Source organism: Rhodococcus marinonascens NBRC 14363 (genome assembly GCF_001894885.1).
Taxonomy (GTDB): Bacteria; Actinomycetota; Actinomycetes; order Mycobacteriales; family Mycobacteriaceae; genus Rhodococcus_F; species Rhodococcus_F marinonascens.
Window position 1 is genome coordinate 344,874 of the sequence record NZ_BCXB01000001.1, and the last position, 57,509, is coordinate 402,382.

Annotated in this window: 48 protein-coding genes, 5 tRNA genes, 7 pseudogenes and 1 riboswitch (2 of these 61 cut by a window edge); of the genes and pseudogenes, 30 read left to right on the top strand and 30 right to left on the bottom strand. The window is 63.3% G+C overall.

All coding sequences use genetic code 11. The features are described from left to right. The 3 genes in view from cydB to cydC are tightly spaced (each overlapping or abutting the next) and all read left to right on the top strand, a layout consistent with a single transcriptional unit that may run on beyond the window. On the top strand, positions 1–436 hold the 3' portion of the coding sequence (cydB, locus tag RM2_RS01625; protein ID WP_072687084.1) for a cytochrome d ubiquinol oxidase subunit II. It extends 602 nt beyond the left edge of the window; 436 of the gene's 1,038 nt are visible here — the last part of the coding sequence; its start codon lies beyond the left edge, outside the window; it ends in the stop codon at positions 434–436. Next, the gene (gene cydD, locus RM2_RS01630) at positions 433–2,136 is read left to right on the top strand and encodes a thiol reductant ABC exporter subunit CydD (RefSeq protein WP_072687085.1); all 1,704 of its coding nucleotides are present in this window, start codon (positions 433–435) and stop codon (positions 2,134–2,136) included. The genes cydB and cydD overlap by 4 nt, the downstream gene beginning before the upstream one ends. After that, on the top strand, positions 2,126–3,805 hold the full coding sequence (cydC, locus tag RM2_RS01635; RefSeq protein WP_072687086.1) for a thiol reductant ABC exporter subunit CydC: 1,680 nt from the start codon (positions 2,126–2,128) through the stop codon (positions 3,803–3,805). The genes cydD and cydC overlap by 11 nt, the downstream gene beginning before the upstream one ends. Before the next feature lie 271 nt (positions 3,806–4,076). Here the strand turns inward: cydC and RM2_RS01640 are convergent, their stop codons facing one another. From RM2_RS01640 to RM2_RS01655, 4 genes are all read right to left on the bottom strand, one after another. Then, a complete protein-coding gene (locus RM2_RS01640; RefSeq protein WP_072687087.1) occupies positions 4,077–4,799 on the bottom strand; it encodes a heme-binding beta-barrel domain-containing protein in 723 nt (240 codons plus the stop codon). A gap of 277 nt (positions 4,800–5,076) precedes the next feature. Next, positions 5,077–5,382, bottom strand: a complete 306-nt coding sequence (locus RM2_RS01645) for a DUF1416 domain-containing protein (protein ID WP_072687088.1) — start codon at positions 5,380–5,382, stop codon at positions 5,077–5,079. Positions 5,383–5,385: 3 nt separating this feature from the next. Next, positions 5,386–6,222 carry a sulfurtransferase gene (locus RM2_RS01650; RefSeq protein ID WP_072687207.1) on the bottom strand — a complete coding sequence of 279 codons (837 nt, stop codon included), beginning with the start codon at positions 6,220–6,222 and terminating at the stop codon, positions 5,386–5,388. A 588-nt stretch (positions 6,223–6,810) separates the two neighbouring features. Further along, positions 6,811–7,590 (bottom strand): LmeA family phospholipid-binding protein, encoded by a 780-nt coding sequence (locus RM2_RS01655; RefSeq protein ID WP_072687089.1) that lies wholly within the window; start codon positions 7,588–7,590, stop codon positions 6,811–6,813. Positions 7,591–7,727: 137 nt separating this feature from the next. Between RM2_RS01655 and RM2_RS01660 the strand changes: the two genes are divergently transcribed. From RM2_RS01660 to pstB, 6 genes and pseudogenes are all read left to right on the top strand, one after another. Then, a complete protein-coding gene (locus tag RM2_RS01660; RefSeq protein ID WP_072687208.1) occupies positions 7,728–8,501 on the top strand; it encodes a winged helix-turn-helix transcriptional regulator in 774 nt (257 codons plus the stop codon). Further along, positions 8,498–9,418, top strand: coding sequence for a mycothiol synthase (gene mshD / locus RM2_RS01665; protein WP_072687090.1), 921 nt, complete (start codon positions 8,498–8,500; stop codon positions 9,416–9,418). The genes RM2_RS01660 and mshD overlap by 4 nt, the downstream gene beginning before the upstream one ends. A gap of 236 nt (positions 9,419–9,654) precedes the next feature. Then, on the top strand, positions 9,655–10,773 hold the full coding sequence (gene pstS, locus RM2_RS01670) for a phosphate ABC transporter substrate-binding protein PstS (protein ID WP_072687091.1): 1,119 nt from the start codon (positions 9,655–9,657) through the stop codon (positions 10,771–10,773). 65 nt (positions 10,774–10,838) lie between these two features. Continuing rightward, a pseudogene (gene pstC / locus RM2_RS01675) lies at positions 10,839–11,917 on the top strand (phosphate ABC transporter permease subunit PstC). Between the two features lie 3 nt (positions 11,918–11,920). Further along, the gene (gene pstA, locus RM2_RS01680; protein ID WP_072687093.1) at positions 11,921–12,829 is read left to right on the top strand and encodes a phosphate ABC transporter permease PstA; all 909 of its coding nucleotides are present in this window, start codon (positions 11,921–11,923) and stop codon (positions 12,827–12,829) included. Between the two features lie 43 nt (positions 12,830–12,872). Beyond that, positions 12,873–13,649, top strand: a complete 777-nt coding sequence (pstB, locus tag RM2_RS01685) for a phosphate ABC transporter ATP-binding protein PstB (RefSeq protein ID WP_072687094.1) — start codon at positions 12,873–12,875, stop codon at positions 13,647–13,649. Positions 13,650–13,719: 70 nt separating this feature from the next. On the opposite strand, the gene phoU is transcribed toward pstB, so the two are convergent. The 4 genes from phoU to RM2_RS01705 all read right to left on the bottom strand — a co-directional run bounded on the left by phoU (position 13,720) and on the right by RM2_RS01705 (position 18,721). Next, a complete protein-coding gene (gene phoU, locus RM2_RS01690; protein WP_072687095.1) occupies positions 13,720–14,418 on the bottom strand; it encodes a phosphate signaling complex protein PhoU in 699 nt (232 codons plus the stop codon). 94 nt (positions 14,419–14,512) lie between these two features. Next, the gene (locus RM2_RS01695) at positions 14,513–16,423 is read right to left on the bottom strand and encodes an LCP family protein (protein ID WP_072687209.1); all 1,911 of its coding nucleotides are present in this window, start codon (positions 16,421–16,423) and stop codon (positions 14,513–14,515) included. A gap of 120 nt (positions 16,424–16,543) precedes the next feature. Continuing rightward, on the bottom strand, positions 16,544–17,686 hold the full coding sequence (dusB, locus tag RM2_RS01700) for a tRNA dihydrouridine synthase DusB (RefSeq protein WP_072687096.1): 1,143 nt from the start codon (positions 17,684–17,686) through the stop codon (positions 16,544–16,546). Positions 17,687–17,764: 78 nt separating this feature from the next. After that, entirely contained in the window at positions 17,765–18,721 is a 957-nt protein-coding gene (locus RM2_RS01705) for an acyl-ACP desaturase (RefSeq protein ID WP_072687097.1), read from the bottom strand. A gap of 907 nt (positions 18,722–19,628) precedes the next feature. Between RM2_RS01705 and RM2_RS01715 the strand changes: the two genes are divergently transcribed. Together RM2_RS01715 and RM2_RS01720 are read left to right on the top strand one after the other, a co-directional pair. Beyond that, complete coding sequence (locus tag RM2_RS01715; protein ID WP_072687099.1) at positions 19,629–20,180, top strand: hypothetical protein; 552 nt, start codon at positions 19,629–19,631, stop codon at positions 20,178–20,180. Positions 20,181–20,505: 325 nt separating this feature from the next. Further along, the gene (locus RM2_RS01720; RefSeq protein WP_245813690.1) at positions 20,506–21,756 is read left to right on the top strand and encodes an MFS transporter; all 1,251 of its coding nucleotides are present in this window, start codon (positions 20,506–20,508) and stop codon (positions 21,754–21,756) included. A gap of 24 nt (positions 21,757–21,780) precedes the next feature. On the opposite strand, the gene RM2_RS01725 is transcribed toward RM2_RS01720, so the two are convergent. Then, a tRNA-Lys gene (locus RM2_RS01725) sits at positions 21,781–21,853 on the bottom strand. A 326-nt stretch (positions 21,854–22,179) separates the two neighbouring features. On the opposite strand from RM2_RS01725, the gene RM2_RS01730 reads away from it, so the two are divergent. The 4 genes from RM2_RS01730 to RM2_RS01745 all read left to right on the top strand — a co-directional run bounded on the left by RM2_RS01730 (position 22,180) and on the right by RM2_RS01745 (position 23,328). Then, complete coding sequence (locus RM2_RS01730; protein WP_072687101.1) at positions 22,180–22,836, top strand: TetR family transcriptional regulator; 657 nt, start codon at positions 22,180–22,182, stop codon at positions 22,834–22,836. A gap of 98 nt (positions 22,837–22,934) precedes the next feature. Further along, positions 22,935–23,007 (top strand) — tRNA-Glu (locus RM2_RS01735). A gap of 104 nt (positions 23,008–23,111) precedes the next feature. Beyond that, positions 23,112–23,185: transfer RNA gene (locus tag RM2_RS01740), tRNA-Asp, on the top strand. A 66-nt stretch (positions 23,186–23,251) separates the two neighbouring features. After that, a tRNA-Phe gene (locus tag RM2_RS01745) sits at positions 23,252–23,328 on the top strand. A 32-nt stretch (positions 23,329–23,360) separates the two neighbouring features. On the opposite strand, the pseudogene RM2_RS01750 reads toward RM2_RS01745, so the two are convergent. Beyond that, positions 23,361–24,456: pseudogene (locus RM2_RS01750) on the bottom strand (site-specific integrase). Between the two features lie 244 nt (positions 24,457–24,700). Next, positions 24,701–25,363, bottom strand: a pseudogene (locus tag RM2_RS01755) (cell division protein FtsK); the annotation flags it as partial. A 93-nt stretch (positions 25,364–25,456) separates the two neighbouring features. Between RM2_RS01755 and RM2_RS24365 the strand changes: the two are divergent. Further along, complete coding sequence (locus RM2_RS24365; protein WP_169846664.1) at positions 25,457–25,618, top strand: hypothetical protein; 162 nt, start codon at positions 25,457–25,459, stop codon at positions 25,616–25,618. A gap of 3 nt (positions 25,619–25,621) precedes the next feature. On the opposite strand, the gene RM2_RS01760 is transcribed toward RM2_RS24365, so the two are convergent. Next, positions 25,622–26,275, bottom strand: a complete 654-nt coding sequence (locus RM2_RS01760) for a winged helix-turn-helix transcriptional regulator (protein WP_072687102.1) — start codon at positions 26,273–26,275, stop codon at positions 25,622–25,624. A 97-nt stretch (positions 26,276–26,372) separates the two neighbouring features. On the opposite strand from RM2_RS01760, the gene RM2_RS01765 reads away from it, so the two are divergent. Both RM2_RS01765 and RM2_RS01770 read left to right on the top strand, forming a co-directional pair. Further along, positions 26,373–27,455, top strand: coding sequence for an NmrA family NAD(P)-binding protein (locus tag RM2_RS01765; protein WP_072687103.1), 1,083 nt, complete (start codon positions 26,373–26,375; stop codon positions 27,453–27,455). A gap of 166 nt (positions 27,456–27,621) precedes the next feature. After that, entirely contained in the window at positions 27,622–28,095 is a 474-nt protein-coding gene (locus tag RM2_RS01770; protein WP_072687210.1) for an SRPBCC family protein, read from the top strand. A gap of 247 nt (positions 28,096–28,342) precedes the next feature. Here RM2_RS01770 and RM2_RS25820 read toward each other — a convergent pair. Continuing rightward, a pseudogene (locus tag RM2_RS25820) lies at positions 28,343–29,725 on the bottom strand (rolling circle replication-associated protein); the annotation flags it as partial. Positions 29,726–29,896: 171 nt separating this feature from the next. On the opposite strand from RM2_RS25820, the gene RM2_RS24370 reads away from it, so the two are divergent. Then, positions 29,897–29,964 (top strand) — tRNA-Phe (locus RM2_RS24370). A gap of 119 nt (positions 29,965–30,083) precedes the next feature. Continuing rightward, positions 30,084–30,737 (top strand): TetR family transcriptional regulator, encoded by a 654-nt coding sequence (locus RM2_RS01780; RefSeq protein ID WP_084721587.1) that lies wholly within the window; start codon positions 30,084–30,086, stop codon positions 30,735–30,737. Positions 30,738–30,755: 18 nt separating this feature from the next. Here the strand turns inward: RM2_RS01780 and RM2_RS01785 are convergent, their stop codons facing one another. After that, positions 30,756–31,814, bottom strand: coding sequence for a lysylphosphatidylglycerol synthase transmembrane domain-containing protein (locus RM2_RS01785; RefSeq protein WP_072687104.1), 1,059 nt, complete (start codon positions 31,812–31,814; stop codon positions 30,756–30,758). Positions 31,815–31,984: 170 nt separating this feature from the next. On the opposite strand from RM2_RS01785, the gene RM2_RS01790 reads away from it, so the two are divergent. Continuing rightward, positions 31,985–32,728, top strand: coding sequence for a VIT1/CCC1 transporter family protein (locus RM2_RS01790; RefSeq protein ID WP_072687105.1), 744 nt, complete (start codon positions 31,985–31,987; stop codon positions 32,726–32,728). Positions 32,729–33,044: 316 nt separating this feature from the next. On the opposite strand, the pseudogene RM2_RS26050 reads toward RM2_RS01790, so the two are convergent. The 7 genes and pseudogenes from RM2_RS26050 to RM2_RS01825 all read right to left on the bottom strand — a co-directional run. Continuing rightward, positions 33,045–33,209 (bottom strand): annotated as a pseudogene (locus tag RM2_RS26050) (IS256 family transposase); the annotation flags it as partial. Positions 33,210–33,218: 9 nt separating this feature from the next. Then, positions 33,219–33,327, bottom strand: a pseudogene (locus tag RM2_RS25825) (esterase family protein); the annotation flags it as partial. 122 nt (positions 33,328–33,449) lie between these two features. Beyond that, entirely contained in the window at positions 33,450–33,674 is a 225-nt protein-coding gene (locus RM2_RS25015; RefSeq protein WP_072687106.1) for a YncE family protein, read from the bottom strand. Continuing rightward, on the bottom strand, positions 33,665–33,859 hold the full coding sequence (locus tag RM2_RS25020) for a hypothetical protein (RefSeq protein ID WP_072687107.1): 195 nt from the start codon (positions 33,857–33,859) through the stop codon (positions 33,665–33,667). The genes RM2_RS25015 and RM2_RS25020 overlap by 10 nt, the downstream gene beginning before the upstream one ends. A 500-nt stretch (positions 33,860–34,359) precedes the next feature. Next, positions 34,360–35,244, bottom strand: coding sequence for a universal stress protein (locus tag RM2_RS01815; protein WP_072687108.1), 885 nt, complete (start codon positions 35,242–35,244; stop codon positions 34,360–34,362). A gap of 71 nt (positions 35,245–35,315) precedes the next feature. After that, entirely contained in the window at positions 35,316–36,854 is a 1,539-nt protein-coding gene (locus RM2_RS01820; protein ID WP_072687212.1) for a CYTH and CHAD domain-containing protein, read from the bottom strand. 41 nt (positions 36,855–36,895) lie between these two features. Beyond that, positions 36,896–37,795 (bottom strand): pseudouridine synthase, encoded by a 900-nt coding sequence (locus RM2_RS01825; RefSeq protein WP_072687109.1) that lies wholly within the window; start codon positions 37,793–37,795, stop codon positions 36,896–36,898. A gap of 217 nt (positions 37,796–38,012) precedes the next feature. Here RM2_RS01825 and RM2_RS01830 point away from each other — a divergent pair, with 217 nt between their 5' ends. Next, entirely contained in the window at positions 38,013–40,001 is a 1,989-nt protein-coding gene (locus tag RM2_RS01830) for a CocE/NonD family hydrolase (protein ID WP_245813702.1), read from the top strand. Positions 40,002–40,040: 39 nt separating this feature from the next. Further along, the gene (locus RM2_RS01835) at positions 40,041–40,919 is read left to right on the top strand and encodes an oxidoreductase (protein ID WP_072687111.1); all 879 of its coding nucleotides are present in this window, start codon (positions 40,041–40,043) and stop codon (positions 40,917–40,919) included. Between the two features lie 24 nt (positions 40,920–40,943). On the opposite strand, the gene RM2_RS01840 is transcribed toward RM2_RS01835, so the two are convergent. Then, positions 40,944–41,366, bottom strand: coding sequence for an organic hydroperoxide resistance protein (locus RM2_RS01840; protein WP_072687112.1), 423 nt, complete (start codon positions 41,364–41,366; stop codon positions 40,944–40,946). A gap of 3 nt (positions 41,367–41,369) precedes the next feature. Then, complete coding sequence (locus RM2_RS01845) at positions 41,370–41,828, bottom strand: MarR family winged helix-turn-helix transcriptional regulator (RefSeq protein ID WP_072687113.1); 459 nt, start codon at positions 41,826–41,828, stop codon at positions 41,370–41,372. Positions 41,829–41,899: 71 nt separating this feature from the next. Then, positions 41,900–42,005, top strand: a riboswitch (TPP riboswitch). A 48-nt stretch (positions 42,006–42,053) separates the two neighbouring features. Between RM2_RS01845 and RM2_RS01850 the strand changes: the two genes are divergently transcribed. Next, the gene (locus RM2_RS01850; RefSeq protein WP_072687213.1) at positions 42,054–42,818 is read left to right on the top strand and encodes a 3-oxoacyl-ACP reductase; all 765 of its coding nucleotides are present in this window, start codon (positions 42,054–42,056) and stop codon (positions 42,816–42,818) included. A 26-nt stretch (positions 42,819–42,844) separates the two neighbouring features. After that, a complete protein-coding gene (locus tag RM2_RS01855) occupies positions 42,845–44,155 on the top strand; it encodes an LLM class flavin-dependent oxidoreductase (RefSeq protein ID WP_072687114.1) in 1,311 nt (436 codons plus the stop codon). A 99-nt stretch (positions 44,156–44,254) separates the two neighbouring features. Here the strand turns inward: RM2_RS01855 and RM2_RS01860 are convergent, their stop codons facing one another. Then, positions 44,255–44,890 carry a class I SAM-dependent DNA methyltransferase gene (locus RM2_RS01860; RefSeq protein ID WP_072687214.1) on the bottom strand — a complete coding sequence of 212 codons (636 nt, stop codon included), beginning with the start codon at positions 44,888–44,890 and terminating at the stop codon, positions 44,255–44,257. 260 nt (positions 44,891–45,150) lie between these two features. On the opposite strand from RM2_RS01860, the gene RM2_RS01865 reads away from it, so the two are divergent. Continuing rightward, positions 45,151–47,571, top strand: coding sequence for an ATP-dependent Clp protease ATP-binding subunit (locus RM2_RS01865; RefSeq protein ID WP_072687115.1), 2,421 nt, complete (start codon positions 45,151–45,153; stop codon positions 47,569–47,571). 155 nt (positions 47,572–47,726) lie between these two features. On the opposite strand, the gene RM2_RS01870 is transcribed toward RM2_RS01865, so the two are convergent. Together RM2_RS01870 and RM2_RS01875 are read right to left on the bottom strand one after the other, a co-directional pair. Continuing rightward, positions 47,727–49,223 carry an MFS transporter gene (locus RM2_RS01870; protein WP_084721588.1) on the bottom strand — a complete coding sequence of 499 codons (1,497 nt, stop codon included), beginning with the start codon at positions 49,221–49,223 and terminating at the stop codon, positions 47,727–47,729. Positions 49,224–49,527: 304 nt separating this feature from the next. Continuing rightward, positions 49,528–50,559 carry an MDR family NADP-dependent oxidoreductase gene (locus tag RM2_RS01875; RefSeq protein ID WP_072687116.1) on the bottom strand — a complete coding sequence of 344 codons (1,032 nt, stop codon included), beginning with the start codon at positions 50,557–50,559 and terminating at the stop codon, positions 49,528–49,530. A 405-nt stretch (positions 50,560–50,964) separates the two neighbouring features. Here RM2_RS01875 and RM2_RS25830 point away from each other — a divergent pair, with 405 nt between their 5' ends. After that, positions 50,965–51,207, top strand: coding sequence for an acyl carrier protein (locus tag RM2_RS25830; protein WP_169846665.1), 243 nt, complete (start codon positions 50,965–50,967; stop codon positions 51,205–51,207). 17 nt (positions 51,208–51,224) lie between these two features. Further along, positions 51,225–52,187, top strand: coding sequence for a helix-turn-helix transcriptional regulator (locus tag RM2_RS01890; RefSeq protein WP_072687119.1), 963 nt, complete (start codon positions 51,225–51,227; stop codon positions 52,185–52,187). 82 nt (positions 52,188–52,269) lie between these two features. On the opposite strand, the pseudogene RM2_RS25025 reads toward RM2_RS01890, so the two are convergent. Continuing rightward, a pseudogene (locus tag RM2_RS25025) lies at positions 52,270–52,413 on the bottom strand (IS3 family transposase); the annotation flags it as partial. Between the two features lie 194 nt (positions 52,414–52,607). On the opposite strand from RM2_RS25025, the gene RM2_RS23725 reads away from it, so the two are divergent. Together RM2_RS23725 and RM2_RS01900 are read left to right on the top strand one after the other, a co-directional pair. Continuing rightward, entirely contained in the window at positions 52,608–53,378 is a 771-nt protein-coding gene (locus tag RM2_RS23725; RefSeq protein ID WP_139277642.1) for a hypothetical protein, read from the top strand. Positions 53,379–53,562: 184 nt separating this feature from the next. Beyond that, positions 53,563–54,030 (top strand): hypothetical protein, encoded by a 468-nt coding sequence (locus tag RM2_RS01900; protein ID WP_072687121.1) that lies wholly within the window; start codon positions 53,563–53,565, stop codon positions 54,028–54,030. Positions 54,031–54,056: 26 nt separating this feature from the next. Here RM2_RS01900 and RM2_RS01905 read toward each other — a convergent pair whose 3' ends face one another. The 3 genes from RM2_RS01905 to metE all read right to left on the bottom strand — a co-directional run. Then, the gene (locus RM2_RS01905) at positions 54,057–54,995 is read right to left on the bottom strand and encodes a hydroxymethylglutaryl-CoA lyase-like TIM-barrel protein (RefSeq protein ID WP_072687122.1); all 939 of its coding nucleotides are present in this window, start codon (positions 54,993–54,995) and stop codon (positions 54,057–54,059) included. Continuing rightward, positions 54,992–56,245 carry a CaiB/BaiF CoA transferase family protein gene (locus RM2_RS01910; protein ID WP_084721607.1) on the bottom strand — a complete coding sequence of 418 codons (1,254 nt, stop codon included), beginning with the start codon at positions 56,243–56,245 and terminating at the stop codon, positions 54,992–54,994. The genes RM2_RS01905 and RM2_RS01910 overlap by 4 nt, the downstream gene beginning before the upstream one ends. 213 nt (positions 56,246–56,458) lie before the next feature. Further along, positions 56,459–57,509 carry the end of a 5-methyltetrahydropteroyltriglutamate--homocysteine S-methyltransferase gene (gene metE / locus RM2_RS01915; RefSeq protein ID WP_072687124.1) on the bottom strand. 1,217 nt of this gene lie beyond the right edge of the window, so the window shows 1,051 of its 2,268 coding nt (coding positions 1,218–2,268); its start codon lies beyond the right edge, outside the window; its stop codon occupies positions 56,459–56,461.

Below are 57,509 nucleotides of genomic sequence, written 5' to 3' on the forward strand. Positions count from 1 at the left end.
GTCCCGGTTGGCCGTTCCAGCCATTCCTGTCGCTGGAGGCTTCGTGTTGTGGACGCAGTTGGCGTACGGCAAGGGTTGGACATGGATTCTCGTCGTGGCGGCCGCCGCTGCGCTCCTCGGGGTCGTCGCGCTCACCCGCGCCGAGCGTGAGGGATGGGCCTTCCTGTTCACGTCAGTCGCTGTCGTCGGTACGGTCGCCCTGCTGTTCGGTTCACTGTTCCCCAACGTTATGCCGTCTACGCTGGATGCTGCCTACAGCCTGACCATCGAGAACGCGTCGTCGAGTCACTACACATTGACGGTGATGACGTGGGCCGCGGCCTTCCTCACCCCGGTGGTGCTGATCTACCAGGGCTGGACGTATTGGGTGTTCCGTCAACGGATTTCGACCAAGCACATCCCGCCGTCGATCGGGCTCCCGTCGAAGCGCACATGACGATAGAGGTGGGCGACGCTCCCGTACCGGCGCAGGTAAGTCCAGGCGGGGAGCGCGCCTCCCGGCGGCCCGTCGATCCACGTCTGTGGCGCTATTCGGCCGCAGCCCGCGGGTATCTCGTTCTCACGGTCGGATTGTCGCTCGTCAACGTCGCGATGGTCATCGTGTCGGCGCTTATGATCGGGCGGGTGCTCGGTGGCGTGATCGTCAATGGCGCCACCGATCTCGGCCAGTGGTCCACCGAACTGGTTGTGCTCGCGATCGCCGTGGGCGTACGGGCGGTCGGTACCTGGCTACAGTCCCGGTTCGCGCACCGGGCCGCCACGCGCGTCGTAGCAGAACTGCGGGGCGAGGTTCTGGGTGTCGCCACCCGGATGCAACCGCGCGAGCTCGATCCGCGGCGAGACGAGATCGCGACCGTCCTCACCCGTGGAATCGATGGCCTGCTGCCGTACCTCATCGGCTATCTGCCCGCGCTGGTCCTCGCGGCGACGCTTACCCCGGCAACGTTGGTGGTCATCGCCTTTCAGGATCTGACGTCGGCAGCGATCATCTTTGTCACGTTGCCGCTGATCCCGATCTTCATGATCCTCATCGGCTTGCTCACCAAGGGCAAGGCCGCGAAGACCCTGACTGCAATGACCACGCTGTCCTCGCAACTGCTCGACCTCCTGGCTGGGTTGCCAACACTGCGCGCACTCGGACGTGAGCAGGGCCCGGCGATGCGGATACGGGAACTCGGCGATGCCCACCGCCGCACTACGATGTCGGCGCTGCGGGTGGCGTTCCTGTCCTCGATGGTGCTCGAATTGTTGGCAACCCTGTGCGTGGCACTCGTCGCTGTCAGCATCGGACTGCGGTTGGTGTACGGAGACATGGGACTGGAAGCGGGGATCGTGGCACTGATCCTGGCGCCCGAGGTGTATCTCCCGCTGCGGATGGTGGGTACCCAGTTCCATGCCGCCGAAGACGGAATGGCTGCGGCGAGCAGGGCCTTCGCGGTCATCGATGCCGACCGGGACGATTCTGGCCACGGCACCGAGATCGTCGAGTTTGCCGGTGCGCGTATTGAATTCGAGGATGTGGACGTTCGGTCCCGCTACGGTAGCGCGCCTCACGGGTTGACCGGTGCCCTCGAACCCGGTGCGGTGTCCGTGTTGACCGGACCGAACGGATCCGGGAAATCGACCGCGGTGCAAGCTCTTCTCGGCCTCATCGACGTGGACCACGGTGAAGTGCGGGTCGCAGGCAAGGCTGTCGGGGCACTCGACCGGTCTTCGTGGTGGGCGCAGGTGGCGTGGCTCCCGCAGCATCCCGTTCTGGTTCCCGGAACCCTGGACGAGAACCTTCGGCTGATCGGCGAGGTACTCGATCTCGAGGAGGCCTGCGCAGCAACTGGTTTCGATGTGGTGCTCGCCGAACTGCCCGACGGATGGGGCACTCGGGTAGGAGCAGGGGGAGTGGGGCTGTCGCTTGGCCAGCGGCAGCGACTCGCTCTGACCAGGGTTCTGTCGACCCGCAGGCCGGTTCTGGTGCTGGACGAACCCACCGCGCACCTCGACGACAATTCCGAGCGGACCGTACTCGACTCGCTACGACGTTTGGCCGCCGCGGGGCGGACCGTTGTGGTCGTCGGGCACCGTCCGACCCTTTTGGCGGCCGCCGATCGGGTGATCGAGGTGAGCGCCGATGTCGCGTGATCCGTTGATGCGGGCGCTGCCGCTCCTCGCTCTGCAACCAGGGCGTGTAATGCGCGCAATCGGCGCCGGAGTCGCCACGTTGGGCAGTGCGCTCGCGTTGGCGGCGCTGTCGGCGTGGTTGATCACGCGGGCGTGGCAGATGCCGCCGGTTCTGGACCTCAGCGTGGCCGTCGTGGCGGTGCGGGCGCTCGGTATCTCTCGCGGAGTATTCCGCTATCTCGAACGGTTGGCCACTCACGACACCGCGTTGCGCGGGACCACCTCCGCCCGCACCCAGTTGTACCAGCGACTGGCCGATGGAGAACCCGCGGCAGCGGCGGGCCTGCGTCGCGGCGAACTCCTCGCCCGCACCGGCTCGGACGTCGACACCCTCGGCGATGTCGTGGTGCGCGCACTCGTCCCCATCGCCGTCGCCGTCATCTTGGCCGTGGCGGCCGTCGGCACACTCGCGTTCATTTCCCCTGCCGCAGCCTTGGTGCTTGCTGTCGCGCTCGCGGTGTCGGGGGTGGCGGCGCCCTGGTTGTCTGCGCGGGCCGCTAGCACAGCCGAGACGTCCAGCGCGCAGGCGCGGGCCCGATTCAGCGAGAACGCCGTCACTGCGCTCGATCACGCCGCGGAGCTCCGGGTAGCCGGTCGGATCGACAGGACAGTGTCGCGGGCCGTGGACGCCGATCGCGCCGCCGTGGCCGGTACCGACCGCGCCGCCGTACCGACCGCATTCGCGGACGCGGCAACCCCCCTTGCGACCGGGGTGAGCGTGATCGCCTCACTGCTCATCGGCATGAACCTCTACTCCTCCGGGACGATGAGTCCGATGGCGGTGGGAATCCTGGTGCTGCTGCCGCTTTCGGCATTCGAGGCCACGACCGCACTGCCCGCTGCGGCGGTGGCGCTCACCCGGGCCAGGATCGCGTCGAGTCGCATCCTCGCCGTTCTGGACGCAGCGGTCGCTGATCCGCGCACAGGAGATCGCGATCTGGATGGTCCGACCGAGATCGTCGCGGAGGCGCTGCGATGCGGGTGGCCACGTGGTTCTATCACCGCACCTCTCGACCTTGACCTCCAGCCAGGTGCCCGCGTTGCAGTGGTCGGGCGCAGCGGCGCCGGAAAGACCGCCACTCTGATGACGGTCGCCGGACTGCTTCCACCGATCTCGGGGACCGTCCGAGTCGACGACATGGATCTGCGCCGCGTGGAGTCCGGCGCTCTCCGCCGGAACGTCGGCTTCTTCGCCGAGGACGCACACCTATTCGATACTTCGGTGCTCGAGAATCTGCGGGTGGCGCGCGGCGGTATTCAGGAAGCGGAGGCACTCGACGTCCTGGGTGCCGTCGGACTCGGGGCCTGGGTATCCGGGCTACCGCGGGGCCTGCAGACGACGCTCGCCGGCGGTGCCAGGGCGGTGTCGGGTGGGCAGCGCCGCCGACTGCTCCTGGCCCGGGCTCTCCTGTCGCCCGCGCGGGTGCTGTTGCTCGACGAACCGACCGAACACCTCGATGCAGTCGAGGGCGCGGACCTCCTCCGAAGACTGCTCGCCCGCGACGGCGGACTAGTGTCGCCGCACCGCACAGTCGTGGTGGTCACCCACCAACTTCCCGAAGATACCAGTGCTGACCTGGTGATACGAGTCGAGAATTTGCAGAGCGAAAATACATTGCCCGCTGCGTGAGCGCGGCGTACTTTCTTCAGTACACGAGGAAGGAGGTGGTCTGAAATTGAATGACAAACGGACACGTGAGGTGGCTGCCGGCTAGCCGCTACCGCTGATGGAATTCACTGACCGCGCGAGCGACGAGCGAATCCCAGGCAGCTACCCGGCCCCTGAGCCCCCGGTCTGGTCCAGATCGGGCCCGGTGCGACATGCACCGGAGGCTCGGGGGCCGATCGGCGTCCGTGAGTACTAGTCGACATTCCTCTGCAAGAGTGTGCTTGCAGAGGAATCAGCCGATGTAGCGGGCGAGCCGCGCGGAGAGGTGGGGGAGGAGTTCACCGTCCGCGTTGACGCGTTCCTCGACGTAGGCCAAGTCGCCGCCCTCGACGATGCCGTAGAGACGCTTGGCGCCGCCGACGAGGGCACCGGAGGTGCTGCGGATCACGACGTCGGTCGTGAGTTCCCACGACGACTGCGTGAGGGCGCGACCGTAGAACAATTCGACGATGCCGGAACTGTGGGTGAGGAGCAGTTCGACGACTTCTTCGTTGGTGCTGCCAGGGATGCCGTCTCCGCTGATCCGCCAGAAGCCGGATTCGCGGAGGTCGGGACGCACGTACTCGCCTTCGGCATCGAGAAGCCAGGACCGCGATTCCCAGCTGAGGTAGTTGCCACCGTTGTGGGAGACGATGATCTGCTGGCCGAAGCGGTAGTCGCCCGTGCCAGCGTCCTGACCTTCTCCTTCGCCGCGCCACACGCCCACCAGGGGCAGTACTGCGAGGAGTTCGTTGTTCAGATCCGGGCCGAGACGGAGATTGGCCGTGTCCTCGGACAACGGAAGGTCCGGAAGCTGAGGTAAGTTCCGCGAGGCCGTCGTCTTGGAACGCTCGATCGCATCGGCAACGGCCGCATCGCCGCTACCACGACGCGCACCAGGGGTGCCCCCGGCCGAAGCTTCGGAAGTCGGCTGCTCGGGAGAGGGATCTGCGCCTGCGTCCGGGGTTCGACTCACGACTCGTCGGTGACCAGGCGGTAGATCGTGTACAGGGAGAACCACGTGATCAACACCGCGGCAAGGACAAGAAGTACCTCGAATAAGATAACCACGGTGCCATCCTAAACCGAGGCCGCCGAACGCCCGAAACGGGAGACATATTCCCGAGACTTCGGCCAGGCCCTGCACCTCCACCCCAAAAAAGGCAACCAGTGGGTTGGTTTCGGCGCTCTCGCACACCGAAAGGGCCCGCTCCGAATCGGAACGGGCCCTTTCGCGTGTATCGGCTCGTGATTTACTCGCCGACGATGACGTCGACGTTGAGCACGCCGGCGCCGGTCGGGCTCACCGTGGAGGTGCCGTTGCCTGAACTGGACAACGCACGCACGGTCCAGTCGCCGGGTGCGGCGAAGAAACGGAAGTCTCCGGTGCCCGATGCGACGACCTCGGCGGTGAACTCTCCACCACCGTCGAGGAGCCGGACGAACGCTCCACCGATCGGCTGGCCGTCAGCGGCGAGGACGCGGCCGGTGATGACCGTTTCCTTCTCCACGTCCACGCCCGCGGGCAGGGTCTGGGTCTGTACTGGTGCTCCGCACATGATTCAGTGAACCTCCAACTCGATTGGTGCGCCGACGAGTGAGCCGTATTCGACCCAGCTGCCGTCGTAATTCTTGACGTCGGACTTGCCGAGGATTTCCTTGAGCACGAACCAGGTGTGGCTGGAGCGCTCGCCTATACGGCAGTACGCGATGGTGGGCTTGGACTCGTCGTAGCCCTTCTCCGCGTAGAGCTTCTCGAGGGCCTCGTCCGACTTGAAGGTGCCGTCCTCGTTGGCGGTGGTGCTCCAAGGGATGTTGATCGCGCTCGGGACGTGTCCACGCTGCTGAGCCTGCTCCTGCGGCAGGTGCGCCGGCGCGAGGATCTTGCCGGAGAACTCGTCGGGTGAACGGACGTCGATGAGGTTCTTGTTCCCGATGGCGTCGATTACCTCGTCGCGGAACGCTCGGATCGACAGATTGGGCGCTTTGGCCTCGTACTTGGTGGTCTCGCGGATGACGGCCTCGCGTGAGAGGGGGCGCCCGTCAAGCTCCCACTTCTTGCGGCCACCGTCGATCAGCTTGACATCATCGTGGCCGTACAGCTTGAAGTACCAGTATGCGTAGGCGGCGAACCAGTTGTTGTTGCCACCGTAGAGAACGATGGTGTCGTCGTTGGCGACGCCTTTGGCGGACAGGAGATCGGAGAACTGCTGCTGGTTCAGGAAGTCGCGGCGGACGCCGTCCTGCAGGTCCTTCCGCCAGTCGAGGCGAATGGCACCTTCGATGTGGCCGCCGTCGTATGCGCTGGTGTCCTCGTCCACCTCGACGAAAACGGTCTTGGGGGTGTTGAGGTTCTGCTCAGCCCAGTCGGCGGAGACTAGGACATCGGAGCGAGCCATGGTGTTCCTTTCGGTGCGTATTTGCACGGTGCGTATTTGCACGGTGCGTATTTGCACGGTGTGTACTTGCTCGGTTCGGGTGGTGGTGACCAACGCCACGAAGCGGAGGCCACGGATGCCGACCCTCAGGGCGTCGAGTGAGGTGAACATATGAAGCGATCCTGCGTAAGTCCGCAATGCCGGCTTGGCGCCGAGAAACGATGGAAGTGCGTCATCATCGTCGGTCTCGATCACGTGCGTGGAGTCTGCGGTGTCAGCAGAGAGCGACAGCCCTGGTGATCAGCGGCAGATACAGCAACAAGCCCCGAGGCGACACAGATCGACCGTGCGGCGTCGGGTGAGCATGAGCTCCTGGCTGGATTGCACGGGCGCCAGTTTACCCCGTTTTCCGGGAACTTGAAGCCCGGGGGGTCGACTGCGGGATTTCGGAGCGGTTCGCAGAGCGGCCGGGGTGGATGCTCCGGCTATCCGGAAGTGCGGACGCAAGATGGAGCCGGGAATGGAGTTCCCGACAGCGGTACTTGCGAGTTCCCTAGGGAGAGATCAGTATTCGGCGACTACGAATCCTCCTCCGGTGGTGGTTGCCAGCTATCTTCTCTGTAACCCGTCCAGGTTGATCGTGACGTTGTCACCCACACCTTCGATGACGATCTGCGACCCCTCCGCATAAACCTCTGTCGGCTGCACACCGAACGGGAGTTCCCGGGGGTCGATCGTCCGGGTGAAGAGACCGAGGACTGCGTGAGCCAGCGGATCCGGGATGGCGAAGTCGGCCTCGCCCTCCGGCCCGAAATAGAAATCGCTAGCGACAATCTTCACCTGGCCGCCGTCGAGCACCAGGTCGGCCTGAACGCTGACCGTCGTCTCGAGGGGCCCGACCGGGACCGTGCCAGTAAGGACTACTCCGCCCGCGGTGGGCGTGCCCGAACCGCCGGAACCGCCGGTGCCGTCCGACCTGCTGGCAGGCGGGGCCGAAACCTGAAGGTCTGCAATGTCGAGAAACTGGCCCAAGTCGGTGGCATCGATGAGCATCCTGCCGGAGAGGTGATCGACAGGAACGGTCGCCACGGTGCCGTTCACCAACTCGGACAGGGGTGCAGAGACACCCTGTAAGGTGGATTCGATCGTCACCTCACCTACCTCGTCGCTCTGCACCCCCTGGGCGCGAATCTCGATGTCGTCATATTTTCCTTCCCACGCTTGGATGAGAAACGGGAAACCGTGCACCGTGACCTCGGGATCTGCTGTGAGCGACGCGCCCGCCCTCAGTTCCCTCGAGATCCGGTACTCCGCGTACGCCGCCGAGCCGAAGTCGACGACGAGACCGAGAGCAACGAGGAATACCATTCCAATGATGAGTTTCCGCACGGCCCCATTGTGGCCGACGCCGTTCCGCGGAATGTCGGCGCGATGCGCCTGCGCCGGGTTGCGGGGGTTCGGCGCAACGGGCCCCGACTCCGGCGCGCTACTCTGTGACCGACAAGACTGTCGAGATGGGAGGTCGTGTGGAGTTACTGCTTCTTACCTCCGACCCCAATCCTGAGGCGGTCTTGCCTGCCCTCGCGCTGCTGGCGCATTCGGTGCGGCCTGCCCCGAAGGAGGTCTCGTCCCTCCTCGAAGCGCACTCGGCCGACATTGCTCTGGTGGACGCACGCATCGACCTCGCAGCGGCCCGCGGTCTCTGCAGGCTATTGGGTAGCACGGGTTCCGCGGTTCCGGTGGTGGCGGTACTTACCGAGGGCGGCCTGGTGGCCGTCAACTCCGACTGGGGGCTCGACGACATCCTGCTCCCGGACAGCGGGCCGGCCGAAGTGGACGCCCGCCTCCGACTGCTGTTGGGGCGCAGCGGCGGCGGCGCGAACCCGGAGGCTTCGGGCACGATTACGCTCGGCGAACTGGTCATCGACGAGGGCACTTACACGGCCCGACTTCGTGGGCGTCCCCTCGACCTCACCTACAAAGAGTTCGAACTCCTCAAATATCTTGCGCAACATGCGGGACGAGTCTTCACTCGTGCGCAGTTGCTGCAGGAGGTGTGGGGATACGACTTCTTCGGCGGTACCCGCACGGTCGACGTCCACGTGCGCCGCCTGCGCGCCAAACTGGGCAGCGAGTACGAATCCTTGATCGGCACGGTACGCAACGTCGGCTACAAGGCGGTGCGTCCCGCTCGCAGCAAGTCGGGCGCGTCCGGTAATTCGGCGGCGACGGTGGCACCCGGGGACGACCTCGATGATGAGGGTGTCGAATTCGAATCCTCGGAAGGGCCGATCCGATGACGATTCCCGTGCAGTCTTGGTCGGCGCGACTCGAACCCCGACAGGTGGCTGGCGTGTCCGCTCTCCTGGATCGGGCGGCGGCGGCGGACGGTACCGCCCCAGTGTCGGAGCAGGGAGTCCACGCTGTGTCCAGCTACGGCGGCGAGGGTGGTGTGCGTCACCTGGTATGGACCGATGCCGACCGGATCATCGGATATGCCCAGTTGCAGCCGGGGCACGAGGATCATCCCGCCATGGCCGAACTGGTGGTGGACCCCGAGGCACGCGGTCGGGGCATCGGCGGCAGGCTAGTGTCCGAGGCATTGTCCGAGGGAGGGCCGGATGCGAGAGTCTGGGCGCACGGAAATCTGCCGGCGGCACAGGCGGTAGCGCGGCGACTCGAGCTCACCGGCGCGCGCGAACTGCTGCAGTTGCGACGCCCGCTCGCCGGTGCTGATCTTCCGGAATGTGTTGTGCCGGAAGGCGTTTCGCTTCGTGTGTACCGAGGGGTCGAGGATGATTCCGAGGTACTGCGCGTCAACGGTGCCGCATTCGTCTGGCACCCTGAGCAGGGGTCGTGGACCGAGCGTGAAATGGCCGAGCGCCGTGCGGAGGCCTGGTTCGATCCCGCTGGATTGTTCATGGCGTTTTCCACCGCGGACGAAAACAGGCTCCTCGGGTTCCACTGGACCAAGGTGCACCCGAAGCAGGGCGGCGACCCGGCAATCGGAGAGGTCTATGTCGTGGCCATCGGCCCCGACGCGCAGGGGCGGGGTCTCGGCCGGTTGCTGACACTCGCCGGATTGCACTATCTCCGTGACCGCGGGCTCGGTGCGGTGCTGCTCTATGTGGAAGGCGACAATACTCCCGCACTGCGCACGTACGACCGTCTCGGGTTCGAGAAGTTCCACGTCGATATGGCGTATGCGCGTGCGTGACGCCGCGCACGTCCACTGAGACCTCCTGCAGGCGTCGGCACCAGGCGTTCGTGTCGGAAATGTGGATAGATACTTGCGCTGTTCACTTTCCGTTCACCAATCGTGGTCCAGCTGGTAATCGGCTCCCCCTATTTTTCTTTGTGGGCAACGCCGTGTTGCCCGGTGCAGGAGTGTCTTGTGCCGCGCCCCAAGTCGCCCCCCGTTTTCCGGGCGTGACGGTATTTCCGGAGGACTAGGTGAATTTCAAGCGCAGCGGAACCGTATTCGGTGCAGTGGCCGTGGGGGCACTGACCCTGGCCGCGTGTGGAAGCGACAACAACGCCACGTTGAGTGGCGTCGACGCCTCCGCGTCGAACGCCACCTGCGAAGGCAAAGCCAACCTCTCTTCTGCTGGTTCCACGGCACAGAAGAATGCCATGGACCAGTTCGTGTCCACCTACATCGCCGTCTGTCAGGAAAAGGGCAAGCAAGTCAACGTCGCGTACAACCCCAGTGGTTCGGGTGATGGACGCACCCAGTTCGTCGCCGGCCAGACCGACTTCGGTGGCTCCGATTCGGCGATCACGGGCGAGCAGGCCGAGCTGGCGACGGCCCGCTGCGTCGGCGGCGAGGCCTGGAACCTTCCCCTCGTCTTCGGTCCCGTCGCCATGGCGTACAACCTCGACGGGATCGACAACCTGGTGCTCGACGGCGAGGTTGTAGCCGAGATCTTCAACGGAACCATCAACACCTGGAACGATCCGGCCATCGCCGCACTCAACGAGGGCGTCACGCTGCCCGACCAGAGCATCACCCCGGTTTTCCGCTCCGATTCCTCCGGGACCACCGACAACTTCCAGCTGTACCTGGAGGCTGCGTCTAACGGCGCGTGGACCTCCGGTGCGGGTTCCGACTTCACCGGCGGTACCGGTGAGGGTGCCAGGGGCTCGGCGGGCGTCGCGCAGGCCGTGTCCGCTGATGCCGGCTCGATCACATACGTCGAGAAGTCCTTCGCGGACCAGAATAATCTGTCGGTCGCGCAGATCGACAACGGCTCCGGCCCTGTCGAATTGACTACCGAGTCCGCGTCGAGGGCCATCGAGGGTGCACAGTACGCGGGTTCGGGCGAGGGGGATATGGCCCTCGACCTCGACTCGATTTATGGCACCGCCGAGCCCGGCGCATACCCGTTGGTACTGGTGACCTACGAAATCGTGTGTTCGAACGGCTACGCGGCCGACACCTCCGCCGCGGTGAAGTCGTTCCTGACGAGTGCCGCGAACGAGGGGCAGAACAATCTCGGCGAGCTGGGTTATATTCCGCTGCCCGAGACCATGCGGTCGAAGCTGAGTGAGTCAATCAACGCTATCGCCTGATCGCCCACCGCTGGCTCGGATCGCCCGGGTCCCAGATACTCTGATGAGGGAGAATGCCAGCGCGAATGAGTGACGCGCCCATCGAATCAGTACCGCGCACTTCCGGCCCCGCTTCCAGTGGGGCCGGGCTGGGCGGTCCGAACGGCACCCGGAGGCCGAGTTGAGTTCCCCCCAGACACAGACCCAGGCGCCGGGACCGAAGGTCGCGTTGCGTGGCAAGTCGGCCACCCGTCTCGGGGACCGCGTCTTTTCCGGAGCCGCATCGAGTGCGGCCGTATTCATCTCCTTACTCATCGCCGCGATCGGCGTATTCCTCGTATGGCGCGCAGTCCCCGCGCTGAGCCGGAACCAGGCGAACTTCCTGACCAGCCGCGAGTGGTTCACATTCGACATCAACGACATGGCGTTCGGCGTCCTGGACCTGTTCCAGGTCACCGTGATGGTCTCGCTGTTCGCGCTGGTTCTCGCCATGCCTGTCGCGCTCGGTATCGCGATCTTCCTTGCGGCGTACTCGCCGGACTGGCTCAAGCGACCCTTGGCGTACATGATCGACCTGCTGGCCGCGGTCCCTTCCGTCGTCTATGGGCTGTGGGGTCTGCTCGTGATGGAACCGGTGATTCAGCCACTCGCCGTCTGGCTCAACGAGAATCTCGGCTGGTTCCCTCTGTTCGCGACAGGCACCAGTTCGATTACCGGTGGCGGCACCATCTTCACCGCTGGCATCGTGCTCGCGGTGATGATCCTTCCCATCATCACCGCGGTGACCCGTGAGGTGTTCGTACAGACGCCTAGATCTCACATCGAGGCTGCGCTCGCCCTGGGCGCCACCCGGTGGGAGGTGGTGCGCACCACGATCATTCCGTTCGGCAAGTCCGCTTACGTCAGCGGTTCGATGCTCGGCCTGGGCCGCGCTCTCGGGGAGACGATGGCGCTCTACCTGATCCTGCGAACCACTTCACAGGCCTTCGGATGGTCGTTGTTCGACGGCGGCGCCACCATCGCATCCAAGATCGCCCTTGGCTACGCGGAGTTCAACAACGACATCCAGGCGGGTGCCTACATCGCGGCCGGCCTGGTGCTCTTCGTGCTCACGTTCGTCGTGAACGCCGCTGCGCGTGCCGCGATCGCGGGAAAGAGGAACTGACCGATGACCGCAACACTCGACACGCCGGTCAAGACGCCAACCTTCCGAGGGGTCGGTACCCGCCGGCGAATCACCGATCTCGTGGCCACCGTCATGGTTACCCTGGCGGTGCTCGTGGCGCTGGTCCCGCTCCTGTGGGTGCTACTTACCGCGATAACGAAGGGCCTCCCCGCACTGACGTCCGCCACGTGGTTCACCAACTCGCTCAGCGGGTTGTCGGCTTCGGCGCCGGGTGGTGGTATCTACCACGCACTGGTGGGCACGATCATGCAAGGACTCGTGGCCTCGGTGATGTCTATCCCGCTCGGGCTCTTCGTCGCGATCTATCTCGTCGAGTACGCCGATCGGAAGTCGCCCCTGGCCAGGCTGACCACCTTCATGGTCGATATCCTCAGTGGTGTCCCGTCCATTGTCGCCGCCCTGTTCATCTACGCGCTGTGGATCACGACGTTCGGCTTCCCCAAGTCGGGATTCGCGGTGTCGCTCGCGCTGGTCCTGCTGATGGTTCCGGTCGTAGTCCGCAGCACGGAGGAGATGCTCCGCATCGTTCCGCAAGATCTGCGCGAAGCGTCGTACGCCCTGGGAGTTCCGAAGTGGAAGACGGTTGTCAAGATCGTGCTTCCCACCGCACTTCCCGGAATCATCACCGGTATCATGTTGGCGCTCGCCCGAGTGATGGGTGAGGCCGCCCCGCTCCTGATCCTCGTGGGATATGCGCCGTTCATCAACTTCGACCTCTTCAACGGCGAGATGGGCACGCTGCCCGGGGTCATGGTGGCCGAGATGAGCAATCCCACTGAGGCGGGTACCAACCGAATCTGGGGTGCGGCGCTGACATTGATCCTCCTCATCGCATTGCTCAATGTGGTGGCCAAGGTTGTCGGCCACTTCTCGCAGATACGTACCAAGTGACACATACACTCGACATTGATCACCAATCAGTAGGGAGCCGGTAATGGCCAAGCGTCTGGATCTCAAGGACGTCAACATCTATTACGGCAAGTTTCAGGCCGTCGCAGATGTTCGGCTGTCCGTTCCCCCGCGGAATGTGACCGCCTTCATCGGCCCCTCCGGTTGCGGCAAGTCGAGCGTCCTGCGCTCGCTGAACCGGATGCACGAGGTGACTCCCGGTGCGCGCGTGGAGGGTTCGATCCTGCTCGACGGTGAGGACATTTATGGCTCCGGCATCGACCCGGTCGGTGTCCGCAAGACGATCGGCATGGTGTTCCAGCGGCCCAACCCGTTCCCCACGATGTCCATCAAGGACAACGTGGTCGCTGGACTCAAACTGCAGGGTGAGCGCAACAAGAAGCGACTCGAAGAGGTGGCGGAACAGTCGTTGCGCGGGGCCAACCTGTGGAACGAAGTCAAGGACCGTCTAGACAAGCCGGGTGGGGGGCTCTCCGGTGGGCAGCAGCAGCGTCTGTGCATCGCCCGTGCCATCGCTGTGTCACCCGACGTGCTGCTGATGGACGAGCCTTGTTCGGCTCTCGACCCTATCTCGACCCTTGCGATCGAAGACCTCATAACGGAGTTGAAGAAGGACTTCACCATCGTGATCGTCACTCACAACATGCAACAGGCAGCACGGGTGAGTGACCAGACCGCGTTCTTCAATCTGAATGCGACGGGCGAGCCGGGACGTCTCGTGGAGATCGACGATACACAGAAGGTTTTCTCCAATCCGACACAGAAGGCCACCGAAGACTACATTTCGGGCCGGTTCGGATAGAGCAGTTGCAGAAAAGTGCCCAGACCGGACCCCTTCGGTCGGGGCGCTTTTCTGCATATGAGTGGAGTTCTTACGATTCCGGGTACGCAGTGAGGCTGTCGGCATCCACTGCGGGGGTCTCCGGCTCGTCGGGCAGTTTGCCGGTGACGAGGAAGATTACCCGACGTCCCACCTCGACTGCATGGTCGGCGAAGCGCTCGTAGAAGCGGCCCAGAAGCGTGACATCGACGGCGGCGGCCACGCCGTGGCTCCATTCGCGGTCCATCAGCACTGTGAACAGGTGCCGGTGGAGGTCGTCCATCGCTTCGTCCTCCTCGCGAAGGCGCGCGGCCCGTTCGGGGTCACGAGTCTCGAGAACCTCGCGGGCAGCGGCACCGATGGACACGGCGATCTTCCCCATCTCGGCGAAATATCCGTTGACCTCTTCGGGAAGCACATGGTTGGGGTGCCGACGGCGCGCGATCTTCGCGACATGGAGAGCCAGCGCCCCCATACGGTCGATGTCGGCGACGATCTGGATCCCACTGACGACGGAGCGGAGATCACGGGCAACCGGTGCCTGTAGGGCGAGGAGGGCGAAGGCCCGCTCCTCGCAGATGGTGCTGAGCTCGGTGACTTTGTCGTGCTCGCCGATCACCTGCTCGGCGAGGGAGAGATCGGCTTGGAGTAGCGACTGGGTGGCTCGCTCCATGGCGACCCCCACAACCGCCGCCATCTCACCGAGCAGGTCGGCGAGCTCGGTCATCTGTTCGTTGTAAGCCACACGCATGAAATGACACCCTACGGCGGATGGGAAGCCAAGTCATTATTTACGGTAGACGGCACGGTGAACTCGGGGTGAATGAATTCCCTGATGGGCGCTCTCAATAGCAGGACACGTCGCCCGCGTTCACGACTGCGAGATCGGTCGGGATTTCCACGTCCTCCGGTTCGCCGACACGAACGTCCGACACGCTGACCGGAGTGTCGGACGCGAGCGGTGTCTGCACGGTTCCGGAGAAGTTCGAACCGAGTACGACCTCGACGACTGTGCCGAGTCCCTTGGCCGACTCGAGGACCGCGCCAGGGAACGACGACGCAACGGTGGCCGCCTCGTCGTCGTTCGCGGGCGAGAACCGGACAACGGTGTCGTCGGTGGTACCCGCCGCGTAGTTGCCGACATCGTAGATCTCGAAGCCCTCGGCTGCCAGCGAGGCCGCGACTGTCGCCGCCAGCCCCGATTCACCTGACGCGTTCGAGACCTGCACATTCACGCTGGAAGGGTCGACGGTCTGCACGGATTGTGGCTGCGGTTCGGGTACGGACTGGGGGAGGGGTTCCGCGCGCTTCTCGCCGGGCAGGTCGTCGTCGTCGATGATGGCGCGGAAGATCGACTTGATGTCGTCGGTGCGGGGAATCTCGTTTCCCCACTCGTTGGTGCCCGCGGTGGGCACCGTCAGGAAAGTGACTGCGTCCGCGTCGACATTCTGCAGTGAGCGTCCCAGCGTGACCAGCGACTCGGTGTCGATGTTCTCGACGAAGGTTTCGCTGGTGAACGCATTGATCAGCCCGTTGAGTTTTGCGGGATTGAGCAACACCTCACTCGACAGTGCACCTCGGAGCAGTGAGGACAGAAATTTCTGCTGACGATTGATCCGTCCGTAGTCGCCGTTGCCTTCCGATTCCACGTGTCGGGCACGAACGAAGTTCAGCGCAGTATTTCCGTCCAGTACATGCGTGCCCGCTTCCGGCAGCACGGTGCCGAGTATTCCGTCTTCGAGCGGTTGCGGGGTGCACACCTGCACGCCGCCGATCTCGTCGACCATCGTCTCGAAGCCGGCGAAGTCCATGCCCACGAAGTGTCCAATTTTCAGTCCGGACATCTTCTGAATCACCTTGACCAGGCATTTCGGTCCACCGAGCGCGTAGGTGGCGTTCAGTTTGTCGCCGTAGGCGGCGGGGTATTTCTCATCCACATATGTGCCGGCGTCGTTGTCCCAGCCTTGGCAGGCCGGGCGCTCGACATCGAGGTCGCGGGGGAACGACACCGTGACCACCCTGCTGCGGTCGGCGGGGATGTTGACAAGCATTACCACATCAGCCCGCGCGCCCTCGGCGTCCTCGACTGTTCCGGCGCCGACCGCGCCGCTTGCGCCTGCCCGGGTGTCGGTGCCGACGATCAGATACGTCTCGTCGCCCATCTGCCCGAGCGCGTCGACGATGTCCGTCGACTCCGTGTCGAGGGCCGCGATCTGGCCGAATTTGCCCATGGTGGAGTGGAGGTAACCCCAGACGGTGCCGGTTCCGACGAGCGCGCCCACTGCCACCATCGCAACGGCGGCGCGACCGGCCGTGCGGAGGCGTTTACGCCGTCGGGACCTGTTCAATGCCAGGCGCGTGACCCCGGGATTGCCAACCGCCCTGGGTGCGGACATGTTTCCGGGCATTGGCGACTGCTGCTTATCAACGGCGGGAATGATCTCGGTCTTGTCCGGATCGTCCGGCCTGTGCGAATCGTCTCCGGAGACCTTCTTCACCAGGTTTGCGACGGAGACTGCAGTGGGTCCACCCGCGGCACGGCGGGCATTTCGGCCGCTGTCCTGGTTGGCGGACGCGGTGGGTTCTACCTGCGAGGGAGGCCCGGTTGGGACAGGATGTTCGGGAGGTGGCTGTCGCGGTGGAACCGGGCCCTGCCGACCCGGGCGGGCTTCTCGATAGCTTCGGTCCGCGAGTGGGCGCTCCCAGGGGGCGCGGGATCCGGGAGTGGGTGGTTCCGAACTGTGATCATCACCCACCGATTCAACCTGACCCTTCTTGCTTACTCGAGCATCCGTCGGCCCCGACAGATTCCAGTAATGATACTTATTGATGTTCGAGGCTTCATCGATGACGCGATGTGACACTCGTTCGACCGGCTAGCCCCCTGAATGCGGCATGTCGGCGCCGGCGGGAACCAGGCAGTCCTCGGGGTCGTCGAGCCAACCCTCAGGAAGCGCGACTGTGCCGGGTGATCCCTGACGTCCGCGCGGCCCCTCAGCGTCCCTGGGAAACGGGATGGTTGGGTCGAGCTGGACGAGGAGAGCGTCGAGCTCGGTGAGAGTGCTTACCATGGCCATCGCGACTCGCAGTTCGGACCCGACGGGGAAGCCCCGCAAATACCAGGACACGTGCTTGCGCAGTTCACGGAGGCCCTTGTCCTCACCGTGGTGGGCGGCGAGAAGTTCAGCGTGACGGCGGACGATGGCGGCAACCTCTCCGAGGGTGGGAGGAATGGGTGGCGGGTTACCGTTCAGTGCGGCGCTCAATTCGGCGAACAGCCACGGTCGGCCGAGGCAGCCGCGGCCGACAACGACACCGTCACAGCCGGTCTGCGTCATCATCCGGGCCGCATCCTCGGCGGCGAAGATGTCGCCGTTTCCGAGTACCGGTACGTCCGTGACGTGCTCCTTGAGGCGGGCGATCTCGTTCCAGTCGGCGGTACCGGAATACCGCTGAGCTGCGGTTCGTGCATGCAGTGCGATCGCCGCCGCGCCCTCGTCGGCGGCGATCCGCCCGGTATCGAGATGGGTGTGGTGCTCCGCGTCGATTCCGACACGGAACTTCACGGTTACCGGGATGTCGGTGCCCTCGGTGGCCTTCACAGCAGCGGCGACGATCCGAGCGAACAGTGCACGCTTGTACGGCAGCGCCGCACCGCCACCCTTCCGCGTCACCTTGGGGACCGGGCAGCCGAAGTTCATGTCGATGTGATCGGCCATGTTCTCATCCACGATCATCTTGGCAGCGGCGTACGTGGTGTCCGGATCGACGGTGTACAACTGCAGGGACCGCGGGGTCTCGGTCGGGCCGAACGTGGTCATGTGCAGGGTCGCGGGCTGACGCTCGACAAGCGCGCGTGCAGTCACCATCTCGCAGACATACAGGCCGGACGTGCTGCCCGCGCGCTCCGTCTCGAGCTCACGACACAGCGTGCGGAACGCGACATTGGTGATGCCGGCCATGGGGGCCAGAACCACGGGGCTGCGCAGCTCGAGTGATCCGATACGAAGCGATGACATTGACAACCTCTGGGAAAGTGCAGGAACAAAATGCGCCCGGCACCGAATCCGGTACCGGGCACAGGATAACTGTTTACGCTACGAAACCCGCTGCTCGCGCTTCTTGGCCTCACGGGCGAGCATGCGGTCGCGCTGCTCCTCGAACTTGGTGGCTTGGGCATCGAGGTTCTCCAAAAACTTGCCCAGGCCCTCGCGGATCTCTTCTCCGCGGGCGGTGAAATCGTTCCGCTCGAAGACGTTCCACTTGCGGACGACGGGCATGACAACCTCCTCGAGGTGCTGGCGGAGGTCGTAGATGCCGTGCTTGGCCATCAGCACCCCGTTGCGCCGGAAGTTTGGCATGCCTGCGCCGGGCATCTGGAAGTTCTGGACGACATGGTCGATGGCTTCGAGTACTTGATCGGGCGCGAGGTCGAGAGCCGCACCGCACATATTGCGGTAAAAGATCATGTGCAGGTTCTCGTCGGCCGCGATGCGCTGGAGCATCTTGTCCGCGATCGGCTCGTTGCACGCCTTACCAGTGTTTCGGTGGCTGACACGGGTGGCCAGCTCCTGAAAGGTCACGTAAGCGACGGAGTGGAGGAAGCCCGCCTCCACTCCGGAAGGGGAGGAGAAGCCGTTGGTCATGTGCTCCATACGGAACTGCTCGAGCTGGACGGGGTCGACGGCACGGGTCACGACAAGGTAGTCGCGCATCACGATGCCGTGACGGTTCTCCTCAGCGGTCCAGCGACCGACCCACGTGCCCCAGGCGCCGTCCTGCGAGAAATTCTCGGCGATCTCACGGTGGTAGGAGGGCAGGTTGTCCTCGGTGAGGAGGTTGGTGATCATCGCAGCCTTGGCGACCTCGTCGAGCCGGGACTGCGCGGGATCCCAGTCGATGCCGCCCAACTCGGCGAAGTTGCGTCCTTCGTCCCACGGGACGTAGTCGTGGGGGTGCCATTCCTTGGCCATGGAGAGGTGGCGGTTGACGTTCTCTTCCGCAACCGGCAACAGCTCCTGGAGCAGTTCGAGTTGGGTCAGATCCCTCGCCATGTGTAATGCCTCCATGTAGCTGATTCGGCTGTAGCTCGATTTGACTGTGGCCTGATTTGACTTCGCTCAGCGTACGGCACCGTAAGTAGATTGGTAAACGCCACCGGAGGCCCGGAAACCCGTTGGAATTGCTATCCCGTAGTCGAGTTGTCCGGTGTCCCGCCGCACGCGCCCAGCTATTCCGACACAGCGTACCGAACGGTGTGTGCGTGTATTGCCCAGCGTAATCGTTCCGGCGGTTATCGGCTGGGCGCCGCGCCGCCCTCTCGGTGTCGTTGACCTAAAGGCCTCCCGTGCGGCGATGTGCTGCTACGTCGCCGAGGCGACCATCGGCGGTCTGATGGGGTGCGTTGCACCGTCCGTGGTCGGCGACATCAGCCCGCAGCGTTGGGCAATGGCAGCCCAGGCCGACCTGGGATTGGTGTTCGCGGTGGTGATGATCCGGACGCTTCCCGCCCGCTGCTCTCTCGGCCGCAACCCCTCGAACTATGTGCCGTGGAGTCGAATGTGTTTGTACACCTGTGCGACCCGGCATCGAGGGCGCTGCTCTCGCTGGCCTTCATTCTGATGGGCGGATTTGTCTCGGTCTACAACCTGTCCTTCCCGAATTGTCCGGTCCCTCAAAATATTCCGAAGGAAAGTGTTTGATTGCGGTGGTGCCCGCCATCAACGGAGTACGACCACCACCGCCGCCGGAACCTCTGGCCGAATTCAGGGTGTCCCACATGTCTGTTGCGGTCTGCCGGGTTGCTCCCGACAATCGGTACATGGGCAACAACATGAGCAGACTGGAAGGGATCCCCGCAGAGTTGCCCGAAGCCGTGCGCGTGGACGTCGAACGATGGGAAGGTTGTCCGACTTTCCGGGTGCTGGATTTAGGAGCGTTGCAGACTGAGGGAGACAGATCATGACGGCTGGGAACAGTTCATCCACCTCTACACCGGCGAAGTCGGGACTCCCGGCGTGGAGTAAAAAGGTCATTGGCGTCGTCGTTCTCCTGGTGGTGGTAGTCATTGCCTACCTCATCCTCTCGGCGTATTTTCCGCGGGCGTGGGCTCAGAACGTCGGTGGTCTGGCCAACGGTAGTTTCGGCGGCGGGATCTTGTGGGGGCTGTTGTTCGGCTTCGTGTGCACACTCGTTCCGTTGCTGCTGTTCTACGGAGCCTGGCGATTGCTGCGCCGGCGACGCTTCAGACCGATGCAGATCGGGTTGTTGATCGTCGGGATCCTGGTGCTCCTTCCCAACATTCTGACGCTGAGCGTGGTGCTCGGCGTCAACAGTGCGGCGCACGCGGGGGAGCGGATTATGGACGTGGACGCACCCGGATTCCGTGGCGCGTCCCTGGCCGGAGGGATCATCGGCGCGGTGGTGTTCCTTGGTGGAATCGGGGTCGGTTGCACCTACCGCAAACGAGGCGAGGACCTTGCTCAAATTCGCAAGGATGCGAACGACAAGTAGGCCCAGCCGGGCCCAGACCTGCCGCCGGCCGGATCACAGCGCCGGCGCGCGCCGACTACGAGCAGGGATTTCGTGCTCTCCACCGTTTGCCGGACAGACTTTTTGAGCGTAGACCCGATCCCATGCCGTCCGCATCTAATGGCTTCCGCTGTGATCATCGTCGGAGTGGCGCCCCCGCCGTGCCGAAACATCATTCCCGACTGCCACACGCTGCTTGCGGTCAACTATGAGCACAACCGCAAGGGTCGCCGAAGGCGATTCGCGCCCAGGGTCTTCTACGCCGAACCGACTGACGGTGTTATTCGGAACTGGTGCTGGCAATGCGATGGAATCGTTCGACTGGAGCATCTACACGACCTTTGCCGTGTTCTTTGCTCCGCAGTTCTTCAACAGCGGCAGTGCGGTTTCCGATCTCCTCAGCACTCTGGCCGTCTTCGCTGTGGGATTTGTGGCCCGCCCGTTCGGCGGCTTCCTCTTCGGTTGGCTGGCTGACCGACGAGGCCGTCAGTTGTCCATGGCCCTGACGGTCGGGGTGGGCGCGGCGGGCAGTCTGGTGATCGGCCTGACACCAACCCATGCCACCATCGGAACCTGGGCGGCGTTTGTCCTGCTGGTTGGTCGGCTGCTTCAGAGCCTTGCGTTCAGCGGTGAATTGCCAGCAGCGCAGACATACATCAGCGAGGTGGCGCCGCGTGAGCGGCGAGGACTGTGGTCGAGCCTGATCTACGTCTCCGGCACCGTCGGCCTCATCACAGGCACCCTGCTGGCTGCAGTGCTGTCCTCGGTACTGACCCCCGCGCAGATGAACGACTTCGGCTGGCGGATCCCGTTCATCCTTGGGGGCCTGTTCGGCTTATTCGCGCTCTACATACGTTCGAGACTGCCAGAAACCGAGACCTTCACCAAGGCGCTGGAAGCAGCGAATGCTGAACCGGGTCATGGATCAGTGTTGAAGAAGATGTGGCAACGTCCGGGGCTGTTGTTGCGGGTCATCGGCATCACTGTCGGTGGGACAGTCGTCTTCTTCGTGTGGGTAGCGGCGGCTCCAGCCTACGCGATCAGCGTTCGAGGTGTGCCCGCGACGGGAGCGCTATGGGCCGGCGTTTTCGCCAACCTGGTGCTTCTGGCTGCGCTTCCGTTCTGGGGCATCATCTCCGACAAGATCGGGCGAAAGCCCGTCCTGATCTTTGGCACGGTGACGCTGATGCTTGTGCTGTTTCCGCTCAACGCGATCATCAAAGGGCAGGCGTGGCAGCTGTTCATCGCGATGGCCATCGCGATGATCCTGATCGCGTCTACCGTCTCCATCCTGCCCGCGGTGTATGCGGAAATGTTCCCGACCGGAATCCGGGCCACCGCGCTCGCCGTCCCTTACTCGATCGCAGTCGCGTTGTTCGGCGGCACGGCGCCATACCTGCAGACCTTCTTTGCGGACAACGAGATCCCCGATGCTTTCAACTGGTATGCGATCGGGATGATGGCCATCACCGTCGTCACCGTTGTCTTCATGCCCGAGACCAAAGCGCTGGACCTGACGAAGGAAGACGAACCCGACCTCGCAGTTCGCACGGCCTGACCGGGATGAACCTGGTCAGGAGAGTGCCCCCAGTAGGACTCGAACCTACGACCTGCGGATTAAAAGTCCGTAGCTCTACCAACTGAGCTATAGGGGCGCGGGGTGAGAGTCTAATGTGCCGACGGAGACGGTCGGAACTGCACCCCCGGCACGGCGTGTTGAGCCGAAGGGGCAAAAGTCGGCTCGGGTGCGCACCCCCTGCAGTGCACCCGAGCCGAGAGCAAATTATACCACTTGGTGTGTTTTGGTGGTGACCAACTCCAACTACACGCGGCTCTTCAAGTTTGTTAATCAGCCGAAGCAAGACTTGAAGACTGGTTTGTTGGTTTTTTCAAAACGGGGATACTGTTATGGAAGGACTCGGGCCTCATCCTGGCAGGGTGATGGTAAGGAGTACCACACCTGGAAGAAGGATTCATTGCCATGGCACGTCAACAGGAGCGTGCGCGTCGCACCCGCGCCGCGCTGGTGGAGTCGGCTGCGATCGAGTTTGCGAAGCGCGGGTATGCGGCCGCCTCGGTCAACACGATCCTCGAGGGCTCGAACGCCACCAAGGGGGCTATGTATTTCCACTTCCAGTCCAAGGAAGATTTGGCCCGCGCCGTTCTCCAGGCCGGAGTCGAGCAATTCACTGCTCTGACGGATCGCTGGACACGTCGGACGGATATAGGGCCTTTCGAAGCGCTCCACGGCTTCGTGGTCGACCTCGCGAAGTTGTTCCACTTGTGCGTGATCGTCCGGGCCGAGTTCCGATTGATCGTCGAACCAGAGTTCTACCCCGACGTGCTCTCCGGCGGCTCGCAGGTGTGGGGTCGCACGGCGTACGAGTTCGCCGCCCGAGCCGAGAGCGAGGGGCTTCTGCGCGCCGACGCCGATCCCGAGAAGTTCACCCGCGTTCTGGCGGCATCCCTCGCCGGCCAGAGGTACATGTCAGACATGATTGCGCTCGAGGGCGACCTCGTTGAGCGGTTCGAGGAATCACTCGAAGTGGTCCTCGCGGCGATGGCATCGCAGGAATGGTTGGAGAAGTTCGAGGGGGAAGGATGGCCGGATTGCGGATCGGAACTGCCCGATTTGTAGTCTGAACTGGCGATTTGGGGATTTCTCGCTTGGTGTCCTAAGCTATCCAAGCTCCCAACGGAACGCCGTTGAGGTACTGGTTCGGAGAAATCCGACGGGCCCCCTTCGTCTAGCGGCCTAGGACGCCGCCCTTTCAAGGCGGTAGCGCGGGTTCGAATCCCGTAGGGGGTACGTTTGGCCGGTGTTGAGCATGCGGTATGGTTCGGCAGCAGTAAATGTGACAAGCAGGATCGCTTTACGACGTTTCGTTCGTAAAGCACAGTAGGACAAAGCAAGGCCCTGTGGCGCAGTTGGTTAGCGCGCCGCCCTGTCACGGCGGAGGTCGCGGGTTCGAGTCCCGTCAGGGTCGCAAGAGTGGTGCCAGTATTCACTTCTGGCAACACATTGCGATTGGCATTCGGTTCGGGTGCCGCCCGGCCAGGTAGCTCAGTTGGTACGAGCGTCCGCCTGAAAAGCGGAAGGTCGCCGGTTCGATCCCGGCCCTGGCCACCACGGTTGACCTGCACGGACACTGTGACTGCACTCTATGGTTGGTTGGTCTTGTCCGGTTCCTGTCCGTTCGCTTGGTTGGCTGCGGTGTCGTGGAGCCGGTCGAGGTTTGTGGCTACGTGGTCAAGTTCGTCGGAGTAGAGGTCGCTGCAGATGTTCGCGGTGACAGTGGGTGTGGAGTGCCCCATGGTCTTCTGGACATAGCGGAGGTCAGCGCCGGAGGCCCGGGCGAGGCTGGCGTAGGTGTGTCGCGGTTCATGGATGGTGAGTGGCGCGAGTTGGGTTTTCTGAAGCACGCGGGACCAGTGGGTGTGCCGGCGCCAGTTGTTTGATCTGAGAAAGCCGCCGTTCGGTGAGGTGATCGCTTGTTCGCTGCGTTCGTGGCCCGCGATCCGTGGCTTGAGCCCGAACTCGCCGACGGCGATCTGGGGGAGTGGGACGGTTCGTACGGCGGCACGGGTTTTTGGCGGACCGACGATGATGCGGCCTTCCACCTCGGGCGCGGGCTGACGGACATAGAGCCTGCGTGCCTGGTAGGTCGATGTCGCCCTGGTCGCCACATGCTGCCGCCAGGGCGGAGACTTCGGTGGCTGTGAGATAGCGGTGGCGTTCTCGGGCTGGTATCCACCCGGCCGACGCGCCTTGCGCCGGGTTGCTGTGGATTCGGCCGTCCTCGCGCGCCATGTCGAGGATCGACCGCAGGAGCCGAAGCGTGGCCACCTTGGCCCGAGGGCCGACGGTCAGGGATTCGATGAAGCTCTGGACGTCCGTGCGGGTGATCTCGTCGAGCGGGATGTGGCCGAATCGGGGGCTGATCCGCAGCTCCCAATGCTGGGTATAGCCGCTCCAGATCTTGGGCGATACCGCCCGTTTCACGGCGCTGTACTGGGTCCAGATTTTCGAGAGGGTGACACGGCTAAGTCGAGGGTCAAAGCGCCTTTTTCCGGTGGCTGCTTCACCATCGCGGTCAGCCTTGAAAGCCTTCGCTTCCCAGAGGGTGGAAACGGTCGATGACGTTTCAATCCATCCCGACGGCGAGTTGGGATCGCGCACCAGATGGCGCACTTGATAGCGAGGTTCGCCGGCTGCGTTGGGTCGCTTTCGGATGCCGCGGGGTACCGAACCGGCCATCTAGCGCCGCACCTCTGCAGCCATGCGCGGACTTCCGCTGCGTCCCAACGTCCCAACGCGGTGAGAAAGCGTATAGCACGGGGGCCCCGTGCCTCGCCGTGGTCGCGCAGCGCGCCCCAGTGGCAGACTGTCGCTGACGATACTCCGAGGAGGTCGGCAACTTGCTCTGCGGTGAGCAGCTCGGGAAAGTGGGTGGAATTCGCTGCCGCTGTGGCGAAATTCGAAGCTAGCACTGCGGTTCCCGTTACTTGTTTCCGAACTTGGCGGCAACCGCGCGGACAAGCGAGTCAGGCCAGTGGTCAGCACGAACGCAAAGGGCTGATCCGTCTTCGTCGACGGCGTAGCCGGTACCTGGGTTGTTCGGGTTTATGCAATGGGCGGGGGCTTTGTCGGCGAGGCCCTCGTCGAGCATCATGGCGACCTCTTCGCTTGAGCGCAGCCGCAGCGCAATGGTTTGGGTGAACAGGCCGCGCATCGGAAGGATCTCCGTGCGGGGGTCCTGCATGAAGGCGACCACCACGATGCCCAGTGCCCGGCCCTTGGTCAAGATGCGTGAAAGCGACTTCGCGACCTCCTTTCGGAGTGTCTGGTCGCTCATGTGGGCGGTTAGGCCGGCCAGCTCGTCGATCATCAGGACGATCAGCGGCTCCGCGGCAGTGGCAGTGTGGTCACGAGTCCTGCCAGCCATCCGCCGGCCGCGGTCGTCCATGATTTCCTCCACCTTGCGCAGCATCGTTGCCGCGTCCGCTTCCGTCGTTGCGACCGTTTCGAAAAGTGCTGAACCCATTGCGACTTCGATTCCGTACTTAAGGTCCACAGTCAGCAGCCGCGCCAAGCCTGCATTGACCGCTGGGCCAAATCCGCCTGCGGTCCCCCAGAAGATGGACCCCTTGCCCGATCCAGAGCAGCGTTAGTTTAAACTTTAAAGTCGATACTCATCACGAAATGCACGGTTGAGGCTGTGGCGGCCTCGGCCCGCCGGAGAGGGTCAATCGTCGCAATGACAGTCAGCGTTGACCAGCGTCGCCGCGGCTGGATCGATGTCTACTCGGCAGCAACCTGGGCGCAGTTGCTCGCTTGGCGAGGCGAGCCCGCCTTTCAGAAGATGCTGCGGGGTAGGGGATCGAACGTGTCCTCCTCGGTGGGCCACGCCACCCGGTGAGGCTCACCGGGCGCCGAATGACCGCGCCGTGAGTCGCCAGAAATCGTTCATTGCCCGCTTGGAGCCGCGCTGAAGCTCGACGTGATTCCGTGTGTAATCGGAGAGGGCGATGTCCCCGTCGCCGAGCGCGATGAGCGCCTCGTACTCGGTGGCGATGGCCAGCGGCGCGTCGGGGTATGGTTCGTATCGAACGCTGACTTCTCCGTCGGCAACGTCGATTGCGAAGTGCTCATCGTCGACGATCAGCTCGACGTGGACAGCGTCGTCTCTCACGACTCTGCGCAGTGCTTCCTTCAGGGTGACGACGATGGTTCGGAGATTTCCCGGACGGCGGAGGTCGGTCGGCGCGGGATACTGAGCACCGAGGGTTGCTAGCTCGAACAGCAACGGAGCGGTGCGTTCTCCGTCTTCGGTCAGTGCGTAGACGACGACGCCATGGTTGGCGGTGCGCTTGATGATCAACCCGTCGTCTTGTAGTTGCTGCAAGCGGGTGGTCAGCAGGTTCGAAGCGATTCCGTTGAGGCCGGTGAGGAGGTCGCTGAAGCGCGCCGGACCCGCGTGGAGGTCACGCAGGATCAGTAAACTCCAGCGGTCGCCGACCTTGTCGAGCGCCCGGGTGATAGGGCAGAGCAGTCGATAGCTGCGGTGTTTGGGCATGCCGCCCAGCCCCTTTCGCGACGTAGTATTGACTTTAAAGTTTAAAGTGTAATACTAGGTATGGCAGATGACACCCAACCCTAACCCAGGATCCACCATGACTGCCCTCCCTCGCGTTCTCGTCACCGGCGCCACCGGCAAAACCGGCCGCGCAACTGTCCTGGCTCTGATCGAGCACCATTCCGACGTCGTCCAGACGCGGGCTCTGGTCCGAACAGACGACCACCGCGCCCGCGCACTTCGCGACGCTGGTGCCGAAGTTGTCATAGGTGATATGAGCGACATTCGAGATCTGCGCCGAGCCATGAGCGGCGTGCAGCGCGCCCATCTTGTCGTCGCTAACACCAACAACTCACTCGACCACGCCCTGAACTTCGTGGTCGCCGCGGCGGCGGAACGCCTGGAGCACGTGGTGGCAATCGGGCAGTGGTTGGCGAGCGAAAGCCATCCGTCCTTGATGACCAGGCGAACCTCGCTGGTCGATCAGGTGCTCAGATGGATCCCAGAGGTCGACCACACGGTGATCAACGTCGGTTTCTTCGCCGACAACATCATGTCTGGGCTTGGCATCGCCGCGCAGCTCGGCGTTCTCAGTCTTCCGCTTGGCAGGGGAGCAACTGCCGTCATCTCGAATGAGGACATCGGGCGCGTGGTCGCTGGCGTACTCAGCAACCCGGCGCCATACGCTGGTCGAACGCTCAGACCCACCGGACCGCAGGTTCTCACCCCAGAAGACATCGCCGCCGTGTTTGGCGAGGTGCTCGGTCGTGAGGTTCGGTACGTAGAGGCGTCCGAACGGATGGCGCTCAAGTCGTTGAGGGCGGAGGGAAGAAGGGCCCCCTTCGAGCAGGCTCAGGTCGTCCACTACCTTCGCGAGTATCGTCGCGGAACGTTCGCCGCAGGGGGAGCCACCAACGTCGTCGCGGAGGTGACGGGCAGGCCCGCCGAAGACCTCACGACGATCGTCAGACGCTACGCCCTTTCGGATCCGCTTGCGCGGCGCTCACTGCCGAATTTGTTCCGCGCGGTGGCGCAAACCGCGAAGGTCATGCTAACGCGCCCTCTGGATCTGAAGCGTTGGGAGCGCGAGAACGACCTGCCTACGGTCGATGGCGAAGACAGCATCGACGTGGCCGAGTGGAACCGGACCCACGCCGTCCCCAATGCCTTCGGGGTGTAGGTGAACAACGATGACCCATACGCTCCATGGTCGACCACGGGCTTTACGGCCGGCAGACCAAAACGACGGCGTACTCGACGTCGTCAACGGGACAACCCCGCGAGATCGATCTGGCCGACAAGTACTCGAAAGAAGGACACCCGCCATGTCGCATGAGGAAGAGATCATGAGCGTCACCATCGTCGATGCCGGACCCGGCCAGACAAGCCGATCCGTTGAGGTCGCCGCGCCAGCGGCCGAACTGTTCGCAATCGTGGCCGATCCGAGCCGTCACCACGAACTCGACGGCTCCGGCACCGTCGGTGACAACATCGTCGCACCGCCGAAACTAGTCGCAGGATCACGTTTCGCCACCAAAATGCGGATGTTCGGCATGCCGTACCGCATCACCAGCACTATCACCGCACTCAAGCCAGACGAGCTAATCGAATGGCGACACCCCCTCGGCCACCACTGGCGGTGGGAGTTTACGGCGTTATCACCCAAACTCACCCGCGTTACCGAGACCTACGATTACCGCAACACCGGGTCGATCAAAGAGCGGTTGCGGTTCTACCAACGCACGGGTTTCGTGAAAAGTAACGCCGCCGGCATTGAAGCGACGCTGGCCAAACTTCGCAGCCGCCACCTTCACACGTAGGCGTCTACGCAACGACCTAATGTACCCAACAGGGGCACTATGAGCCGCCTGTCCTGTCCGGCGCTGCTTTGCAGGCGTGAACTGCACGTGGAGCGTGTTGGTAGGCGAAAGTGTCTGTCCCGCAAGATATGAACAAGAGACCATCTGTCACTCGCACCACACCGAAAAGGGTTTGTCGTGGGTGCTTTCCCGCAGCGCTTAGGGTCCGCTGTCTCGTTTCTAAAGAAAAGAGACAGCCGATCAGCGAATCGTTCACGAGGGCGTAGCCACCGGCAAGTCCGCCTTGGTTGCACAGGAGTCGTCGTCGGCGGACCCTGCGTTGGCGTAATTTCCCGGTCTGGCTGTCTACCCGTCGAACTACCCGGCGGGCCGTCCGTGGCAAGCACGTCGGTGGGAAAATTCCGTGCGATGCCGCCGTAGGTGGCCTGGGACCGCGACCAGCGACGGAAGATCCGGCGGGCCGTCAGGTAGGCGTCCTGAGCGATCTCCACGACCGCAGTGGCTCGTTGCAATCCATGGACGCCCCAGAAGCGGCCCTGTCCGTGGCCCGGCTTGCGCCACGCGTCGGGCACGATGTGTTGATACTCCGTGTCGCCCTGGCGGTTTGGCGAAGAATGTTTGGTGAAGTAGATCGCTAGACGTTTGGGATCGCATGCGCGCAACCCGTTGAGGACGTCGACAGCCGTGCCGGCGAGCAGATGGCGCGCGCGTTGCTCAGGGTTAGGGTGCGCAACGATGTCGGCCCATTCCTGTGACAGCCACTCCCAGAATAGGCGCCCAGATCGTCCGGGGATCTGCGGTGGCGCCATCCACAGGTGAATGTGCGGGGCGCCACGTCGCTGAAATTCCAGCTTCCAGATGTGCCGGGCTGGCTCGCCCCATTCGCGTTGAAATCGCCTACGCCACAACACCATATGTCGCTTCACACTGGCGCCATCAGGGGGCACGCATTCCCAATCGTCGGGGTAGGTCAGGGTCACCATCGCTGGCACACGGCCGCACTCCACCAGTGGGGTGTAGTCGAGCTCGGCGAAGGTCCGGCACATCGCAGCACGCGACTTGCGGGACCATTCGGTGATCCCCCGGCCGGGCTTAATCCGGTCCATCTCATCTGCTACGTCGAGACGGTGGCGGTTGACTGCCCGCTCGGATGTCTTTTCCGCGCGAACGGGATTAGTCCAGCCGAGGCGAACGACGCCCGGGCTGATCGTGATCCGGAATCGGCCGGATTCCGGTTCTGCGCTATGCCGGTCCCGCCCGACCGCCCATGGCCGCGCCCGTTCAAACAGTGCGGCCGCCGAGGCCACCAGGTCGGGACGCGGGAACCGCAGCCCGAGGGCATCCGTGGCCGACAGCTCCGCGTTGGCGTCGCCCTCGACGGTGTTGCGGACACTTTTGGGACATATAACAAGCCCGTCGGCCCCAGCCGAACCGCGACCTCCACCGCGGCCGCCGTCCGACCGACCGCTATCGCTCTCCCGGCCTTGACGGCCTCGGGCGCTCGCGGCCTACCGGCGTCCGCGGCTCCGGCCGCGCTCCGACTGGCCGTTCGGGTTGTGTCGAGCCATGAAGTGGGTCGCTCCGCAACCGTGGCGCGCATACGTGCGATCGACCCTGTGATGGCGGGCATCGGGTACCTGCTCCCCGGGAGCCCTCGGGCGCATCACTGAGTGACGGGCGATGGGGGTTCCCTGTCGGGAGTGCTGTCACCGTGTCCGGGTTGTGTCCGATCGTCGGACGAGCGGCATGCGTCAGATGTGCTCAGCGCGCCGCACTTGACGCATGAACGTCGCTAAACCGCAGTTCAGTGGCCATTCCGTCCGCCTGAAAAGCGGAAGGTCGCCGGTTCGATCCCGGCCCTGGCCACCACGAGTTATCGGAACTCCGTTGTCGAGCAAGTCGGCAGCGGAGTTTTATTGTCCGCATCCGCTGGGAGCGGCACGGGTCGCCAGGCTGCCAGTCATCAACGGGTGGCTAGGCTGACCTTCATGACCAGTGTTGGAGAGCCCTTGGTGGCGGGCAGCGACGGGTTGCTGTCGTTGCTTCGCGATGGGCAACTACCCTCGCGCGGAGCCAAGGCGCCGCAGCGGGAACGCTACCAACGCGTCGTCACCGCAGCGATGGACCTCTCCTCCGAGGGCGGATACGACGCCGTGCAGATGCGTGTGATCGCAGACCGGGCCCAGGTCGCCCTCGGAACCGTGTACCGGTACTTCCCCTCCAAGAATCACATGCTGGTGATGGGACTCCTAATGGTGTTCGAGGGGATGCGGGCCCGGTTCGAGAACGTCGAGATCCCGGGTGCGACGCCTTCCGCGCGAATTCTGTTCGTTCTTCGGAAGAACACGGAAGTCCTCGAAAAGGACCGCCTGAGGTACGAGGCCATGGTGCGTGCCTTTATGTTCGCGGACGCGTCCGCGACGGCCGAGTTGGATGCCTTCGGTGCGTTGATGACCGAGATGTTTGCCAAGTCCATAGGTGTCGACGAGGTCTCCGAGGACCAACTCAATGCCATACGCGTGATTGGCGACGTGTGGATGTCGAGCCTCGTGTCGTGGGTGGCCGGTCGCATTTCCGTCGACGAGGTCATGGCCCATCTCGATCTTGCCGTCCGCTTGGTTTTCCGGAGGCTGGGCGGGTAGTTCACAAGCGGGATGGCTTTACTCTCCGCGAGGCCAGAGCGGTTCGAGGTCGGGGCCATCCTCGTCCTGCTGCGCACCTCGATACCGCACGGCGAAGACGATCCAGCCAATGGCCGCCATGAGTAGGAAGCTCACCAACCGGTAGACGACGATTGCGGACACCGCTTCGGCACCGGACATTCCACTTGCGGTAAGAGCAGGGACGAGCACGGCGTCCATCACCCCGAGACCCCCGGGGAGGAGCGGGATTGCCGAACCGGCCGCTTTGCCCGCGGCATACGCGACGGCGAGTCCGGCCAAGGCGGGGTGCCCCCCGATTGCGTAGCAGGCGAACGCGAGGCAAGAAACGTCGGCGATCCAGTTGAATAGTGACCACCCGAACGCGCGCGCCGTGTCGCTGCGACCCATCCGTACGGCGCTCATCTGGTTCACGATGTGCATCCACTGGCGAACGCCGGTCAGTGGCGGCCTCTTTCGGACCGAGTTGAATGCGCGCAGTGCGGTGATGCCCACACCCTCCAGAGCGTTCGGTCTCGACGCCGCGTACTGTGCCAGGACGAGGAAGGCGCACAGGCCACCGAAGGTGAAGATCAGTGAGAACGGGTTGGTCTTGGCTCCGACGAGCAGAGCGCCCGTTAGTCCGAGAAGTGCCAGTCCGACGGCTTGAAGTGCGCCGGCCATCACGAGTTGCCACGTCGCGACGACCGGTGTTGCACCCCAGATCCGGGTCCGCCGATAGGTGAACGTCGCGGCCAGTACCGGCCCGCCCGGAAGCGTCGCGCTCATCGAGTTGGCGGCGTAGGTCACGGCCAGCGACTGCCGCTGCCGGACATGTACGCCGGCGACTCCGAGCAGACACCGCTGCACCCGCGCGAAGCTGGACATCGACGCCAGCGATGCGGCGACGGCAGCAGCCAACCAAACCCACTCGATGTCGCCGAGGTTGCGGATGCTGTCGGACAGGTCCGGCCAGACGAGGATCACTTCGACCGTGAGTACGACGATGAGCACGCCACCGATCGCCCATTCGACCCGCCGCCTCCGGGGCGTCCGGTGAATGTCTTCGGCGTCGGTCATACGGGTCCATTACGCGTGGCAGGTGACTACACCGTATACCCGCCGTAATAGCCGGCGTCGACATCCCGTTCTCGTCCTGGTGAGCTGGGCGTGTGGTGAATGTGCCGGGATTTGCATAGCTCAGCCTTGCCTGGCTATCCGACCGGACGGTTTGAAACTAGCCTGAACTCATGTCCGCAGAAGACGCTGAGCGGGCCGAGCGTGCGCTGCACCCTGCGGTGGAGCCGCACAAGTTGAGTCTGGCCAGTCGCCTCAACTGGCTCCGAGCCGGAGTGCTCGGTGCCAACGACGGCATCGTGTCAACCGCAGGTCTTGTAGTCGGTGTCGCTGCGGCCACAACCGACGGATCGGTGATCTTCACAGCCGGACTTGCAGGCCTTGCGGCAGGTGCGGTGTCGATGGCGCTGGGCGAATACGTTTCGGTGAGTACTCAGCGCGATACCGAGCGGGCGTTGCTGTCAAAGGAGCGCCGCGAACTAGCCGAGACTCCCGGTGCCGAGTTCGAGGAACTTGTCGAGATGTACAGGGAGAAGGGTCTTCGCGCCGACACCGCCCGTGCGGTGGCACGCGAACTCACCGACCGCGACGCGTTCGCCGCCCACGTGGATGTCGAACTGGGCATCGACCCGGATGATCTGACCAACCCATGGCATGCCGCGGGCTCGTCGGCGCTGGCGTTCACGCTCGGCGCGATCATTCCGCTGTTCGCGATCCTCTTACCGCCCGAACAACTGCGAATTCCGGTGGCATTCTTCGCCGTGCTGATCGCTCTGGCACTGACAGGCACGGTGAGTGCGACTCTCGGTGGCGCCCAGCGGGTCCGGGCGGTAGTACGAGTCATGCTGGGCGGCGCGCTCGCGATGATCGTGACCTACGCGATCGGCCAGCTGGTGGGGATGGGCCTGTCCCACTAGTGCCTTGTTCGGCTGAGGAGGCGTGATGACATAGCGGGCAGGTGCCGATCCAATAGGTAAGTGTGCGTTGGAGTTCACGCACGATGTCATAGAGGGTCAGCCCCCGCCTACCGGCTTGTGGGTCGGTGATCCGCAGGACAGCAATGAACAGGTGCGCGGCTTTCGAAAATGGTGCAGTCCCCGGCCGGTTTTCAGTCCCCGGTAGCAGTGGTCGATCCGCCAGCGAATTTCCGCCAACCTGACCAGTTCGGAGACGGGTGCCCGGCGGCCCGGACGAGGCCTCTGCAGGTCGAACGAAGCTCGGGGTAGCGCGCCGGTGCTCATCCATCTCCGCTTCGAGTGCCGTCTCGAGCACGTTCCCCGTGGTCTGGCTGAGCAACCGGTTCGGGCCGATCAACTCGACACCGTCGGCCTCAGTCTGCGCCAATAGTTGCTGCGCCAACTCCTGGTGATCGATCTTCGCCAGATCATGACGGATCAACCGCTAATCAGACAGTCTCGACACCGATAGTCCCGCGATGGCATATTTCCCTGGTCGTTCCCAGCATGGCGTCGGCGATCGACGGAAGTTCCTCGGTGAGGAAGGTAGTCCATTTGTGAGGGAAACCTCTCTGCACGAGGTGATCGGGGAATATTCCCGAGTTTCCCAACAAGATTGGGGCAGTGTTCGCCCGATCGATGCGGCTCCCGCGTCCTTCGGCTACTGCTTACAGTGCGGGTATCAGCTGAAGGCACTGCCTGCGCCCGAGCCGCTGCCTGTCAACGAATCGAAGTCGATGCACAACGAACCGGTGCACCGATCGAAGGCGATCACCGACACCGTGTCGTCGCCAAGGTTGGTGACGTAGGCGCGGGACCCGTCCGGGGTGATCGCCACCCGGAACGGGCCGATCCCGACGTCGATGGTCTCGACCACTGTGTTGGTGCCGGTGTCGATCACGGACACCGTGTTGTCACCACGGTTGGTGACGTAGGCGCGGGACCCGTCCGGGTGATCGCCACCCCGAGTGGGTCGGCCCCGACCACGATGGGCGCACCCACGACTGCATTGGAGGCGGTGTCGATTTCCAACACCGAATCGCCATCAAGGTTGGTGACGTAGGCGCGGGTTCCGTCCGGGGTGACCGCCACCCTTGCGGGAGGTCCCCGACTGGGACGGCGGCGATGACGGTATCCGCTGTCGCGGCCGATACCCCCATGCCGGCCATACCGAGGACCATCGCGACGGTGGCCGCCGCCCCGATGGTGAGACGTGCGGCGCGCCCCGGACCGTCGGGTAGCGGCGTACCGCATTGTCCTGATTCACATTCGTCTCCTGCCTCAGAGGAACAAACCGGATCAACCCTGCTGCGGGAAAGCTTGCTGCGGAAGGCTCGCGGTCGGAACCGAACACCAGCCCATCGGAGGGTAACAACCGGATTCTGATCTTGGACCTGAAACCGACGAAATCCGTTCGGCCGCAAGTCCACAAGGCTGAACGAGGAATCGTCGAACATGCGGATCGCGGCGTGTTGGGTCGAATCCGTTCTGTACAACGCAGATGCGGTGGGGCAGGTCCGGCACGAGTTGGTACTCGAAACCTGCTCTAAACCAGATCAATTCACGGGAGGACTATTGGCAGCGAACGATCGTCACTTGCTCCGGCAGATCATCACCGGGCAGGTGGCGTGGTGGAGCAGATTCTGGCTTGTAGAACCCATCAACGCGCCGAGTACCGGTCCTCTGCCGTGACTGCCGACGACGATCAGTTGTGCGTCCTTCGCGTGCTGCATCATCGCGTCTGCCGCGGCACCCTGCTTGGCAACCTTCGTCACGGATACATCCGGGAATGTTTCCGACTCGCCGGCGAGGCCTTCAGCGAGAAGGGCCTCTTCCTCCTGCCTCACTGTGACCCAGTCCACCAGCAAACCTTGCGATGTGCCCCCCATGGCGGGGGAGCCCTGCCAGGTATGGAGGCCGACGAGCGGTGCGTCGAAGAACGACGCGAACTCGAATGCGCGCGTCACTGCGTCTCGGCTGAGATCGCTTCCGTCGACGCCGACGACCACCGGACGCTGGTCCGGTGGGGCGCCGTCGCCCCGGAGGACGACGACCGGGCACGGCGCGCGGTTGGCGACGTGGAGTGCGGTCGAACCGACGAGCACGGAACGGAACGCTCCCGCACCCGTGGACCCCAGCACGATCAGCCGGGCCCGGTCGGAGGCTTCGATCACGGCGGTGCCACCGGGACCTGGACTTATGGTGGTTTCGACTTCGAGACCAGGAAACTGCTGTCCCAGCAGCGTCCTCGCCGTGGCGATGATGGCTTCGCCGTCCTCGCGCACCTGACTGAGAAACCGGGATTCCAGCATGACCGCCGCGGGGCTGTACAGCGGGCCGTCGTGCGGGAGCGCGTGGACGAGGGATAGCGGGGCGCCCCATTTGGACGCAACCGCCGCTCCCCACAGGGCTGCGTTCGTGGAGGTGTCGGATCCGTCCAGGCCGACGACGACGGAATGGCTGGCGGGTGTGCTCACGGCGGGCTCCCTTCGATGACGCTGATGCACGACTGACCGTGCCTTCATCACACAGTGACTTACTCCCGACCTTACTTCCAGATTTTCCGGGCAACCTTCTTCGCGCTCTTCCACGTCTGCTTCATGTCCGCTGCGAGGGCATCACCGATCATGAGCTCACGGTGGAACAGCATCCCGAAACCGAGACTCGACTGTGCCGAATGCCGGCTGTCGGTCACCATGTCGAGCAGATGTTGTGGTGACACCACCGCGTCCTGGTAGTCGCCGAGGACGTCCTGGAAGTCTTTGAACGCGTCGAGGGCACGCTCCGACCTGTTCGGGGCGAGTTGCTGCGTTGCCTCGATGGTGTAGCGCATCTGCTTGGAGCGCTTGCGTGCTCGGTGGGTGAGCTTGTCGCGTTCGGCCCGAGTCTCGGCCTGGCGTGCCCGTTTCACCCGATGCTCCACGGAGTGCGTCAGCATCCGCAGGGCGCGTGTGACCTCCACAGCGGAGGGTGCGCCCTTGCCGCACCCGATGCCGGCGACGAACACGTCCAGAGCGGAAAGCAATCCGAGATAGCGATCCGAACTCAGGGTTGCGAGTGCTCGGGGTCGCGCAGAGGCAACTAGACCGGAGAAGTACTCGTCGAGGCGCGCGCGCACTACCTCCCGGTCGGGCATCTCCGCGATCTCGTCGACCGCGGCGGCGAGCCTGCCCTGCTGCACTTCTGCATCGCGTGCGCCGCCGAGGCTCTGCCCCAGCCATCGCAGTTCGCGGACGAGGTCCTCGGCGGCCTCACTCGAGCCCAAGTCGGGTCCGTACATCTGCAACACGCTGCGAATGCGCCTCGCCGCCACCCTCAGGGCATGGACGGAATCGTTTGTGTCCCGACGGACCTCGACGTCCGCGTGAGTGAGCGCCCGAAGCTGTGCATCGAGGTACTCCCTCAGTAGCCGCCGCGGCCGAGGCTTCTTCTCCATCTCCGCAGGACGTGACGGCACCCCGACGGCATCGCCGAGTGCGCGCCGGAGTTTGGAGGGGGTGTCCGAGCGCACGATCCCGGAATCGAGAAGGCGAGAGTTGATGGCGTCCAACAGTGTTTGGCCGCCCGCGCCCTGCTCTACCTCGATCTCGCGCCATACCCGCTCGTCGGGGCCCGCGGAACCGTCCGGGATCGCGGCGATCACGACGTCCGACGCGACTTCCGCGAGCGTCGTGCCCGCCGAATCCAGCAGGCGGTGGCGTTCGCGGTCGGTGCTGATCAGCGCAACGGGGTTCACGGCAGCCCCGCGGGTGATGGCGGTGAGCAGATCGGTGAAGGCGGTGGGAACGTCGACGCCGGATTCGGCGGCGTCTGGCGGCAGTTGCAATTCGGTTCGCGTGTCCGTCCCGGCGGGCAGTTTCAGATGCCATCCCGCGTCGTCGCCACCTTCTCTGCGGCGGAGCGTGATTCCAGCGGTCAGGAGTCTCAGGTCGGTGGTGTCGTAGTAGAGAGCGGAAAGCTGAATCGAATCGATCAGCGGTTCCCCGTCCACGCCCGGCAGTCCGGAGAGGCTGGGCATCTGTTGCTCCGAACAGGACTCGTACTTGCGCTCCACTTCGGAGACGCCCTCGGGCGTTGCTGCACTCATGACACCATCTTTCTGGTTGGGCGGGGAAAAGGGAACAGGGGTCACGTCGGCCAGTCGAGGCTGCGCTTACTGACGAAGCGGCGCAGTGCGCCGGAGCGCGGATCGAGGAATTCCGCAGATCGAGCCAGCAGGCGAAGTGGCACCGAATAGTCTTCGGCAGCAACGTCATAAAAGTCGGGGTAGAAGTTGTCGCCGAAGATCGGAATGCCGAGCGAACTCATGTGGACGCGCAACTGATGCGTCTTGCCGGTGTGAGGCAGCAGGCGGTAGCGGGCGGAATCGCCGCGGACCTCGACGAGTTCGATGCGACTCTCGCTGTTGGCTGGACCGTCCACTTCGTACGCCTTCAACACGCCGCGTTCCTTGACGATTCGGCTTCGGATGGTGGTGGGCAATACGAGATCGGGGTCGTAGCGGGCCACCGCCTCGTACTCCTTCGTTACCCGGCGCTGATCGAACAGCGACTGGTAGTCGCGCCGGACTTCTCGTCGCACGGTGAAGATCAGAACCCCGGCCGTCAAACGGTCCAACCGGTGCGCGGGTGTCAGTTCGGGGAGATCGAGGTCGCGTCGCAACCGGACCAGCGCCGACTCCGCGACGTACGCACCTCGCGGCGTGCTGGCCAGAAAGTGGGGTTTGTCGATGATGACGAGGTTTTCGTCACGGTGGAGGATCTCGATCTCGAAGGGCACCCGGTTCTCGACCGGCGGATCTCTGTACAGGTAGACGAATCTGCGGTGCGCGAACGGGGTGGACTCGGTGATCGGCAGACCGTGCTCGTCTACGACTTCCCTCTTCGCCACCTTTTCCCGGAGTCGGATCTCGTCGTGCGGAAACCGTGCTACCAGGTACTCGAGGACCGTGGGCCACGTGCCGACGTCCGGCATCCTCAGCCGAGTCGGGTTGAGGCCGTTGCGGACGGGGAGTGGGGCGTCGGGCACTCTGCCACGGTAATCGAGATGCTGCTCTGCCGTTGACCGGGCGGACAGTCGTGGCTACTATCCGGTAAGTTTGTGATAATTCGTGACGCGGGCCACCCCTGTCTGGGCGCTGAGACGTGTCATCGGAGGATTGCGCAGGGGGTTCGAAGTCTGGGGGTTCGTAGTGATGGTACGTCGAGGGGCGTTTCGGCCGGGTGCGGCAGCAATCGCTCTGATGATGGCGGTGGGATTTGCAGTAGTTTCGGGCGTGACTGCGGCGGCCGACCCCACGGGCGGTGCGGCGGGCGTTCAATGGACAGCCGCGGTCGAGGCACCGCCCGCCTACCCGGTGATCGCCATCGACTGGGACGTTCCCATCACCATGAATGATGGAACCGTGTTGAAGGCCAACGTCTACCGCCCGGCTGATGCCTCAGGCAAGCCGATCGACACCACGATGCCCTCGGTCCTCAACATCACCCCGTATACGAAGCTGCTCAGCAATCTCGTCGATTCCGTGCTCGCCGTGCCGGGTTATCAAGACACGGTCGCCAACCTGGTTAATTCCTACAACCTGGCCGGAACGCCGCTCGACGGCGTCGGTGAATTGGCGAAGATGCTGACCGGGGGCGGCATGCGGATCTTCGCGGTCAACCGCGACCTCGTGCAGAACGGCTACACCCAGGTGGTTGTCGACGCCCGCGGCACAGGTTTCTCCCAGGGCGAATGGCAGGCACTCGGCCCCGTCGAGCAGCAGGACTCTGTCGAGGTAATCGATTGGATGAGCAAACAGAGTTGGTCTGATGGCAAGGTCGCGATGGCGGGCGTGTCCTATTCGGCCATCAACTCCCTGCAGGCCGCCGGGCATCAGCCGCCCGCTCTGAAGGCAATCTTCCCCACCGAACCGGGCAACGATCTGCTCCGCGACATCGTAGGTACGGGGGGCGGTCTGGGAGTCGGCTTCATGCCGCTCTGGCTGTCGCTGGTCAACGGACTCAAGTTCATCCCCAATGTGCAAGACCTCGCGCAGGGGCACTTCGATGAGCAGTGGCTGCAGGATCGGTTACGCGATCCGCTGACGCTGATTCCCGCCCTGACCGATGCGCTGACGGCGCAGAATTGGAGCGACCTCACCCCCGGCACGCTGAAGGTGGTGCAGGACGGCCAATTCTATGCGGAACGCAAGACGCAGACGGAGAACATCGAAGTTCCGACCATGCTCTACGGCGCCTGGCACGACATATTCGCGAACAGCGAGCCGAGGCTGTACAACGAGATCCCGCTGCCCGCCGGCGAGAAGCAGTTGATCATGAGCGACGCCTACCACATCACGTTCGGGGGCGGCTTTGGGAAACCTGGTGGGCCGCCACGGCTCGACGTCCTCGAACGCGCATGGTTCGACAAGTGGCTCAAGGGCATCGACAACGGAATCGACGGGTACGGCCCGGTCACCCTGTATCAGCAGGGTAACGGCTGGACGACCACCGATCAGTTCCCGCGGGCCGGTGTCGACTACCAACGGATGTACCTGTCCGGTGCCCCCAGCGGAACCGCCGGTCACGCTGCATACGACGGCAGCCTGGTGGCGTCGAAGCCCATCGATGCGGCCCGGCTCACCGTAGCGCCCGGCCTGCGCGGGTTCTGCTCGCGAGACTCAGCGCAGGGGACGGCGGGCGCGACCGTCGTCCTCGGGTCGGTGTGCAGTAAGGACTCCCGATTCAACGAAGTCGAGGGGCTGACGTTCACGAGCGCTCCGGTCGGGCAGCCCACCGAACTGTCGGGACCGATCAATCTGCACCTCGAAACGGTGCTCGACGCCCCAGATGGATTTTGGGCGGTCACACTCAACGACGTCTCTCCCGATGGCACGTCGACCACTCTCACCAATGGAGCGCTCACCGCATCGATGCGGGCTGTGGACGATTCGCAGAGTGCGAAGTCAGAAAACGGTGATTACATTGAACCTCAACATTTTTTGACCGTAGAGACCCGTCAGCCTCAGGTTCCGGGAGAAGTGACACCAATCGATGTCAATCTCGTTCCCACCGATGCCGTTCTCGCGCCCGGGCATCGGCTACGTGTCGACGTGTACGCGAGCAGTATTCCCCGGTACCTGCCGATCGGACCGATACTCGCGGACAGTCGGTTGAGGCCACAGCACGTTCAACTCGCTCCGGACCGGCCGAGTTTCATCAATCTGCCGCTGGTCGGAGCACAGACGTGGTGAGGGTTTCGCCGCACCACCGTCCTTCCGTAGTCTGAACCCATGACCAAATGGACAGATTCGGACATCGTCGATCAGCATGGCCGCACGTTCGTCGTCACCGGCGCCAACAGTGGTCTGGGAGAAGAGGCCGCACGTGCTCTGGGTAAGGCTGGGGCGCACGTCGTCCTCGCCTGCCGGAACATCGACAAGGGGGAGGCGGTCGCGCGATCGATCGGTGACAACGCCGAAGTCCGGCGGCTCGATCTGTCGGATCTGAAGTCGGTGCGCGAGTTCGCCGCCGGTATTGACTCCGTCGATGTACTGGTGAACAACGCCGGCGTGATGGCAGTGCCGCAGGGCAAGACTGCCGACGGATTCGAAATGCAGATCGGCACAAATCATCTGGGACATTTCGCGTTGACTGGGCTACTCCTCGGTAAGATCACCGACCGAGTCGCCACGATGTCGAGTTTCGCGCACCAGATCGGATCCATTGATCTCGACGATCTCAATTGGGAAGCCCGCAAATACAACCGGTGGACGGCATACGGGCAGTCGAAGCTCGCGAATCTTCTGTTCACGTACGAGTTGCAGAAGCGCCTGTCCGCAGCGGGCTCGTCGGTCAAGGCCCTGGCTGCACATCCGGGCTACGCGTCGACAAACCTGCAGGGGCACACCGAGTCGATTCAGGACAAAGTGATGGGGGTCGGCAACGTGATCTTTGCGCAGTCGGCGAAAATGGGCACGTTGCCGATGCTGTACGCGGCCACCGTTCCCGATGTGAAGGGCGGCAGCTACATCGGGCCGGGCGGACTGTTCGAGCAGCGCGGATACCCGAAGGTGGTCGGTTCCAACAAGAAGTCGCGGGACGAGCAGACCGCCGCCGCCCTGTGGTCGCTGTCGGAAGACTTGACGGGCGTCGAGTACAAGTTCGCCTGACTCGACGCCCGCCCGGCCTGCTGTTCAGTCTTCGGTGACCTCGAGCGTGACCTCGATGTTGCCGCGAGTGGCGTTGGAGTACGGGCACACCTGGTGCGCCTTCTCCGTCAGGTCGAGTGCTTCTTCGCGCGGCATATGCGGGAGTGAGACCTCGAGGGTGACGGCGAGGCCGAATCCGCCGCCGTCGATCGGGCCGATCCCGACGCGGGCGCCGACAGCCGAGTCGGCGACATTGGCCTTGACCTGACGGGCGACCAACTGGAGCGCCGAGTGGAAGCACGCCGCATATCCGGCGGCGAACAGCTGCTCGGGGTTGGTGCCGTCGCCCGATCCACCCATTTCGGTGGGGATGGCGAGGTTCAGGTCGAGCCGTCCGTCCGACGTGCGAGCGTGGCCGTTGCGGCCTTCTCCGGTGGCGAGCGCTTCTGCGGTGTACAGGATGTTCATGGACTACTTCTTTCTCGTGGGGGTGGTCGGGCTATGGCGGTGGAGTGATTCGGTGAGGTTGGTCAGGGTGTCTCGCAGGGCACCGAGTTCGTCGGCGTCCATACCTGTCGAGCGAGTGAGTTCGGCCGGAATGCCGACGGCTTCGCCGCGCAGGGCGGCGCCCGCGTCAGTGAGGTGGATGCCGACCCTGCGTTCGTCGGCCGACTCGCGTCGGCGTTCGACCAGTCCGAGGATTTCGAGCCTCTTGAGCAGCGGCGACAGGGTGCCGGTGTCGAGGACGAGGGCGTCGCAGAGTTCGCTCACTCCGCGACCGTCTTGCTCCCAGAGCGCCAACAGCACCAGGTATTGCGGGTAGGTCACTCCCAACTTGTCGAGCATCGACCGGTAGGTGGCTGTCATGGCTCGGGAAGCCGAGTATAGAGCGAAGCACACCTGGCGGTCGAGGGCGAGGTCGTTGGGCACCGCTAAATGATTGCACACAACTGGATTGTGCACAACCTATTAGTTTGATCGGTGGCAGGGCTTACACTGTGGCCAGTGACTTGGGGTGCTGTCCGGCGAGAACGCCGGGCGGCTGAGAGCAAACCCATTGAACCTGAACTGGGTAATTCCGGCGAAGGGATGTCGCGGGGGCGGCCGCATGCGCTCATCCGATGTCTCGTCACCGGTGAAACGGAAGGTGAAAGCATGCAGTTCGACAAGCAAATCGTCCTGGTAACCGGTGGAGGCCGGGGTCTGGGCACCTCGATCGTGCGGTCGTTCGCGCAGCAGGGTGCGCGCGTGATCGTGAACTACCGGAACAGTCGGGATGCCGCCGAAGCACTCGCATCGTCCCTCGACGCCGGCCAGGCGATCGCGCTGCGGGCTGATGTCACGGACGCAGAACAGGTGAAAGCCCTGTTCTCTGCCGCCGAGGAACATTTCGGCTCGCCGGTGACTACGGTAGTCAACAACGCACTGGTTGACTTCTCCTTCAACGGCGACGCCCGCGACAAGGCAGATGCCATTACGTGGGCGGCCTTCGACTCCCAATTCCGGGGGAGCGTTCAGGCGGCACTCCACACCACGCAGGCGGCACTGCCGGGCATGCGTTCGCTCGGGTTCGGCCGGATCGTCAACATCGGAACCAATCTGTTCCAGAACCCCGTCGTCCCGTATCACGATTACACGGCGGCCAAGGCGGCGGTGTTGTCGTTGACGCGCACGCTCGCCTCCGACCTCGGTCCAGACGGCATCACCGTGAACATGGTGTCCGGTGGCCTATTGCGGACCACGGACGCGAGCGCAGCCACGCCTGACGAGGTATTCGATCTGATCGCGGCCGGCACTCCGCTGCAGAGCGTCACCACTCCGGACGAATTCGCCGACGCGGTGCTCTTTTTCGCCTCTCCGTGGTCGCGCGCGGTGACCGGCCAGAACCTCGTCGTCGATGGCGGACTGGTCAAGGACTGATCTGGGCGGACTCGTCAAGGACTGCTATGGCCAGGCAACTGCACTTCAATGCGTTTCTGTTCGGCTGCGGCCACCACGGTGCGTCGTGGCGGCACCCGGCATCGCCGGTGGAACGACTCGGCGACATCACCTACTACGAAGAACTGGCGCAGACCGCTGAACGAGGTTGCCTCGACGCGGTGTTCTTCGCCGACGGGCACTCGGTCCGCGACCCTTCCACCGGTTCGTGGTGGTTTTTCGAGCCACTCACCGCGCTGTCGGCGATGGCGCGCGCCACCAAGCGGGTCGGTTTGGTGAGTACGGTGTCCACCACGTTCTACACGCCGTTCCACGCAGCCCGGATGCTGGCCTCGCTCGACCACATCAGCGGTGGCCGCGTCGGCTGGAACGTCGTGACGTCGATGTTCGACGCCGAGGCACGCAACCACGGTCTCGAGGAGATGCCATCACACGACGAGCGGTACTCACGTGCCGCAGAATTCGTCGACGTGGCTCTGGCCCTGTGGGATTCGTGGGAACCGGACGCGCTCGTCCTCGACCGCGACGGGATGTTCGCGGATCCGGCCAAGGTGAATCCGATCCGTCATCAGGGTAATCATTTTCTGGTCGACGGGCCGCTGACCGTGCCGCACTCGCCGCAGGGTCGCCCCGTGCTGTTCCAGGCGGGCGCGTCCGATCAGGGCCGCGATCTGGCCGCTCGCTACGCGGAGGGCATCTACGCCGTCGCCTACGACCTCCCGTCCGCGCAGAGCTACTACGACGACGTGAAACGTCGCATCGGTCAGGCCGGCCGCGACGCCGACGCGGTTATTGTCATGCCCGGCCTGGTCACTTACGTCGGATCGACCACCGAGGAGGCCCGCCGCAAGAAGGCGGAACTCGACGCGCTCCTGCCTGTCGAGCAGTCGCTGGCGCAACTGTCGATGTTCGTCCAGCAGGACTGCAGCGAGTGGGAACTGGACGCGCCGGTTCCAGCGCTCCCGCCGTTGTCGGAGTTCACCGGGCCGCAGGGTCGGTACGACACGATCCTGCAGATCGTCGAGAAGGACCGGCCCACCGTGCGGGCGCTGCTGGGCACGTTGGCGGCCGGCGGCGGGCACTGCACCATGATCGGCACCCCTGAGTCGATAGCCGACGAGATCGAACTGTGGTTTCGCCGCGGGGGGGCCGACGGCTTCAACCTGATGCCTCCGCTGTACCCGAACGGCCTGGCCGACTTCGTCGACGAGGTGATCCCCGTGCTGCAGAAGCGGGGTCTATTCCGTGCCCGGTACGAGACGAAGACGCTGCGCGACCACCTCCGCGGGCGCGAGTTGTCGAGTTTCACCAACGATTGACGAGACACGCCACTGCGCTTTGGCGAAGGCCGGGTGTGTCGGAGGCGCCCGTCAAAGTTGATGCTTCGTCCGTAAACCGGTCGCTGAGGGGCCGTGGCGTCAGCTCACCCGCTTGGTGGCGAGAAGATAGGCGTGTTGAGTTCGCTCACCTTCCTCAGCTTCTCGAACGAGACGTGCGGTCACGTCAAAACCGGCTTGGTGCAGGAGTTCGGTGATGCGCCCCGGAGACCAGCGATACCCGGGAGCGACTTTATGGTCGAATGGTTGCATCGTGTTCGGCTCGTCGGCTGCCTGGAACGCGAGCAGAACGTGACCGTCGCGACCGAGCACACGGTAGAACTCGGCGAACTGACCCGGAAGTCGCTGTGGCGGAGTGTGAATGATCGAGTACCAGGCCAGCACACCACCAAGAGTGCCATCGCATATATCCAGTTCGTCCATCGACCCTTCGGAGAACCGCACCGCTGGATTCGTCTGACGAGCCAGTCGGATCATTTCCGGCGACAGGTCGACCCCGAACGTATCCAGGCCAAGAGAGAGCAGGTGGCTGGTCAGCCGGCCAGGCCCACAGCCGAGATCGGCCACCGGCCGTGCTCCATCGGCTTGGACGAGCTCGGCGAACGCGGCAAGCATCGCACGGTCGAGCGGCTTGGAGTCGAGCAAGTGCTGAAAGCGTGCTGCGTAGATGACGGCAACGTTGTCGTAAGCGTCTCGAACGGTCTGGATATCGGTCACGATTGGACAGTAGATCTGCGGCAGCAACGTTGCCACGCGATCAACACCGACTTCGCAAATCTGCTCCGGGGCACCGTGTCATACGCGGCTCCTTCGCATCGCGGCCCAGTCGATCCGGCGGCGCATCTCGCTAATCTTCGGTGCAAATCGACACGGGTAGTCGTCCCTGGGAGAAAGTTTCGGGGAGATCCGGGAATTGATCGGGGACCTGGCATGTTAGTTGAGTGAGAAACGCTCAACTTCCTACAGGAGGCTTCGGAATGCCAGCATTCTTCGGGCCACAGGGCCCCGGTCGTATCGACATCAGCCGTCTCATGAGCCGGTCCACCCAGGAGCTCATGGCGGGTGCGGCCCGCTTCGCCGCAGGTCGTGGTGACACGGACCTCGATGCACTGCACGTTCTGCGTGTCATGGCAGAACAGGAGCCCGTCAAGTCCCTGATGCAGCGTGCCGGAGCCGACCCCTCGGCAGTCTCGGACGCTGTCGAACTACGCCTTCCCCAGGGACGGAACTCGTCAGGCTTCGCCGTGCCCGCACTGAGCGGCGCGCTCAAGACTGCCCTGCTCGAGGCGCATCAGCTCGGGCGGGCCCTCGGATCCACCTACATCGATCCCGAGCACCTCTTCCTGGCGCTCGCCGCGGATCACGACCATGCCGCCGGGCGGTTGCTGGAATCCGAGGGCATCACCCCGGAACGCCTGCAGACCGCACTTCAGGGTGGTGCTGTCGAGGAGAACCCCGGCAGTGGGACTCCGACGCTGGACAAGTACGGTTTCGATCTCACCGAACGCGCACGCAGCGGAGGTGTCGACCCCGTCATCGGCCGGGCCGACGAGATCGAGCAGACCATCGAGATCCTGTCACGCCGCACTAAGAACAACCCCGTTCTGGTCGGTGAAGCCGGCGTCGGCAAGACTGCGATCGTCGAGGGATTGGCCCAGCGCATCGTCGACGGTGAGGTACCCGACCGGCTGACCGGCAAGCGCGTCGTGCAGCTCGACCTGTCGAGCATGGTGTCGGGTACTCGCTATCGCGGTGACTTCGAGGAGCGCCTGAACAAGGTGATCGACGAGATTTCCGCCCACTCCGACGAGCTGATCGTCTTCATCGACGAGGTACATTCCATCGCCGGTGCCGGAGGCGGCGCCGAAGGTGCGATGGATGCGGGCAACATACTCAAGCCGAAGCTGGCCCGCGGCGAGTTGCACATCGTGGGTGCCACCACGCTCGACGAATATCGCACCAACATCGAGAAGGACCCAGCGCTCGAACGCAGGTTCCAACCGGTGACGGTGCCGGAGCCGAGTGTCGAGGACGCGGTCGCGATCCTGTCCGGTCTGCGTGATCGGTACGAGAAGCACCACGGCGTCCGGTACACCGACGAGGCGATCTCCGCCGCCGTCGAGTTGTCGGCCCGCTACATCGGCGACCGCTTCCTGCCGGACAAGGCGATCGACCTCATCGATCAGGCAGGTGCCCGGCTGGGGCTGCGGATTCCGACCGTCGACATCGAGGCCCTGCAGAAGAAGGTTGAGGAACTCGAGCAGGCCAAGGGGCAGGCCGTCGCCGACGAGCAGTACGAGAAGGCGTCGGGGCTGCGCGACGAGATCACGGTCATCCGGGCCCGGATCGGTGGCAGGGCGGACACGGCAGACACCGCACCCGAGGTGACCGCCGAGCAGATCGCCGAGGTCGTGTCGCGTGCCACGGGAATTCCGGCCAGCCAGATGACCGAGGAGGAGAAGGAGCGCCTGCGCCGCCTCGAGGACGAACTGCATCGCCGCGTCGTCGGCCAGGACGATGCGGTGAAGGCGATCGCCCGGGCGGTCCGGCGCAGCCGCACCGGCATGAACGATCCGGACCGTCCCGTGGGTAGCTTCCTATTTCTCGGGCCGACCGGTGTCGGAAAGACTGAACTCGCTAAGGCCTTGGCCGCCACGTTGTTCGGTGACGAGAGCAAGATGCTGCGGCTCGACATGAGCGAGTTCGGCGAACGACACACGGTCAGCCGACTCGTCGGGGCTCCCCCCGGCTACGTCGGGTATGGGGAGGCTGGACAGCTCACCGAACAGGTTCGGCGGAACCCGTACTCGGTGATCCTGCTCGACGAGATCGAGAAGGCACACCCCGACGTGTTCAACACGCTGCTGCAAGTGCTCGACGACGGTCGGCTCACGGACGGTCAGGGTCGGACGGTGGACTTCAAGAACACCGTCCTGATCATGACCAGCAACCTCGGGTCCGACATCATCTCCAGCAAGTCGGGTGCCCTGGGCTTCATCACCGGTGACGCCGAGGCTTCCGAGAGGCCGCTGCGGGACAGGGTGATGGGTCGCCTGCGCGAATCGATGCGGCCGGAGTTCCTCAACCGGATCGACGAGATCGTGATCTTCCGCAAGCTCGACTCCGATCAGCTGCACCGGATCACCGATCTTCTATTGAACGACAGCCGGAAGAGGTTGCAGTCCAAGGGTATCGAGATCTCGTTCAGCGACGCCGCCGTCGATTGGATAGCTGGGCACGGGCATCAACCCGAGTTCGGGGCGCGTCCGCTGCGCCGCTCGATCCAGCGGGCTGTAGACGACAGGATCGCCGATCTACTGCTCGACGACCTCCTCGTCGAGGGTGGCAGCGTGGCGGTCGGAGTGTCCGACGACGAGTTGGATCTCGTGGTCGACTGAACCCGGCGCGAGTGGCACAGCGCGCCCCGGCACGCTGTGCCGCTCGCATGCGCGGGGCGCGTCGCGTCCTTGGTCGATCAACCGGTCACGTTGACTGTCGAGACTGGCCCGAACAGCTACGTCTCGGGCGACAAAGACGATTGTCTGGTCTGTACTCATGAACCGGTCTTCTCCTTCGTTTCGAGGTTGTTGTTCCATGGGTCAGTGGTCAAGCGCAGCCGAGACGGGATGATCGGGACAACCAGCATGACGATGATCAGCAGGACGATGATCCATAGCAGGCTCGTCTGGAAGGCCGAGGTGTAGGAACTGTTCAGGCTGTCCTTTGCGTGGTTGTCCAGGACTGCGAAGAACGCGAAGGACGTCAATGCAATGCCGACTGCCAGACCCACCTGGTTCAGGGTGTTGAAGACTCCCGAAACCGATCCGGCGTCTTCCGAATCCACCTCGGTCAGAACGAGATCGGCAAGGGGCGAGACGATTGTGCCCATACCCAGTCCCATTACGACCAGCGGGGCGACCATAATCGTCGAGCTCATGTCGGTTTCCTCGGTCAGTACGAGGAACAGAACTGCACCCGCAAGCATGAGCGCCGTGCCGATGAAGAGAGTCCCACGTCCGAGTTTTGGAGCCAGTATCTGGATTGCGAGCCAGGAAGAGATTGCTGCAGCAATCGCGAATGCGAGCCCTGTCGTTGCGGCACGGATCGGTGACCAACTGAGACCTGTCTGCATGTACATGGTCCAGGTGAGGAAGAACATCCCCGAAGCTGTGGCAAAGAATATCTGGACCGCAAATCCACCAGATGTCGATCGCTGCTTGAAAATTCGTGGTGATATGAGTGGCGTCTTGCCGACACGTTCGAACGCGATCTGGCGGTAGACGGCCGCGGCTCCGACGACGACGGCCAGCGCCATCATCAACCAGCACCACACCGGCCATCCCTCTTCGCGTCCGACAGTGATCGGGAAGAGGAGCAGAAACAGCGTTGCGGCGAACCCGGTGGCGCCTAGTACGTCGAGTCCCTGTGAGCCCTGGTTCGTGGACTCCTCGAGGAAGCGCATTCCGAGAACGAATCCGAGTACACCGACGAAGACATTCACCAAGAAGATGGGCCGCCAATCCGTGCCTGCTATGTCGAGCTCGATCAGGGTGGCGCCTATGAGCTGGCCCAGGACGGTTGCAAGTCCGATGGTGGCGCCGTACATCCCAAATGCCTTTGCCCTTTCCTCCTTTTCGAAGGTGACGTTGATGATCGACAAGACTTGGGGGACCATCAGGCCGGCACCCATACCCTGTACGACCCTGGCTCCGATGAGTAGACCTGCATCCGGTGCGAGTCCTGCGAGTAGTGAGGAGAGGGTGAAGATTGCGATACCCACGATGAAGACGCGTTTTCGTCCGTAGATGTCGCCCAACCTGCCGCCGATGATCATGGTAGCTGCGAAGGTCACGGAGTAGCCTCCCGTGATCCATTGAAGACCCGCAGGCGAAGGGCTGAGATCGGCTGAGATGTACGGCAAGGCGACGTTCACGATCGTGACATCGGCGAGATCCATGAATGCTGCCGCAAGAATGATCGCCAGGCCGAACCATTTGGTCCGATCCTGAACTGCTGGTGCTTCTTTCAGTACCTCCGCAGTCTGGTGCACGATGTTGCCCTCACAGTCTTGCTATTGGATTCGGGTGGCGCTCTGCGTCGATGTCACCGACTCGAGCAAGTTGTTCTCGGCGTCGCACACCGTGGAGGTGCAGGTTGACGTGTAGCTGTTCTGTCCCGTAAGAGTGGCTGCGTAGTCGATATCGCGATCCGACCGAGATTCTCGCCGTCGGCGCTCAGTACTTTCCGTATGCGGACATGCCTGATGCTTGACCGGTGGCTCCAGTGCCTGTGCAGCGCTGCTGCACAGGCAAGCTCGAGGGTTGCTCGAACCAATGCGGCCACTTTCGAGTCGGTTACGAGTGCTCGATTTCGAGTGCGACGTTGCCGCGGTACTTGCCGCTGATGAGATCCTTCAGTGCTGTCGGGGCGTCCGTGAGGGGACCCTTCAAACCGGTATGTGGGAAGACCAGCTTCCCTTCCGAGAGCCACATTCCGAAATGAGTCGCCCAGTTCTGAATCTGCTCCGGCGTGTGATACGTGGCGAACGGAAAGATACTAAGATTCTTGGTGATTGCGGTCATCAGGTTCAGCCGAGGCCAATCGCCTGCGTCCTTGGATACCTGGCTCGACAGTGCGCCGCACAATGCAAAGCGTGCGTTCGGCTTCGCCGCGCGGATCGCTGCTTCGAACTGATCCCCGCCCACGTTGTCGAAGAAGACATCGATGCCGTCCGGAGCGAACGACTTGATGTTCTGGACCAAATCTCCGGTCTTGTAGTTGAAGGCTCCATCGAAATGCAGGTCTTCCACCAGATAGCGAACCTTCTCGTCTGTACCTGCGCTGCCGATAACCTTGGCGGCGCCGCGGATCTTCGCAATCTGGCCTGCAAGGGACCCCACGCCTCCGGCCGCGCCGGACACGTAGACGACATCTCCCGGTCCGGTCTTGGCGACATCGGCCATTCCGTAGTAGGCGGTGATGCCTTGGTTCAGATAGTAGGCGGGACTGGGGACGACATTCCGATCGAGCTTGGTCAGCTTCTCCGCCTTGGCAACCTGGTACTCGCTCCAGCCGGTGAATGCGAAGACCAAGTCGCCTTCCTCGAAGTCCACAGATCGCGACTCGAGCACCGTTCCGACAACGGCACCACCCACTGTGTCGTCCAGCTGGTACGGGGGCATCGGGATCTCTGGATCGGCACGCATGAGGTCGGTGAACGCCGTCACCACCTGGACGAAGTCGATGCGGACGAATACCTCGTCGTCCCCGAGGTTCTTGGTTTCGACAGTGCTGACTTTGAACTGACTGTCCTCCACTCCTCCGACGAGATGCTCGGCGAGAGCAATACGCTCGTACTCTTTCGGGATTGCTGGGGCGGTTGCCATGGCAGTGTCCTTTCGTAAGGAATCGGTACAACTGCAAAGTTAGGACGGCAGTAGGTCTCTCAATGCCCTATATGAACTCGATCACATCCCGTTCCTGCAACATCGCGTGATTTCGACTGTGCAATAGGCCTACACCGCAAGCCGTGAGGCCTGTGATCGGCCATAGACTCGTCCGCGCACGCGCTCGAGTTCAGCCAGACTGTCCGCGCACTGCCTCAAAATCGACAGGATCAGCGGGTTGCCTTTGCTGCCAAGGGTTCCGAGGCTCGCGCGTCGTGCGATCATGGACACCGTCGTACCAGGACCGATCGCGACGATGCAATCGATTCCCGGTTCCGCTACCATATTTCGAATTGCGTCCCAACACTTTACGGGCCGCGCAAGATGATCTGCCCAGTCGTGCCGATGGCGTCGGAAGTTCTCGACCGCCACAGTCTGTTGACCGACGAACGCTTTCGAGACGCTGGATTCGACTCACTCACCAGCCTCGAACTCCGAAACCACCGCGCGACCTATCCGGGTCGGAAGTTGCCACTTGCGATCGTGTTCGACAACCTCACCCCGAGGTTGCTGGCCGCAACTTTGTCCAGCGAAAGAACGGCAAATTTTCCTACATTCCTCCTAATAGGACAGTCTGTGTCCTATTAGGAGGGTATGACTGGGACATGTCAGCGAAGACGACAAGCGAGCTCGTACTCGAGCTACTCGGCCTGCTGCAGACACACAGGCAGTGGGCCGGTCCCGAGCTAGCGCAGCGTCTCGACACGACGCCGCGAACCCTCCGCCGGTACGTGGAGCGTGTCCGGGAGATGGGCTACCAGGTCGAGGCGGTCAAGGGTCGATACGGCGGCTACAGGCTGGTCGCAGGCAGCTCGTTGCCGCCCCTCGTCTTCAATGACGCGGAAGCTGTGGCAATTGCGGCGAGCCTTCGTGTGGCGGCCGTGCAGGGGCTTGTCGACGGGCAGACCACCACCACGACGGCAATTGCAAAGTTCGAACAGATACTGCCTGCGCGGCTGCGAGCCAGGGTGTCCGCTGTCGCCGAGCACGTGACTCCGCTCCCTCCCTGGACGGTCACTCCGACCACCGACGACATCGGTGCGCTGGCAATGGCCTGCCGGGATCGTGAGGTAATGGAGTTCGACTACACGAAGCCGGATCGACAAGCCGAGGAACGAAGCGTCGAACCAGTCGCCTTGGTGCCTTCGGAACACGCGTGGTTCATCGTTTGCTGGGACCGCCGCAAGGAGGGTTGGCGAACATTTCGTGTCGACAGAATGACCGAGGTGCGAGCAACAGGTGAAATCTTCCGGCGGCGTGACCTTCCGGCGGACTCACCGGCTGACTTTGTCAGACAGTCTTTTTCGCGTATGAACTATGCGTACAAAGCAGAGATCGTGCTCATGGTCGGTCTGCGGGAGTGGGTCGACTACGCTAAGGCATGGGCGCAGGGTAGTTACGCTGTGGACCACGCAACTACCCGATGGCCTGTCAGTGCGCAGTCTCTTCAGGATTTGATGATCATGCTGAACTGGATCCCGGAGTCCGTCAAGTACACGGTCGAAACCGACAGCGCGACCGCAGAAGGCCTCCGACGTCTTGCGACCCGTTTGGCCGTGCACATCTGAACGAAATCTGCCAGGGCCTGCGGTACGGGCGGTTACATCTACTCGTTCGGGACTGCTGCACGGATAACTGACAGTTGGGGTTTCATGCCGCGATCGTCGCCGCGGGCTTCATGATGATCTCGTACTCGATCGGGGTCAACCGACCCAGGCGGGCCTGGCGGTGGCGGTGGTAGGTCCGCTCGATCCATCTGACGATCGCCATCCGCAATTGTTCTCGGGTGGCCCAGGACTCAATAAGATAAGCACATCCAAAGACGCGGGATCAAGCTACATTTATCCAGAATGGTCAACACGAAGGGGCGTAATTGAAAATGAGCAATCAGAAGCTGGAACGCAAGGCTTCGATCGTTCAGCGAGGCGCGCTCGTGATAACGAGTAGCTGTTGTATTAGCGAATCTCATCCTGACTGCGCTAAATGAGATGGATTTCTCCACCGCCGTCCTACTTTTTCTTGCCGTAGAATTGCCGATAGGCGCACTCGCCGCAATCATCAGCGCGGAGCGTTATAGATCACTGCGAAGAAATGGGGAATCGACAACCTCCGCGTTCGAAGCGGTAGTCGGAAAGACGGTGGTCAAAGCTATAAAGACGGAACTTCAAACATTTAGATCACTTTGGTTGTGGGTCCGTCGAAGAAAGGAGGGAGTAGTTCCCGAAATCAGAGCTTTCGGCTACACACGAGGAATATTTGGGGTGCTGATCGCATTTGGACTAGTCACCATGGTAGAGATCATTGCCGTACATCTACTCGTTCCCTGGGCATGGCTGAGAACAACTCTACTCATCGCATCCTTGTATGGCATTGTACTTCTCTTTTCTTTTGTTTCGAAACGAGTCGTCCACCCTCATCTGCTCTCACAGAAAGAACCGGTACTCAGAGAAGGAAATCACGTTGTTGCTTCCATTCCAATAGAGCAGATATCGAGCGCCTTTACCTCTAAAAGGTTCACTCAGACGGCACCCTGTGAAGAATCGGGCCGCCTCTATCTCCCTTCTCAGGATGGGACAAATCTGGATATTGAACTCAGAGCGAAATCCAGAGTTCATACTCCTGGACTCTTGAAGAAGCAACGCCGAAAAGTTGATGTGACTTCAATCAGCGTGCATCTCGACGATCCCGAAGAATTCGTAATATCAATTCATGACCTCCAGAGAGAGTCGCGTGAATCACCGTCCGGAAGCACTCCTTAGTGCTCTGGCCACCAGGTGTTAACTATCAACGGGACCGCCCCCCACTTTGGATGCTCCTAGTGCTGTCAATCCGCGGCGCCCCGGCACTCTGTGCCGCTCGCATGCACGGGGCGCGTCGCTGCACGCGCCATCCGTCACTGGCGATAAGTTCGACGTGTAACTCGCCTCAGGAGACGGAGTGATAATGGTCGATTCGACCGATTCGACCGATTCGTCGGAAGTATCGACGTGGGACGGAATGGTCGACTGGTTGGTCGAATCATTGGTCGATCAACCAGTCGCGTTGATCGTCGAGCTCGGCCCCAACACCTACATCTCGGACGACGAAGACGACGAAGTCGTGTGTGTGCAGATTCAGGTGCTCGCCGATGACGTGCTGCTGCTGAGGCGGTCGCGCACAGTACTCGGACACCTGCTGATCGCCGATTACTCGACCGGCGACCTGGTGCTCGATCGGTGGCATTTCGACGGACACTTCGAGGACTGCACCGACGGCTACATCTTCAGCCGCGACGCCCACTTGATTGCCAACATTTGTGTGACCTGGTTCCGCGACAACTGGGGTGCCCGATCCACTGACGAACTCGGATGCTCTTACCGGTTTCCCGATGAGCTTCTACCGCCGGACCCGGACCTGGATGAGATTGACTGATTCCACCGTTCCGATCGGTCGTCCGCTCACAGGCGGTCACCGATGACCCACTCGAAGGCGTTGGCGTTCGATCGGGCACCCTGGGCGGCCTTCGACCGGTTTTGCTCGCCGAGTTCGGCGAGGGTCGTCTCGGACAGTTCCACCACAGACCGGAATGTCCCCGGGGTGAGCCATTCGGGACGGGTCGCGAACAGCAGATCTTCGCTCGCGGTGTTGCCGCTGGCACCGGGGGCGAACGGGCAGCCGCCGAGTCCGCCGAGTGCGCCGTCGACGGTCATCGCGCCGGCTGCGATGGCGGCGAGGTTGTTCGCAACCCCGAGCCCCCAGGTGTCGTGGCCGTGGAAGACGATGCCGCGCTGAGGAGTTTCCCATCGCACCCGGGACACCAGTGAGCTCACCTCTGCGGGGATCGCCTGGCCGAGCGTGTCGCAGATGACGATGTCGACCGCGCCGTGCGTACGCGGATCGTTGGCGATGTCGATCACTCGCCGTTGCGGCACTCGGCCCTCGAACGGGCAGCTGAAGGAGGTGGCGATGCACAGTTGGATGCTGCCGCCGATCTCTTTCGCGAGTTCGATCGCGGCTGGCATCGCGGCGAGGCTGTCCTCGGTGGACCGTCCGATGTTGGCCTGGTTGTGCGAATCCGATGCGGAGAAGCAGTACTGGAAATGCTTGGCGCCGACCGCGGCCGCCTTCTCCACGTGTCTTGGGGTGGCCACCCATACCCAGCAGTGGTCGAGTTCGTCCGGTGTGAGTTCGGTGATCACCTCGACGGTGTTGGCCATCGGCGGGACGAGGTCGGGACGGGCCATCGATCCGACCTCGAGGGCGGGAACGCCGAGTTCGAGAAGCCGCCGTGCGATCTCGAGTTTGTGACCGGTGGGCAGCATCTTGCCGGTCAACTGCAGGCCGTCGCGGAGGGTGACGTCCCTCAGCAGGGCGCGCGATTCGAACGTGAGAGTCATGCCGTTCTGCCTTCGCTGCGTCGGATGATGGCGTCGATCTGTTTCGGGGTCTTGCCGAGCAGTGTCTCGAGGACCTCCCGGGTGTGCTCGCCTAGGTCGGGCCCGATGTTGCGGATAGGCAGGGACGCGCCGCCGATCACCGGGACGATGCCAGGGAACCCGACCTGTTTCGGCTGTGCTTCGCCGGTGTCGACGGCGAAGTGCTGGATCATGTTCCGGGCCGCGTATTGCTCGTCGGTGCAGATGTCGGCGGCGGTGTTGATCGGGCCAGACGGCACACCCGCTTCGTCGAGGATCTTCAGTGCCTCGTCACGGGAGTGTCGGATGGTCCACTCGCCGATCGCCGCGTCGAGTTCGTCGCGCCGGACCCAGCGCCCGGCGTTGGTTGTCAGGTCCGGATCGGCGCCGAGGTCGGGACGGCCGATGGTGTCCATGTAGCGCTGGAAGATGGCGTCACCGTTGCCGGAGATGATAATGCTGTCACCGTCGCTGCAGGTGTAGGCATTGGAGGGGGCGATGCCTTCCATACGGCCGCCGACGCGTTCGCGTTTGATTCCGTAGGCGAGGTAGTCGGGTATGAGTGACTCCATCATCGACAGGATCGATTCGTTGAGTGCGACATCGATGATCCGGTGCGGCAGTGGCGGACCCGTGGTTCCGGCGACCTTGGCGGCCTCGCGTTGGAACAGCGCCATCACTGCGCCGAACGCGGCGTAGAGGCCGGCTATGGAGTCGCCGATGGACACCCCCACCCGCACCGGTGGGCGGTCGGGGTCGCCCACCAGTTCACGGAACCCACCCGTAGCCTCGGCGACCGCGGCGAATCCGGGTCGCTGCGACATCGGGCCGGTCTGCCCGAACCCGGAGATCCGGGTGATCACCAGTTCTGGGTTGGCCTCCGCGAGCGCGTCCGGTCCGATACCCCACTTCTCGAGGGTGCCGGGCCGGAAGTTCTCGAGCAGGATGTCGCACTCGGCGGCAAGGTCGAGGACGAGTTGGCGGCCCTCCTCGGTTCGCACGTCCAGGACGATCGACTTTTTGTTGCGGTTGATCGTGCGATACAGCATCGAGGTGTCGCCGGAATAGAGGCGCCAGTTGCGAAGTTCGTCGCCGGTCTTCGGGCGCTCGACCTTGATCACTTCGGCGCCGAAGTCGGCGAGCATGCGCCCCGCGGTCGGCGCCGCGATGTAGTTACCCAGTTCGAGTACCCGCACCCCGTCGAGGGGCGCAATGGTGTCGTCGGAGACCATGATCATCCTTAGCTGACGTCGTATCTCAAGGGGCGAGGCGTGCGGGCAGGACGAGAGGTAGCGCGACCACCGATGTCACCGACACACCCACTGAACATCTCTTCAGCGTGCCACGTGTCTCCGGACTCGTCAGCGAAGCCCTGAGAAGTCCATGAAGTCGCGGATACCTGAGCCGACGACTTCCGCCGCCGTCGCTGCCAGAGTCTCATCGATTTACTTCTGCAACTTCGCGCGCACCAGTTTCGCCGCCTCGACGAGGTTGCGCAGCGAGGCCTCGACCTCACTCTGGCTCCGGGTTTTGAGGCCGCAGTCAGGATTGACCCAAAGTCGTTCGGCGGGTATGGCGTTCAGTGCTTCGCTCAGCAAGCCGGCGATCTCGTCGACCCCGGGCACGCGCGGCGAGTGGATGTCGTACACGCCGGGGCCGACCCCGAGGTCGAAGCCGACCGCGTTCAGGTCGCCGAGAACCTCCATATGCGAGCGGGCAGCCTCGATGGACGTCACGTCAGCGTCGAGATTGGCGATGGCCTCGATGACGTCTCCGAATTCCGAGTAGCAGAGGTGGGTGTGGATCTGCGTCGAGTCAGCAACACCCGACGTCGCGAGCCGGAAAGCGCCGACCGACCAGTTGAGGTAGGCCGACTGATCGGCCGCCCGCAGGGGCAGTAGTTCGCGAAGCGCGGGTTCGTCCACCTGAATGATCCGAATGCCCGCTCTCTGTAGGTCCACGGTTTCATCGCGGATCGCCAGCGCCACCTGGTTGGCCGAGTCGGCCAGTGGCTGGTCGTCGCGCACGAACGACCACGCCAGAATCGTGACAGGACCGGTCAGCATTCCCTTGACCGGTCGCCGAGTCAGTGACTGCGCGTATGTGATCCACTCGATCGTCATAGGTTTGGGGCGGCGCACGTCGCCGTACAGGATCGGAGGCCGCACGCAGCGACTGCCGTACGATTGCACCCATCCATTGGTGGTGGCGACGAAGCCGTCGAGTTGTTCGGCGAAGTACTGCACCATGTCGTTGCGTTCCGGTTCGCCGTGCACGAGCACATCGAGATCCAACTTCTCCTGCAACGCGACGACGTCGGAGATCTCGGCGCGCATCCGGTTCAAGTATTCGGTCTCGTCGATCTCGCCTCTACGCAGCGCGGCTCGGGCCAGGCGGATCCGCGTGGTCTGTGGGTACGACCCGAGGGTCGTCGTCGGGAGAAGGGGCAGCGCCAACCCCGATTGTGCTTTCCGCCGTTCCGCCGCTGGGCTGCGT

Coding starts and splice junctions, on each gene's coding strand:
- cydD (WP_072687085.1), top strand. CDS start 433: ATGACGATAGAGGTGGGCGACGCTCCCGTACCGGCGCAGGTAAGTCCA.
- cydC (WP_072687086.1), top strand. CDS start 2,126: ATGTCGCGTGATCCGTTGATGCGGGCGCTGCCGCTCCTCGCTCTGCAA.
- RM2_RS01645 (WP_072687088.1), bottom strand. CDS start 5,382: ATGTGCGGAGCACCAGTACAGACCCAGACCCTGCCCGCGGGCGTGGAC.
- RM2_RS01650 (WP_072687207.1), bottom strand. CDS start 6,222: ATGGCTCGCTCCGATGTCCTAGTCTCCGCCGACTGGGCTGAGCAGAAC.
- mshD (WP_072687090.1), top strand. CDS start 8,498: ATGACGATTCCCGTGCAGTCTTGGTCGGCGCGACTCGAACCCCGACAG.
- pstA (WP_072687093.1), top strand. CDS start 11,921: ATGACCGCAACACTCGACACGCCGGTCAAGACGCCAACCTTCCGAGGG.
- pstB (WP_072687094.1), top strand. CDS start 12,873: ATGGCCAAGCGTCTGGATCTCAAGGACGTCAACATCTATTACGGCAAG.
- phoU (WP_072687095.1), bottom strand. CDS start 14,418: ATGCGTGTGGCTTACAACGAACAGATGACCGAGCTCGCCGACCTGCTC.
- dusB (WP_072687096.1), bottom strand. CDS start 17,686: ATGTCATCGCTTCGTATCGGATCACTCGAGCTGCGCAGCCCCGTGGTT.
- RM2_RS01705 (WP_072687097.1), bottom strand. CDS start 18,721: ATGGCGAGGGATCTGACCCAACTCGAACTGCTCCAGGAGCTGTTGCCG.
- RM2_RS01715 (WP_072687099.1), top strand. CDS start 19,629: ATGACGGCTGGGAACAGTTCATCCACCTCTACACCGGCGAAGTCGGGA.
- RM2_RS01720 (WP_245813690.1), top strand. CDS start 20,506: ATGGAATCGTTCGACTGGAGCATCTACACGACCTTTGCCGTGTTCTTT.
- RM2_RS01730 (WP_072687101.1), top strand. CDS start 22,180: ATGGCACGTCAACAGGAGCGTGCGCGTCGCACCCGCGCCGCGCTGGTG.
- RM2_RS24365 (WP_169846664.1), top strand. CDS start 25,457: ATGACAGTCAGCGTTGACCAGCGTCGCCGCGGCTGGATCGATGTCTAC.
- RM2_RS01760 (WP_072687102.1), bottom strand. CDS start 26,275: ATGCCCAAACACCGCAGCTATCGACTGCTCTGCCCTATCACCCGGGCG.
- RM2_RS01765 (WP_072687103.1), top strand. CDS start 26,373: ATGACTGCCCTCCCTCGCGTTCTCGTCACCGGCGCCACCGGCAAAACC.
- RM2_RS01770 (WP_072687210.1), top strand. CDS start 27,622: ATGAGCGTCACCATCGTCGATGCCGGACCCGGCCAGACAAGCCGATCC.
- RM2_RS01780 (WP_084721587.1), top strand. CDS start 30,084: ATGACCAGTGTTGGAGAGCCCTTGGTGGCGGGCAGCGACGGGTTGCTG.
- RM2_RS01785 (WP_072687104.1), bottom strand. CDS start 31,814: ATGACCGACGCCGAAGACATTCACCGGACGCCCCGGAGGCGGCGGGTC.
- RM2_RS01790 (WP_072687105.1), top strand. CDS start 31,985: ATGTCCGCAGAAGACGCTGAGCGGGCCGAGCGTGCGCTGCACCCTGCG.
- RM2_RS01820 (WP_072687212.1), bottom strand. CDS start 36,854: ATGAGTGCAGCAACGCCCGAGGGCGTCTCCGAAGTGGAGCGCAAGTAC.
- RM2_RS01830 (WP_245813702.1), top strand. CDS start 38,013: ATGGCGGTGGGATTTGCAGTAGTTTCGGGCGTGACTGCGGCGGCCGAC.
- RM2_RS01835 (WP_072687111.1), top strand. CDS start 40,041: ATGACCAAATGGACAGATTCGGACATCGTCGATCAGCATGGCCGCACG.
- RM2_RS01840 (WP_072687112.1), bottom strand. CDS start 41,366: ATGAACATCCTGTACACCGCAGAAGCGCTCGCCACCGGAGAAGGCCGC.
- RM2_RS01850 (WP_072687213.1), top strand. CDS start 42,054: ATGCAGTTCGACAAGCAAATCGTCCTGGTAACCGGTGGAGGCCGGGGT.
- RM2_RS01855 (WP_072687114.1), top strand. CDS start 42,845: ATGGCCAGGCAACTGCACTTCAATGCGTTTCTGTTCGGCTGCGGCCAC.
- RM2_RS01865 (WP_072687115.1), top strand. CDS start 45,151: ATGCCAGCATTCTTCGGGCCACAGGGCCCCGGTCGTATCGACATCAGC.
- RM2_RS01875 (WP_072687116.1), bottom strand. CDS start 50,559: ATGGCAACCGCCCCAGCAATCCCGAAAGAGTACGAGCGTATTGCTCTC.
- RM2_RS25830 (WP_169846665.1), top strand. CDS start 50,965: ATGGCGTCGGAAGTTCTCGACCGCCACAGTCTGTTGACCGACGAACGC.
- RM2_RS01890 (WP_072687119.1), top strand. CDS start 51,225: ATGTCAGCGAAGACGACAAGCGAGCTCGTACTCGAGCTACTCGGCCTG.
- RM2_RS23725 (WP_139277642.1), top strand. CDS start 52,608: ATGGATTTCTCCACCGCCGTCCTACTTTTTCTTGCCGTAGAATTGCCG.
- RM2_RS01900 (WP_072687121.1), top strand. CDS start 53,563: ATGGTCGATTCGACCGATTCGACCGATTCGTCGGAAGTATCGACGTGG.
- RM2_RS01905 (WP_072687122.1), bottom strand. CDS start 54,995: ATGACTCTCACGTTCGAATCGCGCGCCCTGCTGAGGGACGTCACCCTC.
- RM2_RS01910 (WP_084721607.1), bottom strand. CDS start 56,245: ATGGTCTCCGACGACACCATTGCGCCCCTCGACGGGGTGCGGGTACTC.